The organism is Streptomyces sp. NPDC085944, from assembly GCF_040686295.1.
Classification (GTDB): domain Bacteria; phylum Actinomycetota; class Actinomycetes; order Streptomycetales; family Streptomycetaceae; genus Streptomyces; species Streptomyces salinarius.
In genome coordinates, this window is sequence record NZ_JBFBJX010000011.1 from 221415 (window position 1) to 274483 (window position 53069).

Below are 53069 nucleotides of genomic sequence, written 5' to 3' on the forward strand. Positions count from 1 at the left end.
AACCTCTCAGCGACGAAACGGTGTTGGCGGACCGGGGATGGAAATCGGCCGTTGGCGGGACGTTATCAGGCCGATGACGTGCGCGGACATGGGGATGTGACGCTGGGTGAGGGCCGGAACGACGCGTCCGGTCCCCACGCGGCGGCCAGGCCACCGGTCCGCGGCTCAGCCGGAACCGGCGGCCAGGTCACCCGGCCGCGGCTCAGCCCGCCAGCGTCCGCGCCAGCACCCGCGCCGCCCGCTCCACGTCCGCGAAGCCGACGTACAGCGGGGTGAAGCCGAAGCGCAGCACGTCGGGGGCGCGGTAGTCGCCGACCACCCCGCGCTCGATCAGCCGCTTCATCACCTCGCCCGCGTCGTCACAGCGCAGCGCGACCTGGCTGCCGCGCTCGCCGTGCGCCGCCGGGGTCACCGACTCCACGCGGCCGTCCGGGACGTACGCGCCGACGCAGCGCAGGAAGAAGTCCGTCAGGGCCAGCGACTTCTTGCGCACCGCCGCCACCGAGACCCCGTCCTCGTCCCACACGTCCAGCGCCGCCTCCAGGGCGAGCAGGGAGAGGATGTCCGGCGTCCCGACCCGCCCGCGCACCGCACCGGAGGCCGGGGCGTAGTCGGACCGCATGCCGAACGGCTCGGCGTGCGAGTTCCAGCCCGGCAGCGGGGAGTCGAACCGGGGCTGGAGGTCGCGCCGCACGTACAGGTAGGCGGGCGAGCCGGGGCCGCCGTTGAGGTACTTGTACGTACAACCGACCGCCAGGTCGACGCCGTGTTCGTCGAGCCCGACCGGCAGCGCGCCCGCGCTGTGGCACAGGTCCCACACCGCGTACGCCCCGGCCGCGTGCACCGCGGCCGTGAGCGCGGGCAGGTCGTGCAGCCGGCCCGTGCGGTAGTCGACGTGGTTGAGGAGCACGGCCGCCGTACGGTCCCCCAGCGCCGACGGCACCTCGGCCGGGGCGACGGGACGCAGGGCGCAGCCCGTCATCCGGGCCGCCGACTCGGCGATGTACCCGTCCGTGGGGAAGGTGGTGGCGTCCACGAGGATCTCGTCCCGTCCGGGCCCGTCCCCCTGCGCCATGCGCACCGCGGCGACCAGCGCCTTGAAGACGTTGACGCTGGTCGAGTCGCCGACGACGACCTGCCCGGCGGCCGCGCCGACCAGCGGGGCGATCCGGTCGCCGATCCGCTCGGGCGCGGTCCACCAGCCGCTCTCCTCCCAGGACCGGATGCGCAACTCGCCCCACTGACGCCGTACGACGTCCGCCACGCGCGCGGGGACGTGCGCGGGGAGGGCGCCCAGCGAGTTGCCGTCGAGGTAGGTCACGTCGTCGAGGACGAAGCGCTCGCGCACCGCCGCCAGCCCGTCGGCGGCGTCCAGCTGCTCCGCCTCGCCCGCGAGGCTCGTCGGCTCAGACATACGACCGCGCCGTCCACAGCTCGGGGAACACGTTGCCCCGGGCCCGCTTCTCCAGCCAGGCCACCCCGGCGGAGCCGCCCGTGCCGGTCTTGGAGCCCATGGCGCGCCGGGTGGCGACCAGATGGTCGTTGCGCCAGCGCCACACCAGCTCGGCGACGTCGGTGAGGGCCTCGCCGAGGCGGGCCAGCTCGCCGTTCTGGTCGCCCGAGTAGACGGCCGTCCAGGCGGCCTCCACCTCGGCGGCGGCCTCGTACTTCCGGGTGACGTCGCGCTGGAGCACGGCGTCCGGGATGTCGTACCCGCGCCGGGCGAGCATCCGGACCACCTCGTCGTACAGGCTCGGCTCGTGCAGCGCCTTCTCCAGCTCCGCGTGGACGCGCGGGGCGCCGCGGTGCGGAACGAGCATGGACGCGGACTTGTCGCCGAGCAGGAACTCCAGGCGGCGGTACATCGCCGACTGGAAGCCGGAGCCCTCGCCGAGGGCGGACCGATAGGAGTTGAACTGGGCCGGGGTGAGCTGCCCCAGCGGGGTCCAGGAGGCGTTGAGCGCCTCCAGCTCGCGCACCGAGCGCTTGAGCGCGTCGGTGGCCACGGGGATCCGGTCCTCGCGCAGAGCGCGGGCGGCGGTCTCCCACTCGTGGACGATGACGGTGAACCACAGCTCCATGACCTGGGTCGTGACCAGGAAGACCATCTCTCCGGGATCGTCGGAGAGGGTGTGCTGGAGGTGGGTGAGCACGTCCGCCTTGACGTAGTCCTCGTACGGCGTGCTGCCCTCGAAGTCGAGATTCGGGGCGTCGTGGGACATCGCTGTCTCCTGATGGCACTACGGGTAGCGGTCCGCCCTGCCGTTACCGGCACGGGGCCCCGGTCCCCAACGGCATCCTCCGCAATCGTCGCAGGAAACCGCAAGGCCCGCCCGCGCACGGCGGACGGGCCGGGGCATGTGTCGGGGTCAGCCCAGCACCTCGGCCGCGCTCGGCGAGGAGTCCTTCAGGAACTCGCTGCAGCGCTCGTACTCCTCCTGCTCGCCGATCGCCCGGGCGGCGCGGGCGAGGGCGTGCAGGGCGCGCAGGAAGCCGCGGTTCGGCTCGTGCTCCCAGGGCACCGGACCGTGCCCCTTCCAGCCGCTGCGGCGCAGGGCGTCGAGGCCGCGGTGGTAACCCGTACGGGCGTACGCGTACGACTCCACGACGCTGCCGCGCTCGAACGCCTCGTCGGCCAGGCGGGCCCAGGCCAGCGAGGACGTCGGGTACTTCGCGGCGACGTCGGCGGGGGTGGTGCCACCCGCCAGCAGCTCGCGCGGGCCGGGGTCGTCGGGAAGGTGGGTCGGGGGCGGTCCCCCGAGGAGGTTCTCGTGAATGGCCATGGGACAAGTCTGCGCCATCGCCGGGGGCGGCCGGGCGGGGCGGGTGCGTTGTCGAGTGCGGGTGCACTGTGGTTGAGAGAAGTTCCCCGCGCCCCGTGAGGGCGTCACCCGGGCGTCGGCCAGGGCGGCGCCCCGCATTCCCTTCCGTGCGCGGTTCCCCGCGCCCCTTGAAGGCAATGACCCGGAGGTCGGTCCGGGGTGGTGCCCTGCGTCACCTCTCGTGCGCGGTTCCCCGCGCTCCTCGCTCCAGGGGCGGTGTCAATACCGAGCCGTGGGTGCGGCACTCGGGGTGGAGGCAGTCCGGGGACGGGCGGCGCACCGTCGTGAGGGCGATCACGGAGCCCACGACCAGGACGCCGGCGCAGATCAGCATCGCCGGGCCGAACGCGTCGTCGAACGCCCGGGGCGACCGGTACGCCTCCTCGCCCATGCCGGTGAGCAGCGGCAGCGCGGCGACCGCGACGAGCCCCGCCGCACGGGCCGCCGCGTTGTTGATGCCGCTGGCCAGACCGGCGCGCGCGGTGTCCACGGCGGCCAGCACGCTCGCCGTCAGCGGGGCGACCAGGGTGACCATGCCGAGTCCGAGGACCACCAGGGCGGGCAGTACGTCGGCGAGGTACGAGGCGCCGGGACCCACGCGCAGCATCAGTACCATCCCGGCGGCGCACAGCAGCGGGCCGGCGGTGAGCTGGAGGCGCGGGCCGAGGTGTTCGGCGAGTTGTCCGGACCGGGCGGAGAGCAGCAACATCAGGACGGTGGTCGGCAGCAGGGCCGTACCGGCGGCCAGCGCGGACCAGCCGACGACGACCTGGAGCTGCAGCGCGGCGAGGAAGAAGAAGCCGCCGAAGGCCGCGTACACGCACAGCGTGACGATGTTGACCGCCGTGAACTGGCGGGAGGAGAAGACGTCCAGCGGCATCATCGGGTCCTTGCCGCGCCGCTCGACGAGGACGAAGGCCACGGCGGCCACCACCCCGGCCACCGCGCTGAGCGCCACCGTCCAGGACGCCGTACGGGCCTCGATCAGCGCGTAGGTGAGCAGCGCCAGGGCCGCCGCGCACAGGGCCGCGCCGAGCACGTCGAAGCGGGTGTGGGCGCGCTCGTCCGAGGACTCCGGTACGTGCCGCAGCGCGATCGGGGCGCACAGCAGGGCCAGCGGGACGTTGAGCAGGAACACCCAGCGCCAGCCCGCGCCGTCCACCAGCCAGCCCCCGAGGAACGGCCCCACCGCCGCGCCGACGCCCCCGAAGCCGGACCACAGGCCCACCGCCCTCCCCCGGTCGTCGGAGTGGAAGGAGGCCTGGATGAGGGCGAGTGAGCCGGGGGTGAGCAGCGCGCCGCCGACGCCCTGGAGGGCACGGGCGGCGATCAGCACACCGGCGTTCGGGGCGAGACCGCACAGCAGGGACGCGGCGGCGAACCACAGCACGCCGAGGACGAAGATCCGGCGGCGGCCGAACCGGTCGCCGAGGGCGCCGCCGAGCAGGATCAGACCGGCCAGCGTGACCATGTACGCGTTGACGGTCCATTGCAGCGCGGCGAGGTCGGCGCCGAGGTCTCGGCCGATGTGGGGCAGCGCGACGTTGACGACGGTCGAGTCCAGCAGGGCCATGCTGGAGCCGAGGACGGTGGTGAGCAGGATCCACTTGCCCTGCGGTGAGGCCAGCCGGACGTCGGGCATGGCTCCAGGTATACAGCGAGCCCGGCGCACGGGGGCGCCGGGCTCGTGCAAAAGGCCGTGCGGACGGCCGGGTTTTACTTGATCTTCTGGCCCGCCGAACGCAGGTGGCCGCAGGCCTCGACGACGCGCGCGGCCATGCCGGCCTCGGCCAGCTTGCCCCAGGTGCGCGGGTCGTAGATCTTCTTGTTGCCGACCTCGCCGTCGACCTTCAGGACGCCGTCGTAGTTGCGGAACATGTGGTCGGCGACCGGACGCGTGAAGGCGTACTGGGTGTCCGTGTCGATGTTCATCTTGACCACGCCGTTCTCCAGCGCGGTCGCGATCTCCTCGGCGGTGGAGCCGGAACCGCCGTGGAAGACGAAGTTGAACGGCTTGCTGCCGGCCGGCTGACCGTACTTCGACGCGATGCCCTCGTTCAGCTCCTTGAGCAGCTCGGGGCGGAGCACGACGTTGCCCGGCTTGTACACGCCGTGCACGTTGCCGAAGGACGCGGCGAGCAGGTAGCGGCCCTTCTCGCCCAGGCCGAGGGCCTCGACGGTGCGGACCGCGTCGTCGACCGTGGTGTAGAGGGAGTCGTTGATCTCGTGGGAGACACCGTCCTCCTCGCCGCCGGTCGGGGTGATCTCGACCTCGAGGATGATCTTGGCGGCGCGGGCGCGCTCCAGGAGCTCCTGGGCGATGGCGAGGTTGTCGGACAGGGTCTCGGCGGAGCCGTCCCACATGTGCGACTGGAAGAGCGGGTTGCGGCCGGCCTTCACGCGCTCCTCGGAAACCGCGAGCAGCGGACGCACGTACCCGTCGAGCTTGTCCTTGGGGCAGTGGTCCGTGTGCAGGGCGACGGTGACGTCGTACTTCTCGGCGACGATGTGCGCGAACTCGGCGAGGGCGACGGCGCCCGTCACCATGTCCTTGTTGTGCTGGCCGCCCAGGAACTCGGCGCCGCCGGTGGACATCTGGATGATGCCGTCGCTCTCCGCCTCGGCGAAACCGCGCAGGGCCGCGTGCAGCGTCTGGGAAGAGGTCACGTTGATGGCCGGGTAGGCGAACTTTCCTGCCTTCGCCCGGTCCAGCATCTCGTTGTAGACCTCGGGAGTTGCGATGGGCATCTGTCCGCTCCTTGTATGTGCGGGTGGGCGTGTTGCTGCTTATGGCCCTGACCTAGGACTGGGGGGGGCGACGTCATCGTCGGCCCCATCCTTCCAGACGAAAGGGGAATCCCCGAGTGGACCCCGGTCCCGTCTCGGCCCCTGGTACCCCTGGTGTCAGTCCAGGTCCAGCTCGTCCTTGTCGTACGCGTACAGGTACGGCACCCCCGCGCCGTCCTGGATCTTCTCGGCGGCACCGGTCGCCCGGTCGACGATCGTCGCGACGGCGACCACCTCGGCGCCGGCCTCGCGCACGGCCTCGACGGCGGTGAGCGGGGAGCCGCCGGTGGTGGAGGTGTCCTCGACGACCAGGACGCGGCGGCCCTTGATCTCCGGGCCCTCGACGCGGCGCTGCAGCCCGTGCGCCTTGGCGGCCTTGCGGACGACGAACGCGTCCAGCTTCCGGCCGCGGGCGGCGGCGGCGTGCAGCATGCTCGCGGCGACCGGGTCGGCGCCCATGGTCAGCCCGCCCACCGCGTCGAACTCCAGGTCGGCGGTCAGGTCGAGCAGCACCTGCCCGACCAGCGGCGCGGCCTCGCCGTCCAGGGTGATGCGGCGCAGGTCGACGTAGTAGTCCGCCTCCAGGCCCGAGGAGAGGGTCACCTTGCCGTGCACCACGGCCTTGTCCTTGATCTGCTGCAGCAGCTCGCCGCGTACGTCCGTCATGCCCCCAGCTTAGAGCCGGGTCCAGCGCCAGGCGGTCGTGGCCTCCAGCGGCTCCAGGGGCGTGACCAGGCGGGGGAGGGTGTTCAGGCCGTTGGGCGGGCCGGTCTGCGGCTCCACGCAGACGGCGGCCTCCTGCTCGTCGTACACCACGACCCACTGCTCCGGGCTGGTCACCTTCAGCTCCAGCCGTCCCGGCCACGTCAGCGTGACGTCGACGCCGTCGGGCATGCCGAAGCAGTCGTCCCAGGGGCCGGGCTCCGGCTCGACGCGGTTGCCGGTGGGGAGGTGGTCGTCGCCGCGCTCCTCCTGCCAGGCGGGGTCGAAGGCGATCTGCACGCCGGCGCCGTCGAGGGTCCGGTTGAACCAGGGGTGCCAGCCGACCTGCGCCGGGAAGGACGACTCGTACGTCTCCACGGACATCGTCAGCGTCAGCGCGTCCTCGGCGAGGGCGATCACCTGGGTGACGCGGCCGGTGTAGGGCCAGGGGTCGGTGAGGTCGTACGTGAGGACTGCCTCGTTCGCGGTGACGCGGGCGGTGCGCCAGGCGGCGTCGCGGGCGGTGCCGTGGATGGCGTGCGGCGGGGAGTTGAGGGGCATCCGGTGGACCACGGCGCCGTCGCTGAAGCGGCCGTCGCGGATGCGTCCGCACCAGGGGACCATCGGGAAGCAGCCGTAGCGCTCGCCCTGGCGCAGCAGCTCCGTGCCGCCGACGCGGAGCCCGCCGATCCGTCCGCCGTTGCCCGGCAGCACGGTCGCCTCCGCGTCACCCGCGGTCAGCGTGATGGGTTCGTTACTCACGCCACGACCCTACTGGGGCGATCAAGGGCCCCACTCGGCCGGTGGTCCGGTGGGGTCGCTGGTCCGGCTGGTCCGGCTGGTCCGGTGGTGGGTTCGTGCGGCGGTCAGCGGCGTTTGCGCAGGGCGCGGCCCACCACGATCGCCGACGCCACGACCAGTGCGGCCGCCGGAGCGGCCCAGCGCAGGGGGGCACCGACCGCGCTCGGCTGGGGCGCGGGTACGGGGGCGTACCGGCCGCGCGGCGGGGCGTGGTCCACCTCCTCGGCGCTGCGGCCGATCATCGTGCGGCGCGCGTGCGCGGCCTCGGCGGGGGGCTGGACGACCGGCTCGTCGGCGCCGGGCGCGTCCTCGTCCTCGTCCTCGTCTCCCCCGCCGTCCTCGTCCGTGTCCATGAGGGAGGACGGGGGGACCTCGGTGTCGGAGACGGAGGTGTGGCGCGGCTCGGAATGCCCCTCCGGCTCGGGCTCCGTTTCCGGCTCCGGCTCCGGCTGCTGGGGTGTCCGCGCCGCCGTGGCCAGGTTCTCCGCGAACCGGGTCAGCAGCCGGGTCGCGGCCGACGCGACCGACTCCCCCGGCAGTTCCGTCACGCGACCGTCCGCGGTGGCCGTCCCGGTGAAGGCGAGGGTGGCGCCGCCGTCGGCGTCGTCCGCGCGCAGCGTCAGCGCGAGCGTGACCGTGCCGGTGCCGCGCGACTCGGTGGCGTCGCCCTCGACGGCGTACGTGCCGTCCTCGCGCGCGGACAGGCGCAGGGACCCGCGGTAGGTGATGGAGTGACTGCCGATACGCACCTTCAGCCGACCCGCGACGGGCTCGGCACCGGCGTCCTGCTGGAGCCCCGGGACAGCCCGGGCGACCCGGACGGGGTCGGCCAGCACGTCCCTGAGCCGCTCGGCCGGAACCGGAACGAACACCTCATGCTCCATGTCACGGCACCCTACCCAGCGGGCGCCCGGCGCACCCCCCGTCGGCACAAAGTCACCCGCCGCCCGCGGCCCCCGGCGTCACCAGTCCCGTCTCGTACGCCACGACCACCGCCTGGGCCCTGCTGGTCAGGCCCAGCTTGGTCATCGTGCGGTTGAGGTGGGTCTTCACGGTGGCCTCGCTGATGAACAGGCGGTCGGCGGCCTCGGCGTTGCTCAGACCCCGGGCCACCAGCCGCAGGACCTCGGCCTCGCGCCCGGTCAGCGCCGTCAGCGCGGGCGGCGGACCGGCGTCCGGGGGTTCGGCGCGCCCCGTGTCCGTCATCCGCGTGAACGCCTCCACCAGACGCCGGGTGACCGCGGGGGCGAAGAGCGCGTCGCCGCCGTGCACCGCGGTGATCGCGGCCAGCAGCCGTTCCGGTCCGGCGTCCTTGAGCAGGAAGCCGGAGGCACCGGCCCGCAGGGCGCCGTACACGTACTCGTCGAGGTCGAAGGTGGTCAGGACGAGGACGCGGGGCGCGGGGTCCTCCGCCTCGGCGATGATCCGCTCGGTGGCCTGGATGCCGGTGAGGCCGGGCATGCGGATGTCCATCAGGACGACGTCCGGCCGGGTCCGCGCGGCCAGCGCCACCGCCTCGGCGCCGTCGGACGCCTCGCCGACGACCTCCATGCCGGGCGCGGCGCGCAGCAGCGTGACGAGACCGCTGCGGACGAGGAACTGGTCGTCGACGACGACCAGGCGTATCGGCCCGGCGGTGTCGTGGTGCGGCCCGTCCGGCGGGCGGTCTGCGTCGGTCATTCCCTGACGGCGTCTCCCCGGCGTGCGGCTTGTACCGGCGTCGGCAGGGTCAGGCGCACGCCGAATCCACCCTCGCTGCGCGGGCCGACGACGATCGTCCCGCCGTAGAGCTTGGCCCTCTCCCGCATCCCGATCAAGCCGTGTCCGCCCCGCTCGGCAGGTGTGACCGGATCCAGCCCCTCCACCGGCCCCTCGTCGGCCACCGACACCGTCACCTCCCCCGCGCGGTAGGCGAGTTCCACGGCGGCCGCCGCGCCGGGCGCGTGCTTGAGCACGTTGGTGAGGGCCTCCTGCACGACCCGGTAGACGCACAGCTGCACGCCGGGCGGCAGGGGGCGCGGGGTGCCCGTGACGCGCAGTTCGACGCCGACGCCGCCGGTGCGTACCCGAGTGACCATCTCGTCGAGCTGGTCGAGGCCGGGGGCGGGTGCGCCGTCCGCGCCCTGCACGCCGTCGGCCCGCAGCAGGCCGAGCATGCGGCGCAGTTCGGCCAGGGCCTCGCCGCTGGCGCCCTCGATGGTGTCCAGGGCCTCGCGCGCGGTGCGGGCGTCGGAGCGGAAGACGAAGCGGGCCAGGCCCGCCTGGACGTTGATGACGGCGATGTGGTGGGCGACCACGTCGTGCAGCTCGCGGGCGATCCGCACGCGTTCCTCGGCGACCTCGCGCCGGGCCCGGTCGGCCTGTTCGGCCCGCAGCCGCAGCGTCAGCTCGCCGGTCCTGCGGGCCACGTACCCGAACCGCCACAGCACCAGCGGGAAGCCCACGGCCTGTCCCGCCACCGAGGCCATCGATCCCGCGTCGCTGCGCAGCCCGGCGTAGATCCAGACGCCGGCGAGCAGGGCGGCGCAGGCGGCGGCGGTGCGGGTGGGGCGCAGGGAGGCGACGGTGTAGACGGCGAGCATGGGGCCGAAGGAACCCACGACGGGCCAGTAGCCGAGGGTGACGTAGACCGCCCAGCAGGCGTGGACGGCGAGGCAGACCGTGACGGAGGCGCGGGTACGCAGGACGAGGGGGAGGGTCAGCAGGGCGACGAGCGTCCAGGCGAGCGGGTCGAGCGCGGGCCACCCCTGGGCGACGGCCTCGGTGCCGAGCAGGACGGCCACGGTCGTCAGCGCCGCGGCGATCAGGCCGTCGGCCGCCAGGGGGTGCAGGCGCATTCCCGCAGCGTAGGTCCGCCCGCCCGGGTCGGCGTCATCCTTCCGCCGTACCGCGGAAGTTGCAGGAACCGGCCGGATACCGCGCCGGGTTGGGCCCGCTCTCCACCCACCGCCGGATTCCGGGACGCGCAGGGCGGCCGTAGGTTCTCGGTGCGAGCGGTCCACAGGGGGGTGTGGCGGTCCGTCCCGTACCCGGGGGAGGGTCGGGCCGCTGCACGGGGACGTGGCCGCTCGCGGTCGCGGCACCCGCGCGCCGGGCTCAGTACCGCGGATGCACCAGCGTGGAAGGCGGCAGCCCGGGGATCCGGGTGCGGGCCACGTCGCGGGCGTCCCGGGCCAGGGAGTCCGGCGTGAGGGTGCGCGGACGGGGCGCCGCCGGGTCGAGACGCAGGGTGGGGGCCGTGCGCGCGGCCAGGAGGAAGCCCCAGCCGCGGGGGGCACGAAGGGCCGCGGTGGTGCGCCCGGGCTCGGGCGCGGAACCGGGACCGGAGGCCGTCCCGGCGCCGGAGGCCGAACCGCTGTCGGAGGCGGCCGCGCCGGGATCGTCGGCGGCGACGCGGTAGGCGACGGTCCGCAGGCCCGCCGCGCGGAGGGTGGCGTCCACCGACCAGAAGGCCCGGGGGGCGGCGGAGACCGGGCCCGCGTGGACCACCAGCCGCCCGTCGGGCGCGAGCACCCGCCGCAGCAGGCCGTAGAACTCCTGCGAGTACAGCTTCGTACTGGCCGTGACGGACGGGTCGGGCAGGTCCGAGATCACCACGTCGTACGTCGCGGAGGGCGTCGAGCGCAGCCGGTGGAAGGCGTCGCCCGGGGTGACGTGGACGCGCGCGTCGCCGTAGGCGTGCTCGTTGAGGGTGGACAGGCCGGGGTCCTGCCGGGCCAGCCGGGCCAGCTGGGGGTCGAGTGCGACGACGTCGACGCGGCGTACGCCGGGGTGGCGCAGGACCTCCCGGACGGCGAGGCCGTCGCCGCCGCCGAGGACGAGCACGCGCGCGTGGGGGCCGTTCATGGCGGGGAGCACCAGTGCCTCGTGGTAGCGCCGCTCGTCGCTGCCGCGCACCCGCAGCCGCCCGTCCAGGAACAGGTCGAGGGGACGGCCGTCGGTGTCGCCGGTGAGGACGACCTCCTGCACGTCGGTCCGTACGGCCACGCGGACGTCCTGGCCGTACACGGCCTGCCGGGCGGCGCGTTCGAAGTCGTCGGCGAGGACGGTCGCCGTGGCGAGGAGCGCGAGGACGACCGCGTTGGCGCTCAGCAGCAGCCAGCGCGCCCGGCGGGTCAGGTCGCGTCGGAACAGGCCGAGTACCAGGGCGGCGCCGACGACCGCGTTGACGGTGCCGGTGAGCAGCGCGCCGGTGAGCTGGCCGAGGAAGGGCAGCAGGACGAAGGGGAAGGCGAGGCCGCCGACGAGCGCGCCGACGTAGTCCGCGGCGAACAGGTCGGCGACGGCACCGCCCGGGTCCTGTCTGCGCACCCGCTGGATCAGCTCCATGAGCAGCGGTACCTCGGCGCCGATCAGCACGCCGATGGCCAGGGAGAAGGCGACCAGCAGGACGCGGGGGCCGTCGGCCCACAGTCCGCCCCAGCCGCCGGTCCAGGCGAAGACGGCGTACAGCACCATCGCGCTGGAGCCTCCGACGAGGGCGAGGACCGCCTCCAGCGCGCCGAAGCCGGCCGCCGCGAGGCCGCGCAGCCGCTTGGCGGCGAGCGAGCCGATGCCCATGGCGAAGACCATGACGGACAGGACGACGGATGCCTGGGTGACCGAGTCGCCGATCAGGTACGAGGCGAGCGCGACGAGTTCGAGTTCGTACACGAGCCCGCAGGCCGCGCACACGAACACGCCCGCCAGGACCAGGAACCGTCCGACGGCCGGCCGGACGGGCAGCCGCGCGGGCGCCTCGGGACCGCTGAAGCCACCGGGACCGCTGGAACCGCCTGGACCGCTGGAACCGCCTGGACCGCTGAAACCTTCGGAACCGCAGGGGCCGCTCCAGGACGGCGGAGAGCCGGGCGGGGCGGGCACGTGCGGTTCGATCACGCAGTGACGTTACGTCACGCGTCCACTGCCCATCGTCACCCACACGTGTGAAACTCGGGTCCTGTCGGGCACCACAGGTTTATCCGGCCCTCACCTGTGCACCTGGCCGGCATCCCCGGACGCACCGGCCCGCGCCCATCCGCTCACACCGTGGACCGGCTGAGCTGCGACGCCGGCACCCGCACGCCCACCCGGGTCCGCGTCGCCACCAACTGGCCGTCCTGCGGATAGGCGTGCCAGGTCCGCCAGTGCACCTGCCCCTCGTGCCGCTGGGCCAGCAGCGCGGTGAAGGCGTGCGGACTGCCCGGGAAGACCCCGGCCAGGCCGTGCGGGTGGTCGGAGACCAGGGCGATCAGTTCCTGAGCGCGGCCGGCGAACGAGCCCGGCGTCAGCACCTCCACGCGGGCCGCGAACTCGTACTCCCAGTCGCCCACCCGCTTGGCGACGCCCAGCGGAAGGGGGGTACTGCTGCCCGGGATGCATGCCACCGTCTCCGAACAGCTGCCCCTCTCCTCCTCGAGCAGGACTTGATGAGAGGCCCCCAGAAGTCGCAACTGCAGTCTCGCGTCCGTCAGTTCGACGTCGAGACAGGCGAGCGCGGGCAGCGGCTCGCGCCCCAGGGCCCAGGCCAGGTCGGCGGCACGGGTGTCGGTGTAGGCGGTTGTCAGGGTCGTGAGCATGGATCGGCTCCGCAAGCACACAAGGAGAGGAAGGTGTGGGGCCTGCGCATCCGGGGCACTGCCGGGGATGCGGCCCGCTCAGCCCAGTCGGCCGGTCAGGAGGGGGGTCAACAGGTCGCCCGAGGAGCTGGGTTGATGAACAAGAGCGAATCACGAACGGTGGCGCCGCCACAGCGTTTTTACCCAACTTCGTGGCGTTTCCATCCCTCAGGGGGCTCAACAGCTCAACTGTTCAACCATGGCGCACACCCCGCCCGTACGGAGTGCGCCGGTGCGTGGGAGCGCCCACCGGGCGGGCGGCCCGGCGGGCGCTGTGCGCGGGGGCGCGGGGCCCGGTCCCAGGAGCGGACCCCGCGGAGCCGGATGCGGTTCCCCCTGCAGGAGCTCAGCTGCCCCGTGTCAGCTGCCTCCACCGCATCCGCCGCCCCCTCCTCCCCCGCAGGACGACCCGCCTCCGCAGGACGAGCCGCCACCGCAGGAGTGGCCCGAGTGGTGTCCGTCCGAGGACGAGCCGCCCCCGTCGCCGGCCCACCAGCTGTCGGTGCCGCCACCGCTGTCGCCGCCCCCGCCCGTACTGGTCCAGCGCGACCCCTTGCCGGTCCTCGTCCGCACCGGGCGGGACGTGCGCCGACCCACCACGAACACCCTGACCAGCAGGGCTGCGAGCACGAACAGGATGATGCCTGTGACCACGGCTCCACCCTCCTTCCCTTCCGGGCCGCGCCCGGAAGTCCCCCGAAGCAATCCCCCGTCGGACGCCTCGCTGTGTGTCGATGGCCTGTGGTGCACGCCGTGAAGCTCGCGACGTGACCGGGAGATGCCCCTCGCCGCCACGCCCCAAAGCAGAGTTGAGGAAGTCCTGAGCTTCGGCGCAGGATGGCCGCCATGACCTCGATGAGCTCCAGCGCCCGCCCCCTCCTGAACCGCCGGCTCGCCGAGTTCGGGACGACGATCTTCGCCGAGATGTCCGCCCTGGCGGTGAAGACCGGGGCGATCAACCTCGGTCAGGGCTTCCCCGACACCGACGGCCCCGAGGAGATCCGCGAGACCGCCGTACGGGCGCTGCGCGACGGGCGCGGCAACCAGTACCCGCCGGGACCCGGCGTCCCCGAGCTGCGCACCGCCGTCACCGACCACCAGCGCCGCCGCTACGGCCTGTCCTACGACCCCGACACCGAGGTCCTGGTCACCGCAGGCGCCACCGAGGCCATCGCCGCCGCCCTGCTGGCCCTCGTCGAGCCCGGCGACGAGGTCGTCGCGCTGGAGCCGTACTACGACTCGTACGCGGCCTGCATCGCGATGGCGGGCGGCACGCGTGTGCCCGTCACCCTGCGCCCGCACGAGGGCGCGTTCCGCCTGGACCTGGACGAGCTGCGCGACGCGGTCACCGACCGCACCCGCCTCCTGCTGCTGAACACCCCGCACAACCCGACCGGCACGGTCCTCACCCGCGGGGAACTGGCCGCGATCGCCGAGCTGGCCGTGGAGCGGGACCTGCTGGTGGTGACCGACGAGGTCTACGAGCACCTGGTCTTCGACGGCGCCGAGCACATCCCCCTGGCGACCTTCCCGGGGATGCGGGAGCGGACGGTGAGCATCGGGTCGGCCGGCAAGACGTTCTCGTTCACCGGCTGGAAGGTCGGCTGGGCCACCGCCGCACCCGCCCTGCTCACGGCGGTCCGCTCGGCCAAGCAGTACCTCACGTACGTCAGCGCGGGACCCTTCCAGTACGCGGTCGCCGAGGCGCTCGCGCTGCCGGACGCGTACTTCGCCACCTACCGCCAGGACATGGAGGCCAAGCGGAACCTGCTGGCCACGGGGCTCACCGAGGCGGGCTTCGGCGTGTACCGGCCCGCCGGGACCTACTTCGTCACCACCGACATCCGCCCGCTCGGCGAGCGCGACGGCATCGCGTTCTGCCGCTCCCTGCCGGAGCGCGCGGGCGTCGTCGCCGTCCCCAACGCGGTCTTCTACGACCACCGGGAGGCGGGAGCGCCCTTCGTGCGGTTCGCGTTCTGCAAGAGGCTGCCGGTGCTTCAGGAGGCCGTACAGCGCCTGAAGACGCTGGCGGGGTGAGCACGCCCGCACCCCTACGACGAGAGCCCGGGCCCCCGGTGGTGCCGGGGGCCCGGGCTCTCCTCGGCTCAGCCGCGGGGGCGGACTACTCGCCGTCCTCGTCGGTCGGCTTCTCCGACTCGTCGACGTCCTGCTCCAGTCCGAGCTGCTCCACGAGCCACCGGTCGAACTCGATGGCGGCCCGCACCCAGCTGACCGTCGAGGAGACGAAGTGCTCCAGGCTGACGCCCATGCCGATCAGCATCTGGGCCTCGCCGATCAGGCGGACCGTGCCGTCGTCGTGGGTGTGGGAGTACACCTTGGGCCACAGGGTGCGCCGGTTCCAGTCATCGACCGACTCGAGCAGCTGGGGCTTCTCGTCGATCTGGTGGGGCCGGTCGTAGAACGTCCGCACCGAGAAGACCTGCTGGTCGCCCTCGCCGCGGAACATGAAGTAGGTGCGGAACTGCTCCCACGGCGCCGCGAGGTCACCCTCGTCGTCGACGACGTACTTCAGCTCCATCTGTTCGAGGAGCTGCTTCACAAGATCCTGATCCGGGACGACGGGGCCCGCCGGTCCTTGGGGCTGCGGCTCGGGCTGCTTGCCCCCGAAGTTCGGAATCGAGGACGGGTCGATGCTCACCGTGAATTTCCCTTCGTACGGATCAGGCCATCCTCCACCATGCGGGGAGGGGCGTGGCAAGCCCGCCGTGGGCCTGTCAGCCCTGGGCTGACATGATCCGGCCGGTCGGGTGGAGGCGGGACGGACGGGGACCGGGGCATGAGACGGACAAGCGCGGGGCGTACCGGGGCCGGGGGCGGCGGGGACGCGGGGCGAGGGCGGGCCCGGTGGTGGCTGGTCGCGGGCCTCGCGGCGTTGCCCGCGCTGGTCCTGTTGCCGGTCCTCGTCGCTGCCGTGGGCCTGGCCGTGTCCGACTCCGACTACCCGCTCGGCGGTGGTCCGGAACAGGTGCCCTGTTCGGAGGCGCTCGGTTTCGGCGGGGCGGCGCTGCCGGAGGGTGCGGTGCCGACCGGGGCGTGCACCCGGCGGGGCTGGCAGGACATCCACTACGTCGCGGCCTTCCGCATGCCGCGCGCCGGGGTCCCGGCCTGGCTCACGGACACCTACCCGAAGGCCCCCGCGCCCGAAACGCGGTTCTGCGTGGGCGATGCCGTGGATCTGTGTCTTGATCTGGACTACACGCGGGGCCTGCCGTACGGCGTGGGAGCCGACGCCGTCCAGGTGAGCGTCGAGTACGGGGACGCCGGCGCAGCCCTGGTGCGGGTCGACGCGTTCACCCTGTGACGCGCGGCGGCCCGCCACCCGCCCGGAGGAGTGATGACGGGCCGCCGTACGGTGCCGGTCGGCGCTAGAGCGTCTTGCCGCTCGCCGGCCCCACGATCAGGTCGTCGCCGAAGCGGTCCACCCGGACCGTGTCGCCGTCCTTGATCTCGCCGGCGAGGATCTCCCGGGCGAGCCGGTCGCCGATCGCGGTCTGGACGAGGCGGCGCAGCGGGCGGGCGCCGTAGGCGGGGTCGTTGCCCTCCTCGGCCAGCCAGGCGAGGGCCTCGTCGGTGACCTCCAGGGTGAGGCGGCGCTCGGCGAGGCGCCGGGCCAGGCCGTTGATCTGCAGCCGTGCGATGCGGCTCAGCTCGTCCTTGCTGAGCGCCGAGAAGACCACCAGGTCGTCGAGCCGGTTGAGGAACTCCGGCTTGAAGGAGGCCCGCACCACCTCCAGGACCTGTTCCTTCTTCTCCGCCTCGCCGGTGGTCGGGTCGACCAGGTACTGGCTGCCCAGGTTGGAGGTGAGCACCAGGATGGTGTTGCGGAAGTCCACGGTGCGGCCCTGCCCGTCGGTGAGGCGCCCGTCGTCGAGCACCTGGAGCAGGATGTCGAAGACCTCGGGGTGCGCCTTCTCCACCTCGTCGAGCAGCACGACGGTGTACGGCCGCCGCCGCACGGCCTCGGTGAGCTGGCCGCCCTCCTCGTAACCGACGTATCCGGGCGGGGCGCCGACCAGCCGGGCCACGCTGTGCTTCTCGCTGTACTCGCTCATGTCGATGCGGACCATGGCCCGCTCGTCGTCGAAGAGGAAGTCGGCGAGCGCCTTGGCCAGCTCGGTCTTGCCGACGCCGGTGGGGCCCAGGAAGAGGAACGAACCGGTCGGGCGGTCCGGGTCGGCGATCCCGGCGCGGGAGCGCCGTACGGCGTCGGAGACGGCCCGTACGGCCTCGGTCTGCCCGATGAGCCGCTTGCCCAGCTCGTCCTCCATGCGCAGCAGCTTCTGCGTCTCGCCCTCCATGAGGCGCCCGGCGGGGATGCCGGTCCAGGAGGCGACGACGTCGGCGATGTCGTCGGCGCCGACCTCCTCCTTGACCATGGTGTCCCGGGCTACCTCCTCCTCCGCCTCGGAGGCGGCCTCCAGGTCGCGCTCCAGGGTGGGGATCTCGCCGTAGAGCAGCTTGCTGGCGGTGTCGAAGTCGCCGTCGCGCTGGGCGCGTTCGGCCTGCCCGCGCAGTTCGTCGAGCTTCTCCTTCAGCTCGCCGACCCGGTTGAGGGACTGCTTCTCCTTCTCCCAGCGGGCGTTGAGGCCGCGCAGCTCCTCCTCCTTGTCGGCGAGGTCGCGCCGCAGCCGCTCCAGGCGCTCCAGGGAGGCGGCGTCGGTCTCCTTGCCGATCGCCAGCTCCTCCATCTTCAGCCGGTCGACGGCGCGCTGGAGTTCGTCGATCTCGACGGGCGAGGAGTCGATCTCCATACGCAGCCGGGAGGCGGCCTCGTCGACCAGGTCGATGGCCTTGTCGGGCAGGAAGCGGGAGGTGATGTACCGGTCGGACAGGCTTGCGGCGGCCACCAGCGCGCTGTCCGCGATCTGCACCTTGTGGTGCGCCTCGTACCGCCCCTTGAGCCCGCGCAGGATCGCGATGGAGTCCTCGACGGTCGGCTCGGCGACCAGCACCTGCTGGAAGCGGCGCTCCAGGGCGGGGTCCTTCTCGATCCGCTCCCGGTACTCGTCGAGGGTGGTGGCACCCACCATGCGCAGCTCGCCGCGCGCGAGCATGGGCTTGAGCATGTTCCCGGCGTCCATGGCGGAGTCGCCGCCGGCGCCGGCGCCGACGACGGTGTGCAGCTCGTCGATGAAGGTGACGACCTGCCCGTCGGAGTCCTTGATCTCGGCCAGGACGGTCTTCAGCCGCTCCTCGAACTCGCCCCGGTACTTCGCCCCGGCGACCATGGCCCCGAGGTCCAGCGCCACCAGCCGCTTGTCCTTCAGCGACTCGGGCACGTCCCCCTTGACGATCCGCTGGGCGAGCCCCTCGACGACGGCGGTCTTTCCGACGCCGGGCTCGCCGATGAGCACGGGGTTGTTCTTGGTCCGCCGGCTGAGCACCTGGACCACCCGCCGGATCTCCTGGTCGCGACCGATGACGGGGTCGAGCTTGCCGTCCCGTGCGGCGGCGGTGAGGTCGGTGCCGAACTTCTCCAGGGCCTTGTACTGGCCCTCGGGGTCGGGAGTGGTCACGCGGCGCCCTCCCCTCGCCTTGCGGAAGGCCTCCTGCAGCTTCTTCGCACTCGCTCCCTGCCCCTCCAGTACCTCACCGGCCGCGCCGCCCTTCGCGGCGATGCCGAGGAGCAGATGCTCGGTGGAGAGGTACTCGTCCCCGAGTTCCTTGGCGCGGGCCTGGGCGTCGGCGACCACGGCGAGCATCTCACGGCTGGGTTGCGGGGGCGCGACGGTGGACCCGGTCACGCTGGGCAGCCCGCCGACGATGCGCTCGGCGCCGGAGCGTACGGCGGCGAGGTCGGCCTCGACGGCGGCGAGCAGGTCGGTGATGTTCTCGTTGTCCTGCCCCTGGAGCAGCGCAAGGAGCAGGTGGGCGGGGGTGAGGTCGGCGTTTCCCTCGGTCACGGCCCGGTTGCTGGCCGCGTTGATCGCGTCCCGGCTCCGGTTGGTCAGCTCGGCGTCCACGTTCTGGCTCTCCTCCTCGCGTAGTGCTGACTCATCCAGCGTACACAAAGTTGAGCCTGTCCCACTCAAGGAAGACGGCAGACGTCCCCCGCCGGAGGACTTCGGAGTGGTCGGCAGCGGGCCGGGAAGAGGTCGGGGCCGGGTCGCACGAGCGCCTTTTCGGCCAGTCGCAGAACCGGTCGGTGTCGGGCAATGTCCGCACATGCGACAGCGGCGTCACCGTGTTCAGGTCACGGTGACGCCGCTGCCGGGGGGAAGCACCTGAGCGATCTGTTACGACGGGGGAATCGCGTCAGGCACTGCGGGGGGTGGCCGAGATGGTTCTCACTTCGGGGGCGTCCGGCTGCTCGAGCCGGTGGTCCCGCTGGTCCAGGTTCACAAAGATCATTCCGTACCGGATGGCACACCGCACGGGCTGCGGCGCCCCCCGAGGCCGCCGCAGACACCGGTACGCCCGCACGTCGCCGTCCTCGTCCAGCGTGACGACGACCGGCTCGCCGAAGACGGTCACCATCAGGGAGTCACCGGCGTGCGGGATCGCGGTGACCAGGTCGATGAAGTGCCAGCCGGAGCGGTAGGCGGTGGCCATCTCTCGCCGGAAGGAGCGGTCGTCAGGTGGCGTCGTCATGTCAAGACCACGCACTGTCGTCCGTGACGGCTGCTGCCTCCTCGCCGGCGGGCGAGGCAGTCACCGCCGCCAGCGACCAGGCGCTGTCCGCTCGAGCGTCACCCTTCTCGACGGAGAGGCCACTCAGTGTTCCGAAGGCCACAACGGCGGAGAAGGCGGCGACAAGCACCGAGCGAAGCATTCTCTTAGACATAGTCGGCTTCGTCCTCACTTGAAGGTCCCCTCTTCCCCCGTCGGATAAGACGATGGCTCATTCAGGCACGTCATGGCCACACAATCGGTGCATCATGTTCCTGCACGTTCAGGACCCTGGGGGGTGGAGATTTGACAACAAATCAGGCCAAAGCGACACATCCCCATGCCATTACGGACCTGTGTGAGGAGGGCGGGCGGCTCTACGCGAACGCTCTGCGCACTGGACGTATAGCCCGTGGTGAGGCCCAGTCCGCCCCCTGTCTGATGGAGTTCGCCCTGCTCCATCCCGATCCCGACGACGCGAACTGGCTGCTTCCCGTGTCCCCGGCGGTTGCCCTCGCCCGGCGGCTGAATCCCATCGAGCACGAGATCTCGGAGCGCAGGCGCAGCTCCATCGAGCTGGCCGCTGCCTTCGAACCCTTCATGGCCCTCAGCGCGCAGGGCGCGGCACCGACGCACTCGATCACCGTGCTGGAAGGTCTCGACCGCATCAACGCGGCCCTCGACCTGGCCACGGACCAGTGCCTCATCGAGATGCTCACTGTGCAGCCGAGCGCCCGGCACCCCGAACGCCGGCTCATCGAAGCACTGGAACGCGACAGAACCCTTATCGAACGCGGAGTACGGATCAGGACGCTCTACCAGCACACGGCGCGGTACAGCCCGGAGCGCCTCGCCTACGTGGACCAGTTCCCCAACGGCAAGGCCGAGTACCGCACCATCGACGAACTGGTCGAGCGGCTCATCATCTGCGACGAGACCGTGGCCTTCATTCCCATCCGGGACGACCGGCAGGTCGCCCTGGAGATCCGGCACCCCGGTCTCGTCCGCTACCTGATCAAGGTCTTCGAGTTCATCTGGAGCCGAGCGGTCCCGCTCACCGCCGGGGCCCCCTACGAAACGGCTCCCGACGGCATCACCGACATCCAGCACTCGATCGCCAAGCTTCTGGTGGAAGGGCACGTCGACGAGGCCATCGCCCGGCGCCTGGGCATGAACGTGCGCACGTGCCGGGCCCACATCGCGAAACTCGCGTCGGTCCTCGGCAGCGGCAGCCGCGCCCAACTGGGTTATCTCATAGCCCAGTCCGGGATCTTGGAGCAGGAACAGCAAGGCTCCGTGGAGGAGGGGAACCCGTGACCGAGGAGACGTACGGCAAACGGGCGCCGACCGACCTCGCCCCACACCCCGCGCACGGGCCGGAGGAGTTGTGCTCCGAGGGGACGGAAGTATACGTACGGGCACTGCGCGAAGGACGTTTGCGAACGGCGGAAGCCCGGTCGGCGCCTTGCCTCGCCGCACATGGATTTCTCCGGCCGGCCCTCGACGACGTGGACTGGCTGGAGCCGGTGCCCCCCGCCGTAGCGTTGCACAAGCTCTTGCGTTCCTCGGAGGACCGCGTGGCAGACGAACGCAGGCGCTCGGAACGACTGGCAGAGAGCTTCGAGCCGTTGCTGCGAGTGAGCGCGCAGTACGACACACCACCGACCGACCCCCTGATCACGGTGCACAGCGAAAAGGACCACATCAGTACCGTCCTCGACAGGTGCATGACGCATGCGACCGAGGTCCTGGCCATCCAGCCGCACAACAGCTACACACCGTCCAAGGCGCTTTTCAGGGAGGCCGCGTTGAGACGGGACCAGGAACTGCTGGACCGGGGTGGCCGCATTCGCGCCCTCTACCAGCACACCTTGCGCCACGCCCCTCCGATCCTGGCACGTTATGAGCAACTGCGTGGCGACGTGCAGGCCCGCACCCTGGACGAGGTCACCGACCGGCTGATCATCATCGACCGGTCCGTTGCCTTCATCCCCGCCAACTCCGACCGCAGTCTCGCCCTGGAAGTCCGCCAGCCTGCCCTCGTGACCTACCTGACCACGACTTTCGACCGCCTCTGGCACCTCGCCACCCCCATGCACCCCCAGGCCGTCCAGCAACCCACCCTCAACGGCATCACCCCCCGCCAACGCGCCATAGCCGCCCTCCTCATCGAGGGTCACACCGACTCCGACATCGCCGACCGCCTCGGCATGAACGTCCGCACCGCCCGCGTCCACATCGCCAAACTCGCCGCCACCCTCGGGAGTGAGAGCCGCGCGCAGCTCGGCTATCTCATCGGGCAGTCGGGGATTCTCGACCGGGAAGGATGACGGGGGCGGGAGACGTCCGCAGGGAGCCGTCCAGGCCGGCCTGGGCTATGCGGACGCCCAACTGCGTGCGGCTGGCCGCGCCCAGGGTTTCCGAGAGGCGGGCGATGTGCGCGCGGGCCGTGCGGACGCTGATGCCGAGGCGTTCCGCGATCACCGCGTCCTGGTGGCCCTCCGCGAGGAGCGCCGCGATGGACTGCTCGCGGTGGGAGATGCCCTCGATGCCGGTGTCGGGGAGGGGAGCCGTCAGGGGGATCGCGAGGCGCCACAGGCGTTCGAAGACCGTGACCAGGTAGGCGATCAGGGCCGGGTGGCGCAGTTCCAGGGCGATCGTGCGGTCGGTGTTGGCGGGGATGAAGGCCACGGTGCGGTCGAAGAGGATGAGGCGGTCGACGACCTCGTCCAGGGTGCGGGCCTCCACGGCGTCACCCATGAGTTCCAGGTAGTTGAGCAGCCCCTGCCCGTGCCGGGCCACGTGCGTGTACAGGTCCCGCATCCGCACCCCGCGCCCGCGCAGCGCCAGCGCCCGGTGCAGCCCCTCCGACAGCTCGTGCTCGCGCCGGATGCCACCGGGCTGGACGGTGAGCACCTCCGTCGTGCAGGCGGCCGTCGCCTCGTCCATCGCGGCCTGGATGCGGGACAGGCCGTCGAGGACGCGGATCGCGGTCGACTCGGGTCCGGCCGGGGGCTGGAGCAGGCGGCCCAGTCCGGCGTACCACTCGAAGGCCTCCACGGCCGAGCCCACCCGCCGCTGACTCGCGCTGACCTCCTCCTGGACGCCGCGCAGCAGCCGTGTCATGACCTCCTGCGGGGAGGTCGGCACCAGCCAGTCCATGTCGTCGGGGTCGGGGTGCAGCAGGGCCAGTTCGAGGAGGCAGGGAACCGGCTCGGCGTCACGGCGCGGCACCCTCCCGCGTCGCACGGCCCGGGAGTAGACGCGGTCCCCGGCCGCGCAGAGCCGGTCTGCCCCGTGCGGGTGCTCCTGAGCCCCGTGCCCGGTCATCGCCCATTCCACCCCCGGTTCCGGCCCTTCCGCAGCGCAACTATGCGCGGCCGGGACCGGCTCCGCAACACGGCTCCGCACGGCGCAGGGGACGGTACGACCCGGTTTCCGCCGGAATGCCCGAGCGGTGGGCGCGGGGCGGAAGCCGGCCTACTTCAGCCCCGCCTCCGCGCACGCGTCCGCGTACTTGGCGGTGCAGATGTCGGTGACCTTGTAGAAGCCGTCCGCGACGACCGTGTCCTCGATGTTGTCCTTGGTGAGGGCGACGACGGGGACGAGCTGGGCGGGGATGCCCTTGTGGGTGGGGCTGTCGACCTTGTCGCGGGCGAGCGCCTCGAACTGGATGTCGCGGCCCTGGACCCGGGCCACGGCCATCTCCGCGGCGTTCTCCGCCTCCTGCGGGTAGGACTTGTACACGCTCATGTACTGCTCGCCGGTGACGATCCGCTGCACCGCGGAGAGTTCCGCGTCCTGGCCGGTGATCGGGGGCAGGTCCGTGACGCCCGCGTCCTCCAGGGCCTTGATGATGCCGCCGGCCATGCCGTCGTTGGCGGAGTAGACGCCCGCGATGTTCTTCTTGCCGATCTTCTCGATCGCCTCGGTCATGTTCGCCTCGGCGTTCTCCGGCTTCCAGTCCTTGGTGTCGAAGGACTGGGCGATCGTCACCTTGCCGTTCAGCTCGGACAGCGCGCCCGCCTTGAACTGCTTGGCGTTCGGGTCGGTGGACGAGCCGTTCATCATGACGATCTTGTCGGAGCCGGCCGGGTCGCCGCCCAGCGCCTCGATCAGCGAACGGCCCTGGACCTCGCCGACCAGCTCGTTGTCGAAGGAGATGTACGCGTCGATCGGGCCCTCGGCCAGCCGGTCGTAGGCGATCACGGGGATGCCGGCGTCCTTGGCCTTCTGCACGCCGTCCGCGATGGCGTGGGCGTCGACCGCGTCCAGCACGATCACGTCGACCTTGTCCTCGATCATCTGCTGCATCTGGTCGGCCTGCTTGGTGGCGCTGGCCTCGGCGTTGGCGTACTTGACGTTGCCCTCGTCGCGCGTGAGGTCGCCGACCTTCGCCTTGAAGAAGGGGTAGTCGAACTGCTCGTAGCGCGTGTTCTCCTTCTCCGGCAGGAGCAGGCCGACGGTGAGGTCGTTGCCCTTGGTCGGGCTCGCGTCGTCGCTGCTCTCCGAAGCGCCCAGCACACCGCAGGAGGCCAGCGAGAAGGTCATCAGGGACGCGGCCACGGATATGGCGATACGACGGGGACGGCTACTCACTGCGCTTTGCCTTCCGACACACGGGTGTGGTGGACGAACCGGGTGGCCCGAGCGGACCGGGTGGCCCGAGCGGACCACGTGACGCCGGTGCCCCCTGGGGCCCCGGCGACCCCCGGTGAAGGAAGCCAACGCTGTCTTCACCAAATCGTCAAGAAGTACTAGACCAATGAGACAGCACCGTTGTGAACCAGCCCCGGAGGACGGGATGGTCCTCCGGGGCTGTCGATGCCGTATTCCCTTGTGCCGCCTGCCGGTCCCGGTCAGTCCGGGGACTGGCTGTGGCGCTTGGGACGCCAGACCACCAACGCGCTGGTCTGCTGTACCTCTTGGTAGGGGACCAGGTCACGGCGGTACGACGCGTGCACCGCGGCCTCACGCTGGCGCATCGCCGTGGCCGCGCCGTCGAGCGCGGCGGCCAGCTCGGCCGCCCTCGCCTGGAGCGCGGCGACCTGGTTCTCCAGCTCGATGATGCGCTTGATTCCGGCCAGGTTGATGCCCTCGTCCTGCGACAACTGCTGCACCTGCCGGAGCAGTTCGATGTCGCGGGCCGAGTACCGCCGGCCGCGGCCGGGGGTGCGGTCCGGGGAGACCAGACCGAGGCGGTCGTACTGCCGCAGCGTCTGCGGGTGCAGTCCGGAGAGCTGGGCCGCCACCGAGATGACGTAGACCGGGGTGTCCTCGGTCAGTTCGTACGGGTTGCGTCGACGACCGTCCATTCCCGTCAAGCTCCCTTCGCGGCCTTGAACAACTCCGCCCGCGGATCCTCGTCCGCGGTGGCCTCGCGATACGCCTCCAGCGCCTCACGAGCCTTCCCCGTCAGGTCCTTCGGAACACTCACCTCCACGGTGACCAGAAGGTCGCCGCGCGTGCCGTCCTTGCGGACCGCGCCCTTGCCCCGGGCCCGCATGGTGCGGCCGCCCGGCGTACCGGCCGGCAGCTTCAGCGTGACGGGCGGACCGCCCAGGGTGGGTACCCGGACCTCGCCGCCGAGGGCCGCCTCGGCGTAGGTGACCGGGACGGTGACGGTGAGGTTGTCGCCCCGGCGGCCGAAGACGGGGTGTTCCTTGACGTGGACGACCACGTACAGGTCGCCCGCCGGACCGCCCCGCTCGCCCGGCGTGCCCTTGCCGCGCAGCCGGATGCGCTGCCCGTCCGACACCCCGGCGGGGATACGGACCTGCATCGTCCGCGAGGACTTGGCGCGTCCGGAGCCCTTGCAGACGTCGCAGGGGTCCTCGGCGATCAGGCCGCGGCCCTTGCAGTCGGGGCACGGGTCGGTGAGCGAGAAGCCGCCGCCCGAACCCCGGGCGACCTGGCCGGTACCGACGCAGGTCGGGCACACGCGGGGCGTGCCGTTCTTGTCGCCGGTGCCCGAACAGGCCTTGCAGGGAGCCTGCGAGGACATCCTGAGCGGCACGGTGGCGCCCTCGATGGCCTCGGTGAAGCTGAGGGTGACCTCGGACTCGATGTCCTGACCGCGCCGCGGCTGGGTGCGCGTGCCGGCGCCCGGTGCGCCGCCGGTGCGGTTGAACAGGCCGCCGAAGACGTCCCCGAGGCCGCCGCCGAAGCCGCCGGCGCCCTGGCCCCCGCCCTGGGCGCCGCCTCCGAAGAGGTCGCCCAGGTCGAAGTTGAAGGTGCCGCCGCCCGCGCCCGGCCCCGGCCTGAAGCCGCCGTTGCCGAAGAGGCTGCGGGCCTCGTCGTACTCCTTGCGCTTCTTGGGGTCACCGAGGATGTCGTTGGCCTCGGAGATCTCCTTGAAGCGCTCCTCCGCCTTGACGTTGCCCTTGTTGGCGTCCGGGTGGTTCTCGCGGGCGAGCTTCCGGTACGCCTTCTTGATCTCGGCCTCGGTGGCGTCCTTGGGGACGCCGAGAACCTTGTAGTAGTCCTTCTCGATGAAGTCCTTCGTGCTCATCCCCGACGTCCCTCCTCTCGCGCCCTACATGTCACTTCGAGCTCAGCCCTCGTCCGGGCCACCGCTCTCCTTGTGACCGCCGTCGTCCTTCGCCTCGGCGTCCTGCGCGTCGGTGGCGTCCTCGGCCGGCTTGACCGTCTGGGCGCCCGGCTGCGGCTCGGCGACCGCCACCCGCGCGGGGCGGATGGTGCGTTCGCCGATCCGGTACCCGGGCTGCAGGATCGCCACGCAGGTCGTCTCGGTGACGTCCGGTGCGTAGGAGTGCATCAGGGCCTCGTGGATCGTCGGGTCGAAGGGCTCGCCCTCCTTGCCGAACTGCTGGAGGCCCAGCTTGGCGACCGTGGTCTCCAGCGACTCCGCGACGGACTTGAAGCCGCCGACCAGTTCGCCGTGCTCCCGGGCGCGCCCGACGTCGTCGAGCACGGGAAGCAGCTCGGACAGGAGGTTCGCGACGGCTACCTCCTTGACCGCGACGCGGTCCCGCTCGACCCGGCGACGGTAGTTCTGGTACTCGGCCTGGAGCCGCTGGAGGTCCGCCGTGCGCTCGCCCAGCGCACTGCGCACCTGGTCCAGCTGGGCCACCAGGCCCGCGTTCTCGCTCGCGTCCCCGGCCGGGGCCGCCCCCTCTTCGGAGGCGGCCTGCGGCTCGGCGTCGTCAGGGGTGGCGCCGGAGGGGACGTCGGGCTTCTCCTCGAAACCCGGGGTCTCCTCCGTCACGCGGCACCGTCCTTGCGCTCGTCGTCCACGATCTCGGCGTCGACGACGTCGTCGTCGGCCTTGTCACCGGCCTGGGCACCCGCGCCGGGGGCCTCGCCGCCGGCGGCCTGCGCGCCCTGGGCGTCGGCGTACATGGCCTGGCCCAGCTTCTGCGAGACGGCGGCGACCTTCTCGGTGGCGGTGCGGATCTCGGCGGTGTCCTCGCCCTTGAGCTTCTCCTTCAGCTCGGCGACGGCGGACTCGACCTCGGTCTTCACCTCGCCGGGGACCTTGTCCTCGTTGTCCTTGAGGAACTTCTCCGTCTGGTAGACGAGCTGCTCGCCCTGGTTGCGGGACTCGGCGGCCTCGCGGCGGGCGTGGTCCTCCTCCGCGTACTTCTCGGCCTCCTGGCGCATCCGGTCGACCTCGTCCTTCGGCAGCGAGGAGCCGCCGGTGACGGTCATCTTCTGCTCCTTGCCCGTGCCCAGGTCCTTCGCGGTCACGTGCATGATGCCGTTGGCGTCGATGTCGAAGGCGACCTCGATCTGCGGGACGCCGCGGGGCGCCGGCGGCAGACCGGTCAGCTCGAACATCCCGAGCTTCTTGTTGTACGCCGCGATCTCGCGCTCGCCCTGGTAGACCTGGATCTGCACGGACGGCTGGTTGTCCTCGGCGGTGGTGAAGATCTCCGAGCGCTTGGTCGGGATCGTCGTGTTCCGCTCGATCAGCTTGGTCATGATGCCGCCCTTGGTCTCGATGCCGAGGGACAGCGGGGTGACGTCGAGCAGCAGGACGTCCTTGACCTCGCCCTTGAGGACACCGGCCTGCAGGGCGGCGCCGATGGCGACGACCTCGTCCGGGTTGACGCCCTTGTTGGCGTCCTTGCCGCCGGTCAGCTCCTTGACGAGCTCGGCGACGGCGGGCATACGGGTGGAACCGCCGACGAGGACGACGTGGTCGATCTCGGACAGCTGGATGCCGGCGTCCTTGATGACGTTGTGGAACGGCGTCTTGCAGCGCTCCAGCAGGTCGGAGGTCAGCTGCTGGAACTGGGCGCGGGTGAGCTTCTCGTCCAGGTGCAGGGGGCCCTCGGCGGACGCCGTGATGTAGGGCAGGTTGATGTTGGTCTCGGTGGACGAGGACAGCTCGATCTTGGCCTTCTCGGCCGCCTCGCGCAGGCGCTGCAGCGCCATCTTGTCCTTGGCGAGGTCCACGCCGTGGCCGGACTGGAACTGCTTGACCAGGTAGTCGACGACGCGCTGGTCCCAGTCGTCACCACCGAGGTTGTTGTCACCGTTGGTGGCCTTCACCTCGACGACACCGTCGCCGATCTCCAGCAGCGAGACGTCGAACGTGCCGCCACCGAGGTCGAAGACCAGGATGACCTGCTCGTCCTTGTCCAGGCCGTACGCCAGCGCGGCGGCGGTCGGCTCGTTGACGATGCGCAGGACGTTGAGGCCCGCGATCTCGCCGGCCTCCTTGGTGGCCTGGCGCTCGGCGTCGTTGAAGTACGCCGGGACGGTGATGACCGCGTCGGTCACCTTCTCGCCCAGGTAGGACTCGGCGTCCCGCTTCAGCTTCTGCAGCACGAAGGCGCTGATCTGCTGCGGGTTGAAGTCCTTGCCGTCCAGGTTGACCTTCCAGTCGGTGCCCATGTGGCGCTTGACCGAGCGGATGGTCCTGTCGACGTTGGTGACCGCCTGGCGCTTGGCGACCTCGCCGACGAGCACCTCACCGTTCTTGGCGAAGGCGACGACGGACGGCGTGGTCCTGGCGCCCTCGGCGTTGGTGATGACGGTGGGCTCGCCGCCCTCCAGAACGCTGACGACGGAGTTAGTCGTGCCCAGGTCGATGCCGACCGCACGTGCCATGGTGAATAACCTCCAGCTGACTTGAGTGGAACAGGCTCAAGTGTGCATGACGCCCGGCATCGGGTCAACAGAGGTGAGCCGGGAAGACTCAACTCTTATCTGCTCCTTACGCGCAACGACCGCCTGACCTGCGCTTTCCCGGCACCGGGGGCACGGCGAACCGGAAAAATCGCCACCCGAAGGGACGCGCCGTCCGGCACTCCGGCTGCCCCACCGGACACCTGGGACACATCGGGGTCAGGGTCGCCTCAGCGACGCAGATCACCGCACGTCCGACTACAGTGCGGCTCAGGATGGGGGTAGTCTCGAACGGACTGATTAAGTTACCGCTTAGTAATACAGCCCCCTCGTAACCTCGCAGGCCCGAGGAGCCCCCAAATGCAACTCGCCGCGATCATCGTGTCGCTGGTCCTGATCGTGGTCGGCGTCGCACTGTTCGGCCGCGCCGTCCTGCAGATCGTCACCTACATGCGGCTGGGCCAGCCGGTGCCGGCCGGGACACGGACCAACGACCCCGCGGACCGCACCGTCACCGTGGTCAGGGAGTTCCTCGGCCACACCCGGATGAACCGCTGGGGCATCGTCGGTGCGGCGCACTGGTTCGTCGCGGTCGGCTTCTTCTCCCTGCTGCTGACGATCGTCAACGCCGTCGGCCAGCTCTTCCAGGCCGACTGGATCCTGCCGGTCATCGGCGACTGGGCGCCGTACAACGTCTTCGTCGAGTTCATCGGCACCATGACGGTGCTCGGCATCCTGGTGCTCATCGGCATCCGGCAGCTGTCCCACCCGCGCAAGCCGGGCCGCAAGTCCCGCTTCGCCGGCTCCAACTTCGGCCAGGCGTACTTCGTCGAGGCCGTCATCCTGATCGTCGGCGTCTGCATCTTCATGCTGCACGCGCTGGAGGGCGCCCTCCACCACGTCGACGGCTACGAGGCGTCGTTCTTCATCTCGTACCCGGTCGTCTCCGCGCTCCAGGACGTGGACCTCGGCACGCTCCAGAACCTCGTCTACTTCTTCGCCGGGCTGAAGATCGCGACCTCCTTCATCTGGATGATCACGGTCGCCCTGAAGACCGACATGGGCGTGGCCTGGCACCGCTTCCTGGCCTTCCCGAACATCTGGTTCAAGCGCGAAGCGAAGGGCGGCACCGCGCTCGGCGCACTGCTCCCGATGACCTCGGGCGGCAAGCCGATCGACTTCACCGACCCCGGCGACGACGACGTCTTCGGCGTCTCCCAGGTCGAGCAGTTCTCGTGGAAGGGCCTGCTGGACTTCTCCACCTGCACCGAGTGCGGCCGCTGCCAGTCGCAGTGCCCCGCCTGGAACACCGGCAAGCCGCTCTCCCCCAAGCTCCTGATCATGTCCCTGCGCGACCACGCGCACGCCAAGGCCCCCTACCTGCTGGCCGGCGGCGGCAAGACGATGGAGGGCGAGGAGAAGGCGTCCGAGGAGCAGCTCAAGGACGTCCCGGCCGCCGCCCTCGCGGAGGCCGAGCGCCCGCTGATCGGCACCCTCGAGGAGCAGGGCGTCATCGACCCGGACGTCCTGTGGTCCTGCACCACCTGCGGCGCCTGCGTCGAGCAGTGCCCGGTCGACATCGAGCACGTCGACCACATCGTCGACATGCGCCGCTACCAGGTCATGATCGAGTCCGCGTTCCCGTCCGAGGCGGGCACGATGCTCAAGAACCTGGAGAAGAAGGGCAACCCCTGGGGCCTGGCGAAGAAGCAGCGCCTGGAGTGGCTCAAGGAGCTGGACTTCGAGGTCCCGGTCGTCGGCAAGGACATCGAGGACCTCACCGAGGTCGAGTACCTCTACTGGGTCGGCTGCGCCGGCGCCCTGGAGGACCGCGCCAAGAAGACCACCAAGGCCTTCGCCGAGCTGCTGCACATCGCGGGCGTCAAGTTCGCGATCATGGGCGGCGACGAGAAGTGCACCGGTGACTCCGCCCGCCGCCTGGGCAACGAGCCCCTGTTCCAGGAGCTCGGCATGGAGAACGTCATGACCCTCAACGCCGCCTTCGGCGAGGAGATGGACGACGACGGCAAGGTCACCGAGGAGTCCCGCAGGCCGAAGTCGGCGAAGAAGATCGTCGCCACCTGCCCGCACTGCCTCAACACCCTCGGCAACGAGTACCCGCAGCTCGGCGGCGACTACGAGGTCATCCACCACACCCAGCTGCTCCAGCACCTGGTCGACGAGGGCAAGCTGGTCCCGGTCACCCCGGTCGAGGGCATCATCACCTACCACGACCCCTGCTACCTGGGCCGCCACAACAAGATCTACACCCCGCCGCGCGAGATCATCGCCGCCGTCCCCGGCGTCCGCAACGAGGAGATGCACCGCCACAAGGAGCGCGGCTTCTGCTGCGGCGCCGGCGGCGCGCGGATGTGGATGGAGGAGCGGATCGGCAAGCGCATCAACAACGAGCGCGTCGACGAGGCCCTGTCGGTCAACCCCGACATCGTCTCCACCGCCTGCCCGTTCTGCCTCGTGATGCTCACCGACTCCGTCAACGGCAAGAAGAACGACGGCAAGGCCAAGGAATCCATCCAGGTCGTCGACGTCGCCCAGCTCCTGCTGGACTCCGTCAAGACCCCGGCCGACCCGACCGGTGAGCCGGAGCCGGAGACCGAGCCGACACCGGAGCCGGTGAAGTAACCGCCGCCGCCCGCTCGACCGACACCCCCGCGTCCCTTCCGGACCCGGGGGTGTCGCCGTATGTCGAACACGTGCATCATTACCCGGTCGTTGTCGGTAACGGTGGTACGGGTCGATACGGACGAGGTGAACGGTGCGGCGCCTGCGAGGAAGCACCCTGACCGGCACGGCCGCCGTCGGCTGCCTGCTGCTGCTCGCCGCCTGCGGGCACGGCCCGGCACCCGCGGCCGAGGACACCGCCGCGCCCACCCCCGTACGCGCCGCCGACGCCCCCGCCCTGCTCCCCGTCCCGCGCGGCGGGGGCAGCGAGGTCCCCGACGACTTCAACGGCGACGGCCACCGCGACCTGGTCCTCGACGACCTGGTCACGGCGGAGAGCCACGCGGACGACGCGGGCATCGGCATCGTTTACGGCTCTGCCCGCGGACTGGTACCGGGAGCCCGGCAGTTGCTCAGTCCCGAGAAGCACGCGGCGCCGGTGGACGGCCAGTTGCCGGCCGTCTTCGAGGCCGAGGCGAGCTGCGACCTCGACGGCGACGGCTTCACCGACCTGGTCGTCACCACCGACCCGCCCTACGACGGCCAGGGGCGCCCCCCGGTCCCCCTCCAGCTCCTCTTCGGCTCCCCGTCGGGCCTGGCCGGCCGCGCGGTCCCGCTGACCGTCCCCGACCGGGCCCGGTACGGCAACGACTGGCCCGAGCGTCCGGTCTGCGGCGACTTCGACGGCGACGGCGCCGAGGACCTGGTCGTCCACGCCTCGGCCGGCCGCCTCAGCTACCTGCGCGGCCCCTTCACCCGCGAGGGCGCCCCCCGGAAGGCCGGCGCGCCCATCCCGTCCCCCGGCGAGGCGCCGACCGGCCCCGCCGCCGACGTGAACCGCGACGGATACGACGACCTGGTCGTCCGCACCTCGGCGGGCCCCGGCAAGGCGGCCGTCGTCCTCGGCGGCGCCGACGGCCCGGCCCGTACCGGGGTCACCCTGCCCACGGGCCTCGACGTCGCCCTCGGCGCCTTCGGCAAGGGCAAGGCGCTGGACGCGGCCGTGGGCGCCCCGGACACCACGGCGCTGCGCTACGACCTCCCCGCCGCCGCGCGGGGCGCCCTGGACACCCCCGGCTCCCTGCTCGACGCCGCCGACTTCGACGGCGACGGCCTGAGCGAACTGGTCTCCAGCGGCTCCGGAGTACGTGTGTACCCCGGCCGCGCGACGGGCCCCACGACGCGGGGCGCGGTCACGGTGCGGCCCGCCTCGGCCGGCACGACGCGGGTGCTGACGGCCGCCGACTTCGACGGCGACGGCCTGGCGGACCTGGTCCTGCGGACCTACCGGGGTGACACCGAGGACACCGTCGAGGTCCACCGGGGCACGGCGAAGGACGTCGTGACGGCACGGGCCGCGGTGACGTTCTCGACGTCGCAGTTCCTGATCCGGTAGGAGGCGGCCGCCGTACGCGGGCCCTTAGGGGACGCCCCGGTCAACCCCCGTAAGGGATGTCACAGCTCGGCAGCAAAGGGCCCCCCGAACGGCCGGGCCCCGCACGTCACTCTCCGGGACCAGGTACGTTCGAAGGCGTGGCTGGATTCAGGATCGGACGCGGCCGGGACAACGGCGCTCCAAACGCGCGACCGCAACGCCCCCCGTACGGACAGCAGGCGCCCCAGGGACCGTCGTACGGCGGCCCGGCGACGCCTCGGCAGCCGTACCCGCAGCCGCCGTACGGAGGTGGCGCCCCCGGCCCGGCACCCGGCGGATCCCCGTGGCCCCAGGCGCCCGGCGGCACTCACGCCGACGGCCACGGCGAGCCGGAGTACTTCGGCGACGGCGGCCACGGACCCGGCGGGCCCGGCGGACATCCCCAGCAGGCCCCGTACGACCCGTACGCGGCCAACAACCCGGGCCACACCCAGGCGTTCACGGTCGACGACCCCTACAACCAGGGCGACACCTACCGCGCCGGGTCCGCTGCCGCGCCCGGCCCGGCCGGACCCCGCCTGCACTGGAAGGACCTCCTGAAGGGTGTGATCCTCGCACCCAACCAGACCTTCCTCCAGATGCGGGACTACGCGATGTGGGTCCCGGCGCTCATCGTGACCTTCCTCTACGGCCTGCTGGCGGTCTTCGGCTTCGACGGGGCCCGCGAGGAGGCGATCAACGCCACCCTCTCCAACGCCGTCCCGATCGTCCTGACCACGGCGGTGGCGCTGGTGCTCAGCGCCTTCGTCCTCGGCGTGGTCACCCACACCCTGGCCCGCCAGCTGGGCGGCGACGGCGCCTGGCAGCCCACGGTCGGCCTCTCCATGCTGATCATGTCCCTCACCGACGCCCCGCGCCTGGTCGTCGCCATGTTCGCGGGCGGCGACGCCCCCTTCGTGCAGATCCTCGGCTGGGCCACCTGGGTCGCGGCCGGTGCCCTGCTCACCCTGATGGTCAGCCGCTCCCACGACCTGCCCTGGCCCAAGGCGCTCGGCGCGTCCGCGATCCAGCTGATCGCCCTGCTGTCGATCGTGAAGCTGGGCACGTTCTAGTCGCAGCCGTAAGGAAGCCGGGCACGATCCAGCGGTAGCCGTACGGAAACCGGGCACGATCCAGTCGAAGACGTACGAAAGGGCCCCGGTGCGCGTCGCACCGGGGCCCTTCCCCTGCCGCGCCGTGATCACCTCCTGCTACTGTCGGCCTGCTCACGCGGGACGAGCGGCGAACACGTGAAACGCCCCCCTGCGTGACTGCCCTGGGGAGGGACTCCTTTCGTGATTCGTCCGCTGAACAAGCGGGCCGTGCGCCGTCGGCGTGCGCTCGGCCGTATCGCTCTCACCGTCACGCTCGCCGTGACCGCCGGCATCGGCACCGCCACGGCGACGGCCGCCGCCGACACCCCCGCCGCGTCCGCCGACCCCGTCGTCGTCAGCCCGGGCGCGCGCTTCGTGCCCCGCGCCACCCTCGTCCTGAACGCGGGCGAGACCGGCTTCCTCACCGCGCAGGAGGGCGACGACCGCCTCCGCTGGATCGACTACGCCACCGGCGCCACGACCGTCCTCGACCACCGGCTGCCCGAGCCGCTCAGCTACGACGTCGACGACTTCCGCTTCGACCGGTACCCCGGCGACTTCGGCCACGGCTCCGACACCGTCGCCCTCTACGCGGCGTCCCCGTCCCCGCACGTGACGCTCCAGCAGCGGGCCGGCGACGGCCCGACCGTCACGATCCCGGTCCCGGACGGCCAGACGTACCTCGCGACCTACGGCGACACCGTCATCACCCGCACCGGCACCGAGGACGCCGCGACGGGCCTGCACCTGCTGCGCCTGGAGAACGGCGAGGTGCGGGACCGGAAGCTGGAGGGGCTGCCGGAGGGGTGGCACCTCAGCATCAGCAGCGGCGACGCCCGGTCCGTGGCCGTCCGCGCCATCAAGTGGGAGGACACCAGGATGTCCCAGGGGTGGTGGGTCGTCGATCTCGCCACCGGGTCCCTGAAGACGCTCTCCACGCACGGCGAGCGCGTCTGGTTCGACCAGGACACCGTCTACCACCTCGGCGCCCCGGAGCAGGACGCCGCCCAGGTGTACCGCCGGGACGACCTGGACGCCGGGCCGACCACCCTGGACCTGCGCGAGGTGTACGCGTACGACGACGTCGCCGTGCCCTTCGCCGGGGCCTTCGCCACCGTGACCCCGCCCAACGGCGGCAACAACGAGTACCGCGGCAACGCGCTCACCCTGAGAGACGCCGAGGGCAACTGGAAGTCCCTGCTGACCGTCGCCTCCCCCTCGGTGCACCGTACGCCCGACGGCTCGCTGCTGGTGACCGGCGCCGAGAAGGACACCGACTACGGCCCGCTCGACTGGGGGTACTACCTCCTCACGCCCGCCGCCGACGGCACCGTCACCCGCAAGCGCGTCGCGGACATCGAGGACCGGGAGGCCGATCCGGCCGGCATCGCGCTGGGCAGTGGCATCCTCACCACGGCCGACGACTCCAAGCTCTTCATGCCGCACACCTACGTCGGCGCCTACCGCAGCACCTGGCTGAAGACCTCCGGCCGCCCCGAGGAGCTGAAATCGACCGTCGACGGCCTCGTGTCGGGCAGCGACAGCGACTGCGGCGGCGCCGAGTACGGCTACTGCGTGACCATGTTCGCGAGCGGAGACGGACACCACGGACGCGAGACCGCGACCGAGCGGGGCGTCACCATGCTCTACGCCAACGGCGACGAGTCCTGGGGCCCGCGGGTGACCTCCGGCTACTACAGCCCGGAACTCGTCGACCTGTCCGGCCGGTACGGCATCGTGGAGGAGGCGTCGGGCGGCGTACAGGCCGTCCTCCGGTTCAAGGACGGCGACACCGGCGACGTCCTGCAGAAGCGGGAGGTCGTCGCGGCCGCCGTCTGGGGCGACACCCTGTGGAGCGCCACCGGCAGCTGGTACGACGTGCGCCTGGACCTGCCGACCACGGTCACGGCGAAGAACCTGTCCACGAACGCCGCCGGCGAGACCTTCGACGCGGGGTGCGTGCCCCGTGAGCTCCAGGCCGTGGGCCGCTGGGTGTACTGGCAGTGCGACGACTCCTGGCCCAACTATCCGGGCGGCGGCGTCTACGACCGTCAGACCAAGCGCACGGTGCGGCTCGGCACCGACAAGACGCTCCTCGGCGACGGCTACCTGGTCCGCCAGTCGGACACGACCGGCCTGACCCTGGTCGACCTGCACGAGGGCCTGCCGGCCGGCACCACCGAGGCGGACCTGCCCCGGCGCGTGATCGTCGGCGCCGCCGAGCTGGGCGACCGGACCGTGCGCCGGGCCGGCTGGACGGTGGACCGCTTCGGCGGCCACGTCGCCTACATCGGCGCGGACCGCCGGGTGCGGATCGTCCCGTCGGGCGTCCCTGCCTCCGGGATCGCCGTGATCGACGCGGAGACGACGCCCGCCCTGGACCTCAGGTCCACCGGGGCGAAGTGGACGTCGCGCTGGTGGCTGTCCAAGCCCGCCGCCTCCTGGTCGCTGACGCTGAGGAACAAGGCGAGCGGCAAGACCGTGCGCACCATGTCCGGCGGCGAGGCCCGCGGCGTGCTCTCGGCCTCCTGGGACGGCAAGGACGCGGCCGGGGCCCCCGTCCCGAACGGCGCCTACACCTGGACCCTGACCGCGAAGCCCGCCGACGGCGCCGGGACCGCCCTGTCCGTCTCCGGGACCGTGCCGGTCACCGGCGGCGCCGCCGTCTGGCGGGACCTGGCGGGCGACGACGGCTTCGGCGACCTGCTGGCCGTGGACGGCGCCGGTGCCGTGTCGATGTACCGGGGCAACGGAACCGGCGGGGTCTCGTCCCGCATCGCGGGGTCATCCGGCGCGTTTCCCGCCGGCTCGGTGCTCGTGCCCGTCGGCGACGTGGACGGCGACCGGTGCGCGGACGTACTGGTCCGGGTCGGCGACCAGCTGCGGGCCTACCGCCCCGGCTGCGGCAAGGTCGTCGGCGCCTCGTCGCCGTACACGCTGATCGGCAAGGGCTGGGGGCAGTACGACCAGCTCACGTCACCCGGCGACCTGAACGGGGACGGCTTCGTCGACCTGATCGCCCGCCAGCGGACGACCGGCGACATCTACTTCTACGCGGGCACCGCCGACCACCACTTGAAGACCCGGGTGCGGATCCAGGCGAACTGGAAGCTGTACAAGTGGATCACCGGCGCCGGTGACCTCAACGGCGACGGGCGCGGCGACCTGCTCGGGCAGGACTCCGCCGGTGTGCTGTGGCGGTACTACGGCACGGCGGCCGGCAGTGTGACCAGGCGGGAGCGGGTCGGCGGCGGCTGGAACGTCTACTCCGCCCTCGCCGGCACCGGCGACCTGTCCGGCGACGGCCGCACCGACCTGCTCGCCCGGGACACCGCCGGGAAGCTGTGGCGGTACGCGTCCGCGGGAGACGGTACGTACGGCGGCCGGGTGCTGGTGGGCACGGGCGGCTGGAACACGTACAAGGGCCTGTACTGACCCGAGCACGGAGAGAGGGGCCCTCGGCGTGACGCGGTCACGCCGAGGGCCCCTCTCTCATCCCCGGCCGTCAGGCGTCGAGCACCTGCCCGTCCCACCGCACTACGGGCGGCAGGACGCTGTCGGCGGACCTGACTCGAGGCAGCGCGCAACGCGACACCGCGCCGGCCCAAGTGACCCGGATCGCTGGTGCTGAAAGCGATGAGGCGGCAGGGACCGCTGGCGACACACCACTCACCTTCCGGGTGGTCCAGACGCCGGGTGCCGGACCGGTGAGCACGAGACGGACGGGGCTGCATGAGACCCTGTGCCCATGTCACCGTCCCCTCCGTCGGCATCCGTTCCCCTGCCGTCGTCTCTTCCCCGTACGATGCGGGCCGTCGTCATCACCGGCCACGGAGACCTCGATGTGATCGAGGAGCGCGAGGTGCCTGTGCCCCGCCCGGGGCCGGGCGAGGTGCTGGTCCGGGTACACGCGGCAGGCTGCAACAACACCGACCTGTGGACCCGCGAGGGCTCCTACGGTGCTGCAGAGGACCCGGATGTCAGGACGGGATGGCTCGGTCCGCTCGACTTCCCGCGCATCCAGGGAGCCGACGTGGCCGGCACGGTGGTGGCAGGCGGCGATGAGGAAGGCACCGGACTCGTCGGGAAACGGGTGCTCGTGGACCCGGCCGAGTACGACGGTCCGGGACCGGACGCGCGCCCGGCCGACGTCCTGGGGAGCGAGCGCGACGGGGGGTTCGCCGAGTACGTCGTGGTGCCGAGTGCACGAGCCCACCCCGTCGAGGGGTCACCCCTGACAGACGTGGAACTGGCTGCTCTTCCCATCGCCTACGGCACCGCACTGGGCATGCTCGACCGCGGGGCCGTTTCGGAGGGCCACACCGTGCTCGTCACGGGTGCCTCGGGCGGTGTCGGTCTGGCCGCGGTCCAGTTGGCCCGCTCCCGTGGGGCCAGGGTCGTCGCAGTATGCAGCGGTGACAAGGCAGATGCCGTCCGCAGCGCGGGCGCCGACGCCGTGGTGGACCGGCGGCGGGGGCAGGTGCTCAGCGACGCGATCGCGGCAGCCCCAGAGGGATACGACGCGGTCGTCGACGTCGTTGCCGGCGCAGTCCTCGGCCCCGGCCTGGGATTGCTGAGGGCCGGGGGCCGCTGGGTGGTTGCCGGCGCCCTCGACGGATGGGCCGTCAACATCGACGTACGACGGCTCTACCTCGCGAATCTCTCACTGGTGGGCTCAACCATGCACACACCGCGGATCTTCGACCACCTGGTGGAGATCGCCCGGCGCGGAGACGTGACACCGGTCGTCGCCGGAACCTTCCCGCTCGGGCAGGTAGGGGAGGCCCAGGCTCGACTCGCCCGGCGCAGCCACGTAGGAAAGCTGATCATTGTTCCCTGACCCGCCACTCGGGCCCAGCCGCCCGAACGGTGGGGAACCGGCCCGGGCCCGCGCGGCCTCACGCCACAGGGAGACCGCTGACGGACGATCCGGATGCGGCCGGGGACGCCGACATCCCTCGCTGCGCACGGCCCGGGCGACAAGCACAGGTGCCGCAGAGCATGCACTGCCGGAGAACTCCTCATCCGGCGAGCGGCCCTTCTCGACAGAGCTGCGCATCAGAAGACGCCCGATGGCCAAGGGCCCTCCGGGAGATCCCGAAGGGCCCTCAGTCGTCAGACGCTGTGCGATACGCGCAGGTCAAAGCGCTTCCTTGTTCTCCTTGGGCGCAGTCCCCGACTTGTGCACCGGCGGCAGGACGCTCCACGGGAAGTTGATCCACTCGTCGGTGCGCCTCCACACGTACTCGCACTGGACGAGGGAGTGCGACTTCTCGTAGATCACCGCGCTGCGGACCTCGGCGACCGTGTCGAGGCAGAAGTCCCGCACCAGCTTGAGCGTCTTGCCGGTGTCGGCGACGTCGTCGGTGATCAGGACCTTCTTGTCGGAGAAGTCGATGACGTTCGGGACCGGCGCGAGCATGACGGGCATGTCGAGGGTGGTGCCGACGCCCGTGTAGAACTCGACGTTCACCAGGTGGATGTTCTTGCAGTCGAGCGCGTACGCGAGCCCGCCCGCGACGAAGACACCGCCGCGCGCGATGGAGAGCACTATGTCCGGCTCGTACCCGTCGTCGGCGACGGCCTGGGCCAGCTCGCGCACGGCGACGCCGAACTGCTCGTAGGTCAGATTCTCCCGAACATCACTCATGCGCGTGTCCCGCCTGCGTTCTTGCTGCTCATACCCGGCCGCTCACACCTGGGTCCGATGGAAATTGAGAAAGGACCGGGAGGCCGTCGGACCCCGCTGGCCCTGGTAGCGGGACCCGTAGCGCTCGCTGCCGTAGGGGTGCTCGGCCGGCGAGGTGAGCCGGAACATGCACAGCTGCCCGATCTTCATCCCCGGCCACAGCTTGATGGGCAGGGTCGCGAGATTGCTCAGCTCCAGCGTCACGTGCCCGGAGAAGCCCGGGTCGATGAACCCGGCGGTGGAGTGCGTGACGAGCCCGAGCCGCCCGAGCGAACTCTTCCCCTCGAGGCGAGAGGCGAGATCGTCCGGCAGCGTGATGACCTCGTACGTACTGGCCAGCACGAACTCACCGGGATGCAGGATGAACGGCTCGTCGCCCTCCGGCTCCACGAGCCGGGTCAGATCCACCTGCTCGACGGAGGGGTCGATGTGCGGGTACCGGTGATTCTCGAACACCCGGAAGTAGCGGTCGAGGCGCACGTCGATGCTCGACGGCTGCACCATGGAGTCGTCGAACGGATCGATCCGCACCCGACCTGCGTCGATCTCGGCCCGGATGTCCTTGTCTGAGAGAAGCACGCACCGAGGATACGCAAGGCGCGCGGAGCAACGACAACCGCCGTCGCGCCGCGCGCCCGAACCGCTCTGCGTCCGTGCTGCCGCGTCTGTGCGCTACCTCTTCTGAGCACCCACGGGCACGGCGCTCCGCAGCCGCGCACACCGCGGACATCGGACGAGCCGGCCGGGGCCGAGCCGCTCGGCCTGCTGCATCGGGAACGAGGTGGCGGTGAACACGTGCCCATCGGCACAGCGGACGACGGTGCGCTGCATCAAGTCCTTCAAGTCCCTTCCCCAAGAGCCGCGTCTGGCTTACTACCCTGACGACAAAAGCCACAGTACGGGATGAAAGAGACGACTCTCCAGGCGGCACTCCGCCCTCACGCACACCCTCTCCGGAGCCCTCACGGTACGCCCCAACCCCGGCCCCCCGCAGCCGCATCCGCACCCCGCGACGACCACCGGCCCCACGGTGCGGACACCGGGAGCCGGGCATGGGGTAGAGTGACTGAGCGTCCAGACACCGGCCGTGGTCGGCGTCTTACGCGGGTGTAGTTTAATGGTAGAACATCAGCTTCCCAAGCTGAGAGCGCGAGTTCGATTCTCGTCACCCGCTCCATGTGAAACCCCCAGGTCAGTGACCCGGGGGTTCTTTGTTGTCCAGACCGGCGGGCGGTGCGCGCACCACAACCGCACCATTACGCTTCCACGCACCACTCCGACTAGCTCACTGGCGGAAGAATCGGAGGAAGCCCAAGATCCCTGGCCACCGAGCGCAGGAACTGCTTACGCGGCTTCCCGCTCACCATTTCGTCGAAGGCGCGCCCCGCCCAGATGAGGCACATGGCTGCCGTCGCCTCCACTACAGAGGTGCCCGTCCTGGGCTCGGCACGGAGGCTAGGCACCCTGGTTGTCGGCTCTATGAAGGCGAAGGCACCAGTCGTACTTGGGTGCGCATATCCGCAGAGGTGGCGGTACACCGAGTACAGCTCGCGCTTGGAGTCTATCTGGTCACACTGCGCCTGGAACTTGCGGAAGGTCTCGCTCTCATCGGTCTTCTCAACTGGCAGGTTCTTGATCGCGTCGATCAGGTGCTGCGGCAGCGCAAAAGCCCCTTCCAGATCGGTCAGCGCAGCCCTGCTCGTACGGTCTCCCTCGGCCAACACTCCACGCGCTCCAGCGTCCCCCTTCTGCGAGAGCCAATGGAGACTGATGGTGGTCTCGAACATCGTCCGCAGCAGGATCAGTGCCTCATGACCGTAACCCTCGTCGACGAGGAGAAGCGCCGCTTCCGCGAGGCGGTGTACCTCGGCGCACCACCCGTGCCCGATGAGCACGGGCCGATAATTGCGCTGCTTCGCCTCGACCGGTCCAGCCGCCCGGTAGTCGGCGACCAACCTGTCGACCGCATCGCGGTACTGCTGCGGAGTTACCTTACTCATGTGTATTCCTTGCGTTGACTGAGCGGGAGGCTACTTGAGTATGGACGAGAAGAAACAATTATTTTTACCTAATCCCAAAATCACGTGATACCAATCGGGGATTACACAAGAAGAAGGGCGAGCGCATCAACGCTCGCCCTTCAACGGCCTTTCTTGGTAGAGCACTTCTTCTTTAGGATTCGGAGCTCTTTTTCCGCTTCGTCCGCTCAGCACGGACCAGGTCGTCGAGCCCGGCGGCGACCTCCCGCTGCCGCTCCTCGTCGGAGTGCTGGTAGATCAGCGCCGCCTTCTCGGAGGACTGGCCGGCGCGCACCATCGTGTCCCGGAGGGTGGCGCCCGAACGGGTCGACAAGGTGTGCCCGGTGTGGCGGAGGTCGTAGAAGCGGAAGCCGTCCGGGAGACCGGCGACCGCACGGGCCCGCCGCCACTTCCGCCCGAAGGTCGTACGCCGGAAGGCCGCGCCCTTCTCCCCCACAAAGACCAACCCGTCCGGGCCCTTCTCGGCAAGCCAGTCGAGGTGCCGCCTCACCTCCTTCCGGAGGAAGACCGGGAGGACGACCACGCGAGCACCCGCGTCGGACTTGGTCGGCCCCGGAGCCCGCTTGCCGTTGGTCCGCTCAGGCTCGGCGACCCGCACGCGGATCACGAGGTTGTCGACGTCGACGTCCCGACGGCGGAGGCCGGCCAGCTCCTCCGGCCGCATCGGACCGTAGGCGCCCAGGTAGACCATGAGCCGCCAGCGGATACCGATCGCGTCGGCGAGCGCGTCGACCTGGGCGACGGTGGCGATACGCCGTTCCGCCGCCGACTCCTTGCCCGCCCCCTTGATCCGGCACGGGTTGCGCGTGATCAGGTCGTCGTCGACGGCCGTCTCGAGGATGCCCTTGAGGAGGCGGTACGCCTTGGCGACGGTGGTCTTGGCCCGGGTGGTGCGGAGCCGTTCGGCGCGCCACTCACGCACGCGCGGAGCCGTGATCTCGTCCAGGTCGAGCCCTCCGAACGCCGGGAGGATGTACAGGCGGAGCAGGTGCCGGTACAGATCCTCGGTCCGAACGGCCAACTCCCGCTCCTCGACCCACTTCTCGGCGTAGACACCGAAGTTGACGGCTCCGGCGTCGGGAGCGCGCCAGTCCCCGCGGCTGAGGTCCGCCTCGACCTGGGACAGCCAGATCTCGGCGTCCTTCCTGGTCTCGAAGGTCTCGTCCGCACGGATGCGCTCACCGTCGGGCCCGAGGTACGAAGCCGTCCACCGGCCGGACCGGTACTGCCGCACCGCACCGAAGCGCCGGCGCCTGCCCTTCTTGTTGGCCATCAGGCAGCCCTCCGCAGTCCGGCGCGGCGGAGCTGCACCGGTTCCACGGTGTGGGCGGCGAGGTAGTCGCGAACGGCGCTCTCGGGGATGCGGACGTGCCGACCGACCTTCACGTACCGGATGCGCCGCTCCTCGATGAGCCGCCGCGCGAAACGGACGCCCGTGCCGAGGCGTTCGGCGACCTGGTCCACGGTGAGGAGTCGCTCCATGGTCACCACTCCCCCTCGGCCCCGGCTTGGTCGCGTAGTGCTTCGCGGGCGGTTTCACGGTTGAGCCGGATGTCCCGGGCGATGGTGGCGGCGAGGGCGGATTCACCGGGGGTGTGGCCGTGTCCGGCGTACTGCCAGTCCGCCAGGACGAGGACCGTCTCCGGCTCGCGGTCGTCCAGGCCGAGGGCTCCGGCGTCCTGTGCGGCGCGGTAGTCGGCGCGTGCCTGGCGGAGTGCGCCGAGGGTGGTGGAGTAGCGGCGGGACTTCGAGGAGAAGTGGCCGCGGAAGCCGAGCATGTGAGCCCAGGCCCACAGCCGCCGGTCCGGATACAGCGGGTCAAGATCGCGGCAGGCGATGATGAGGTGGCGGGTGTGGTCGGGCACGCCGTGGCGGTCGAGCTCGGAGATCTCCCCGATACGGCGGTCGAGGGTGCCGGTGCTCTCCGCGGCCTTGGTGGAGTACTTAGCGACGTACGAGGCGACGGCCTGTTCGGTGATGTCGGAGCCGTCCCCGAACGCCTTCACCGACCGGACGTCGAGCTGTGTGCCCCAGCGGAACAACCGGGTCGGCTGGTCCCCAGCGGCCGGCACCGAGACCGACGTGTAGGAGTGCGCCGCAGCCGCACCGATCGCATCGGCGAGAACACCGACCGTGGCCCACGCGGGCGGCGGTGTTCCAGGACCCTCCGGCCCGTCCAGCCGGATCACCGCATGGAAGTGCAGGGAACCCCGCTTCTGGAACTCGGCGACCTTGCCGTACGAGAGGCGGACGTGATCGGCGAGTTCCCGGCGGGGAAGGCCACCGCGAGCGGCGAGTTCGCGGCGGAGCCGAGTGGTGAAGCGCTGCCAGAGCTGCCCGGCGTGGTTGTTGAAGAGGACGGCGCCCGCGTAGTCGTACGTCGTCGGGTCGAGGGCGGTGCCCAGCTCGGGGGCGTCGGGGGCGTGGCGGGTGCCGCATCGGCAGACGCCGTGATCGGGCCGGTTGTGGACCGGGCCGAACGAGGGCGCGGTGAGAGTGGCGAAGACCCGAGGGTGATCCCGGACGGTGGCGGGAATGTCGCGGCGGTCGTCACCGGCGAGGCCGGCGCGGATGAGGTGATAGGTGTCGCCCGCGTAGGTCCAGGCGCAGGCCGGGCAACGGGAAGCGCGGCGGTTGCCGCAGGCGAGGCGGAGGCGTCCGCCGGGTTCATCAGCGGTGGTGTAGTGGTGCAGGGTCTCGCCGGTGGTCTTGTCCTTGTGAAGGGTCCAGCCGGTGAGGTGGATGGGGTCGGAGCAGCCGCCGGTACGGCGGATCTGGTCTTCCCATCGGGTGTAGTCGTCGGCCGAGGCCACCCGCAGCAAATCGCCGAGGACGACCGGGTCGAGCAGAGGCTCAGGCGCGAGTGAGGCGCGATGCGCCATGCTGGGTGCTTCCTTCCGGTTGAGAGATCGGACAGGGACGGCTCCCGGGCGGCGGATGCTTGGCGGTATCGAGGCCGCCCGGGGGCCGGTCAGCGACGCTTGGCGTCGGCGTTGACGAGCGAGCGGATCACCAGGGCGCAGACAGCGACCGAGGCGCCCGTGATAGCGACCGCGAGGAGCATGGAGACCAGGACGGCGCCGACGACCAGGACGACGGCGGTGCTGCCGCCGACCAGGGCGAGCGCGGTGCCGGGGGTGAGCTGGACCGTGGGCCGGGACGGGGCCGGGACGATGGCCGGCGGGGCGGAGGTACCAGGGGTGATCGTGGTCGGCTCGAAGACGGCGGGCGGGGTGACCGTGCCGGTGGGCTGGGGCATGGTCGGGAGCTTGGGTCGGAACATCAGCGGATCTCCTTACTTCACGGCGGAGTCGATGAGCGGGGCGAACACGCTGTCGGCGAGAAGGAAACCGCCGAGGAGCAGCACGGCGATCAGCCACCAGGGCGGGCGAACGAGCTTGACGCCGAGCCAGCCGACGACGATCAGGGCGAACCAGAGCGGGACGTCCATGACGGTGGCCTCCTAGCGGACGCGGCAGCGGTGAGTGCGGGCGGCGAGCTGGGCGGCGGAGCGCGTGGAGTAGTCGGCGGACCAGCCGCAGCCGTCCGAGCCGCACACAGCGGCGTGCTTAGTGGTGCCGTTGCGGTCGCGGTGGGTGCCGATCTGCACGGGGCCGATCCGCATGACGGAGTGGAAGAAGTCGCGGGCGGGCATGTCAGTCGGTCTCCGTTCGGGTCAGGTGAGTTGGGCGGCGATTGCGTCGGCCAGGTGCGGCGGTACGCCGAGGCGGGCGCGCAGGGTGTCGGCGTCGATACGTGCACCGGTCCGTTGTTCGTGGTCGGCGGCGACCTTGCGGGCGTGGTCGACCAGCGCGGCCGGGACGGCAACGGCCGGCGGCGCAGGAGCGGGGTGGACCGGCGGGAGGGACGGAGCACCGTCGGCGGAGTCGACCGGGGCCGGTTCCGGATCGACGGCGGGGGCCGGTTCGGGCTCCACCTCGACCACGGCATCCGGGGCCGGCGAAGCCGAGGTGTGCCCCGCGGACGAGTGGGCGAGGAGAGTGCCGCCCATGAAGGCCAGGGCCGGCCAGGCGGCAACGAGGATGCGCAGCCAGGCCGGTACGCCGTCCAGGTCGAGGAGTCCGGCAGTGGCGACGTTCGCGCCGAGCGAGGCGACCAGGGCGATCAGGAACCAGCACCAGGCCAGCCGGGATGGCCCGTCCGTACGCAGTCGACGCCAGGCGGCGACGAGGAGCAGGTCTACGGAGACCGGATAGGCCCAGGCCTTCCAGCCATCCTGCCCGGCGGCGGCGGCGAGGTCGTGGAGGTGGGCGAAGGACAGTGCCCCGGCGATGACGGCCTGAACAAGCACGGCGTCCACGCGGAGGGCAGAGCGGGTCATGACGGCTCCTCCTGTGATCAGGCATGGCGGGGATAGGGACCCGGCGCGAAGGGCGGTCGCGCCAACCGTGGGGGCGGGGGTCAGGCGGTGGCGGGGGCTGCCTTGGACAGCGGCACACGGGCGGAGGGCAGCGCAGCGACCGAGGGCCGGAACGCGGCCAGGGCCGGGAGTTCCGGGGTGCGCTCGGCGTGCTTGTTGCAGGTGTTCACGGCGTGCCGTAGCGAGGTGCGCGGGGCGCGGATGCGGTGCCAACCGCCGGTGGAGTCACCGGCGATGGCGAGCCCGCGCGTCTCGGCGGGAATCTGGATCGCGGCGAGGACCGCGTCCGGGGCGATGTCGCCGAAGGCCATGTTCGCCGAGGTTTCGTCGTTGACGCGGTGTGCGGTACGGCCGGTGAGCTGGGCGCGGAGCATGGTGATGCCCTTGCCGAGTTCGGAGCCGAAGCGCTGCCCGCAGATCTCCAGGTAGATGCCGGCCGCGCGGCCGAGCTGTGCGAGGCGGACCAGGGCGGTGATGATCCGGTCCCGGCGCTTCTCCTCTTCCTTGCTGGCGAAGAGGGCGAGTTCGGCGACCTCGTCGACCAGGACCACGACCGGCACCGGCCGTAGGTCTTCGGGCAGGTCCCAGATGTCGGCGGCGATCTCAGCATCCGGCACGGCGACGCTGACACGCTGCTCAGCCCGGATGAGCTGATACACGTCCCCCATGTGGGAGACCAACGCCTCCAGCAGCTCCAACGCGGTATCGGGATTGTCGGCGAGCGCGGAGAACCGGCGTGCCAACGGGAACAGCTCCACTCCTTGCTTGCAGTCGATGCCGACCAGAGCGACGTGCTGCGGGGCGAGCCCGGCGACGAGGTTGCGCTGATAGACCGACTTGCCGGACTCCGTCGCGCCGAGGGTCAGCCCGTGTGGCACGGCGCGGTAGTCGCGGTAGTGGACCGAACCGTCCTCCCGCAGCGCCACCGGAACCCGCATCGGGCGAGCGTCGATCTTGGCAGGCATCTGCACCCGCTTGAGTACGTCGTAGCCGGTCATCCGGATCTCGACGACGCCCGAGCGCAGCTCACGAGAGGTGACGCCGTACATCCCGAAGGAGTGGCGCAACCGGTCCGAAGCGGCAGCGACGTCGAACGCGTCCTGTCCGGGCCGGAGTTTGAGCCGCAGGACCAGTCCCGTACGGGTGGGCCGCAGCCGCAGGATGCGCGGTGCGCGGGACTCCGGAGCTGGGCGGTTGGTCATCCGGGCCAGCGTCAGACGCCAGCGCGAGGGCGGGACCGTCAGGCCGCAGGCGTCCATGACCGATCCGTACCGGACCAGGACCCGCAGGACGGCGAGGGTGACCCCGAAGGTCAGCCAGTACCAGGCGGGGCGCCGCCACCGCAGGAGACCCGCAGCGGCGACGACCACCAGCAGTAAGACCGTGGGCCACGTCATGGCTCATGCCGCCTTCGAGGCCGAGTCGACGTCGACCAGCGAGGTGACGGCGACCGCGCGGAAGGCGATCCCGTGCCGCTTCTGGCCGTTGAACTCGTTCTCCCACGGCCGGGCGACCAGGCCGGTGAGCACGACCGGAGTCCCCATGGCCAGCTCACCGGAGAAACCGGTCTCCGGAACGGTGATGGAAAGGATCTCCACCTCGTCGTTCGCCGCGAACATCACGTCGACCGTCATCAGCTTGACGCCGGTCTCCATGTCGGTGGCGATCTCCCCGGTACGGCGGTCACGAACCTTGGGCTGCGGGGCCTTGGCGACCATCACGGTGGCACCGGACGTCTCCACGGGAATCTGACGCACAGCAGATCACTCCTCTATAGATGCTGAACTCCGCCACTCATGTACATGAGTGATGGGAAGAAGAGTGCCTGCCTCCTGTACATGAGTCAACCCGCCGCGGCTACGAAGTCACGACGGGTTGCGAGGAGTTGAGAGGGCGTCAGTCGGCAGCAGGAATCCGGTACTCGAAAACGAACTGGTCAGCGGCCATGAGCGTGTCACAGACCTCGACCACGAGACCGGCCGTCGTACGAGCCTCACGGATCAGGTGAACCACCGGCGCACCGGGGCTGAGCGCCAGCTCGGACGCCTCCACCTTCGAAGCTGGCCGCGCTTGCAGCGTCTCGACGAACTCGGCGAACTCATGCCCGTGGTCCTCGAGTCGGGCGTAGATGCCACCGCCGCCGGGGTTCTCGGCGAACAGCTCCGGGATCTCCTTGACGACATCCCACGGCAGGTACGAGGAGGCGGTCTCGACCGGGGTGCCGTTGCGGAAGTAGAGACGCCGGCGCGCGAGCACCTGAGTACCGACGGGAACACCGAGCCGCCGAGCGACATCCTCGGGAGCCTCCATCGGCCCGATATAGAGGACGCTCACCTTCGCCGTGGCGCCGGACTGCGCCGACTCCGCGAGATACGCAGCCTTCCCACCCTGCCGAAGGGACCGCCGGAACCGATCCGACGACCGATGCCGCACCGGCGGCCGGTCCTTCACGATCGAGCCCTTGCCATGCCGAGTCTCGACGAGCCCGCTCGCCCGCACCTCGACCATGGCCTTACGGATCGTGCCGCCGGACACGCCGTAGCGCTCCACCAGCTCCGATTCACTCGGCACCATGTCGCCGGGCTTGAGCACACCGGCCCGGATCTGCCGCACGATCTCATCGGCGATCTGCACGTACCGAGGCCCCGACCTGCCCCCCTCTACCGCAGTTCCCATAGCCGCTCTCCGCCTCCTATGCTCCTGTACATGAGTCAATCACAGGAAGCAACGCCCTCACCCCTGCACTCCGTATCCGTGGCCGGAGTCGTGGTGCGTGAGGACGGCCGCCTCCTGGCGATCCGCCGAGCCGACAACGGCACCTGGGAGCTCCCCGGCGGAGTGCTCGAACTCAACGAGACCCCGGAGGCCGGCGTAGCCCGCGAGGTCCTGGAGGAGACCGGCATCCACGTCGAGGTGGACGAACTCACCGGCGTCTACAAGAACACGACCCGAGGCATCGTGGCACTGGTCTTCCGCTGCAAGCCCTCCGGCGGCACCGAACGCACCTCTGACGAGTCGACAGCCGTCTCATGGCTCACCCCCGACGAGGTCAGCGAGCGCATGGCAGAGGTCTACGCGGTCAGGCTCTTGGACGCCTTGGACGGCAACGGCCCCCACGTACGAAGCCACGACGGCAAGCAACTCATCCCAGCGGGGTAAGACTTTCCCTACATTCATCAAGGCGGCTCGCTCCGCTCACCGCGCGCGGCACGGCCCCCGGCCGGGCCTGCGCTCCTGTCTCCGCCCCGCTCCAGCCCGGCCGGCGACCGTGCCGCGCGCACAGCAATCAGGGCCCTGACGCCAGAGAAGCGGCACGTCGTGGCTGGGGCGGTCGACTCCACGGCTTTACGGAGCCACTTTGGCGCGAGCCTCGAAGATCATGGCCCCAACGTCGTGCTTTACCGGGCAGGTCCACAGACTGCCCGACGCGCCGCAAGCTTACGGGGCCATGATCACTCGCGCCAAAGCAGCGCCACCCCAAAGCCGCTCCGCCGACCTCACGCTAGGCCCTCTCCCGCCAAGAGCTCACTAGCATTCCGAAGCTTCACCACGCTACGCCAGCTCAGTTGAAGCGAATGCCGAACAAACCTCCTGTTTCATAGGGGGCGTCAGACAACCGGGCACATTCGTTGAAATCTACCCTAAAGCCTTCATCTTGCGCTTTCTTCAAGTCGTCAGAATTCATCGTTACAACATACTGAATTGCCTCCCGTTCAGCAATGCGAGCCGCCAGAGTGAGCGCGCTCGCCATTTGACGGCCCTCAACATCCGAATAAAGATGGCTATCATGCACTAGAAAATCCGGACCCCGACCACCCCTTTTGGCAGTAACCGCCATCGTTAGATCAAAGCAGAAGAGCGCCATGCTTTTTACGCCTTGACTTTTGTCACCACCGATAGTGGGTACAAAGCTATATCCCGTTTTACTAGGTTCGACACTCAGCGACGCGGGGCGCCCACTGCCATAAATGTCATAAGCATAGGACGAATAGAGTTGCGCTATTTCGTCGATCTGTGCACGACGATCACTCAGGTCCGTGCTGAATCGAAGCTCCATTTCGGCTGAGCGCAATTGCAAGTGCCTGTTGGCATTCTCCCACTTATCGACGGTTTCACGACGTTGCTGCAACTCCGTGAGCCGACCTTTCACTTGCGCTAGCTGCTGCTGCAGTTCGTTATAGGTCTCCAAAGCGCCGCCAGCCTCTAGAACACGCATCACCTCTGCTCGCTCAGTGTCTGCACGCTGAAGCCTCAGCCTCATTTCGTCCAGAGCTTCAACTAGGGCCGCCCGCTCGGCTTCGAGATAACGTTTCCTGTTCTCGACAATCGAACGATGAAACGCCGCCACTTCGTCAAACCGCCGCAGTACCGTGTCAGGGAGAGTGATTTGCAGTTGGTCGTAGACTTGCCGCACATAGGAATGATCAGGCTGCGATTCACCTTCCTGACTAATGGCCGCCTCAATGTCCCCCAGACGGCGTTCTTCCATAACTAGGGTGTCGTTAATCTTTCGGATCTCTCGACTCAACTCGTCAGCCTTGGCACGATGAACAGAGTATTGCTCCACGACTTGGAAGTCGGAGATCTGTTGCTCAAGCTGGACTACCTGAATCCTCAATGTTCTGATCTGGGCATCAAGATCTTGCATTTTACCCAGAGTCATGCCCAAAACTGGATCGTTCGCCGCCTTTTTAAGTTCTTTCAGGCTCTTTTCAGCGGTCGCAATCTCTTTCGAGCGTTCAAGAAGATCAAGGTCCAGCCCGAAAAGATAGGCAAGGGGAGCCTGTGAGGCTACAGCGGCCTGCTTACGGTGGACCTCCGTTGGATTATCGAAGGCCCCATTCTCGACATTACGTAGATAGAAGGCAATCAATGATCGATATGACGGTTCGTTGGGCGCCCCAGTCAGGCCGAACAATTGCTGCCCCAACTGTCGCCGCCACATGGCGATCTTCAAGGTAGTTCCGTCTACTGAAACATTGCTCGGGTCACCTCCACTTCGTTTGACGCTCGGAACAGCGCCGTCTAGGTCGAGCCCGAGACTAAAAGAGTGATCGGCTAGCTCTGGTCTACGTAGTACGTGATTCGGGCGAGCATCGGATCCTAGAAGGAAATCGAGTACCTGAACAAAACTGCTCTTGCCGACAGCGTTGCGACTGTCCTGCCGCCTCGCTGTCTTAGTTCGCTCAGCCACGACGATATTTAGACCGCGCTCGAAGTGTGCCGCTTTGAAGTTGGGCAGGTCACTACTCAGGGTGCGAAACATTATCAACCTTCCTCAATTCGCCATCCTGAAGCACAACCGCCCCTGCGGCAAAGAGAACATCTAGCGATAGGGCAAACCACCAGAAGGGGATCGCGGAGGGCATCTTTTTGTAGCCGCGCCACGCCGCAAGTCTCTGCCACACCGCGCTAACTGAGCCCGGCCTTTCCAACTGCAGCAAGATTTGAGCGCCGACCGCAATTAGCGCTTGGTCCGCAGCGATCGATTTACTAGGGAGAAGCATCACCCAATCACCGGAGCCTCGAAAATGTCACACTTCTCGAAGAAATGCGTGACCACCATCATCGCAGCACTCCTCTGCTGGCTCATATCGGGGTAGTCCGCACCCGGAAAAGCCTCTGCCACCAGGTCATCACATAGCGCGTGGAACACTGCGTCCGAGCTACCCAAACGTGCACGGTGGCCGTCATACCTCGCACGCAGATTCTCAGACACTTGGGCTTGTTCACCGGGAGATGCCAACGAAAAATAGTACCGAACGTGCCCGGTGTGCACCTTGAATGCTACGAGGAGATCTGCAACCTCTTCGCCAAAATTATTGTGCTCGATCTTCCCTGGCGGAACTTCGAGTGGACTGTCGGTATCTGGTACCAAGCGTGTACGTGCAAGGGACTCCACACATCTCGCTATATATGACATTCCGGCAGGGTGCTCTGATGGGGGAGCGCCAAGGATCCACGCGAGTTTACTGCGATCAACGTCATCACCTACGCAATAATCCCACAAAACTTGAGGGGGCCAGTTTTCTATTTTGACGGACGAGGTTTTTTTCGCCTGCCTCAGATCCATAATGCCAGCAGCAGCCATTGTAGGCAGGCCCCTGGCATTATTATAGACGAAAGCCCACTTTTCCATGCGGGAGCCCCAGTGTCTCTCCGCGTTTTCGAAGTCCGTTTTTATTTTGCTCGTTACATATGCTTCTGACGGACTGGTGGCGCCGTAACAGGCAAGCATGAGGCCGTCAACCCAGCCGTCGCAGCCCTTATCTCCACGACCTGCGGGATCGATCTGGACGAAGTCGGGACCATGCTTCATGTGCATTAGGTCAGTGACGAAGTCTTGCCAATCGAAACTTGTCTTCCGTACACACAAAGCCAGGAACTGGCTGTGGAACCATGCACGGTCTTGATCAACTAGCACGTCGCTCCCCCATTGGCGATGTACACAACCACCCCTCAGGGTAACGGCGTTGGCCTCTCATGAACACACCGCTTATCACGGCTGGTTGTACAAGTGCTGTGTGCCGTGAACGCTGGCGATCCAGGGCAGCCCGACGTGACCATGCCTCTCTGCGCGCCTCCAGCGATCAGCGCTCATGCTCAGGATGAAGTTCACAGGGGCTGTCCTGACACCGCCTTGGCAGACGTGTAGCCGCTCCTCGTCAGTACGTGCTATGCCCTCAACATGGATCAAGGTGTAGCCGCGTTCGTCGCTGGCATAGCTGGCATGGTCGGCGCTCTCGGCGGAGCAGTAGCCGGCGGGGTAGCCGCTGTTCGAGGAGCTCGCATAGGTGCGGAGAAGACCGCCGCAGCCACGCGCCAGGCCGTTCACGACCAAGCCGCAGCCGAGCACGGTCATTGGCTACGCGAGCAGCGGCGTGATGCGTTTGCAGCGTTCATCACAGCCACACAGGCCGTCACGGATGCCTCGAAGGCTGTGACATCCATGCAGCATGACCAGCTCATAGCCTTCAACGAGTCGATCCAAGGCCTCATCAAGATCAGTAGCCTCATCACGTTGATAGGCCCCGAGGAGGCCATCAACGCAGCCGGGCGCGTCATAGGCGCCGCCGAAAGATTCAGACAGCGCATGTGGGAGGAGTCGCGCATCACCGACCACAGGTCGCAGGAGTCGAGCGACGCCTCAGACAGGACTGATGAGGCTGCCGATGGCTACACCGAGATGGTGCAGCGGTTCATTGCCGTAGCCCAGGGAGTCTTGGCTAGGTGAGGTCTCAGAGGGCGTTAAGTCCGTTTCTGGTAGCGGCCGCGTCCCGGTTGCTCGAGGAATCCCTGGCGGACGAGTCGTCCCAGGCGGGAGCGGGTGACGTT

At 70.0% G+C, this 53069-nt stretch carries 50 protein-coding genes and 1 tRNA gene; 12 read left to right on the forward strand and 39 right to left on the reverse strand.

The annotated features are described in order from the left end of the window. Positions 1 to 202 precede the first annotated feature (202 nt). From kynU to AB0P07_RS23070, 13 genes are all read right to left on the reverse strand, one after another. Positions 203 to 1414, reverse strand: coding sequence for a kynureninase (gene kynU / locus AB0P07_RS23010; protein ID WP_365553275.1), 1212 nt, complete (start codon positions 1412 to 1414; stop codon positions 203 to 205). Further along, complete coding sequence (locus AB0P07_RS23015; protein ID WP_365553277.1) at positions 1407 to 2222, reverse strand: tryptophan 2,3-dioxygenase family protein; 816 nt, start codon at positions 2220 to 2222, stop codon at positions 1407 to 1409. The genes kynU and AB0P07_RS23015 overlap by 8 nt, the downstream gene beginning before the upstream one ends. Before the next feature lie 147 nt (positions 2223 to 2369). Next, the gene (locus AB0P07_RS23020) at positions 2370 to 2783 is read right to left on the reverse strand and encodes a DUF3151 domain-containing protein (protein ID WP_365553279.1); all 414 of its coding nucleotides are present in this window, start codon (positions 2781 to 2783) and stop codon (positions 2370 to 2372) included. A gap of 211 nt (positions 2784 to 2994) precedes the next feature. Further along, on the reverse strand, positions 2995 to 4464 hold the full coding sequence (locus AB0P07_RS23025) for an MFS transporter (protein ID WP_365553281.1): 1470 nt from the start codon (positions 4462 to 4464) through the stop codon (positions 2995 to 2997). 74 nt (positions 4465 to 4538) lie between these two features. Further along, positions 4539 to 5570 (reverse strand): class II fructose-bisphosphate aldolase, encoded by a 1032-nt coding sequence (fbaA, locus tag AB0P07_RS23030; protein WP_365553283.1) that lies wholly within the window; start codon positions 5568 to 5570, stop codon positions 4539 to 4541. Positions 5571 to 5726: 156 nt separating this feature from the next. Continuing rightward, positions 5727 to 6275 (reverse strand): orotate phosphoribosyltransferase, encoded by a 549-nt coding sequence (gene pyrE, locus AB0P07_RS23035; RefSeq protein ID WP_061443428.1) that lies wholly within the window; start codon positions 6273 to 6275, stop codon positions 5727 to 5729. 9 nt (positions 6276 to 6284) lie between these two features. Then, positions 6285 to 7073: an aldose 1-epimerase gene (locus tag AB0P07_RS23040; protein WP_365553285.1), complete on the reverse strand. Its 789-nt coding sequence runs from the start codon at positions 7071 to 7073 to the stop codon at positions 6285 to 6287. Between the two features lie 104 nt (positions 7074 to 7177). Beyond that, positions 7178 to 7996: an SRPBCC domain-containing protein gene (locus AB0P07_RS23045; protein ID WP_365553287.1), complete on the reverse strand. Its 819-nt coding sequence runs from the start codon at positions 7994 to 7996 to the stop codon at positions 7178 to 7180. Positions 7997 to 8048: 52 nt separating this feature from the next. After that, positions 8049 to 8792 carry a response regulator transcription factor gene (locus AB0P07_RS23050; protein ID WP_365553289.1) on the reverse strand — a complete coding sequence of 248 codons (744 nt, stop codon included), beginning with the start codon at positions 8790 to 8792 and terminating at the stop codon, positions 8049 to 8051. Beyond that, positions 8789 to 9949, reverse strand: a complete 1161-nt coding sequence (locus AB0P07_RS23055) for a sensor histidine kinase (RefSeq protein ID WP_365553291.1) — start codon at positions 9947 to 9949, stop codon at positions 8789 to 8791. Before AB0P07_RS23055 ends, AB0P07_RS23050 begins: the two co-directional genes overlap by 4 nt. 259 nt (positions 9950 to 10208) lie before the next feature. Then, positions 10209 to 11990 (reverse strand): polyamine aminopropyltransferase, encoded by a 1782-nt coding sequence (locus AB0P07_RS23060; RefSeq protein ID WP_365553293.1) that lies wholly within the window; start codon positions 11988 to 11990, stop codon positions 10209 to 10211. A gap of 143 nt (positions 11991 to 12133) precedes the next feature. Then, complete coding sequence (locus AB0P07_RS23065; protein ID WP_365553295.1) at positions 12134 to 12670, reverse strand: DUF2617 family protein; 537 nt, start codon at positions 12668 to 12670, stop codon at positions 12134 to 12136. A gap of 399 nt (positions 12671 to 13069) precedes the next feature. After that, the gene (locus AB0P07_RS23070) at positions 13070 to 13363 is read right to left on the reverse strand and encodes a hypothetical protein (protein WP_365553297.1); all 294 of its coding nucleotides are present in this window, start codon (positions 13361 to 13363) and stop codon (positions 13070 to 13072) included. A gap of 192 nt (positions 13364 to 13555) precedes the next feature. Here AB0P07_RS23070 and AB0P07_RS23075 point away from each other — a divergent pair, with 192 nt between their 5' ends. After that, positions 13556 to 14746 (forward strand): pyridoxal phosphate-dependent aminotransferase, encoded by a 1191-nt coding sequence (locus AB0P07_RS23075; protein ID WP_365553299.1) that lies wholly within the window; start codon positions 13556 to 13558, stop codon positions 14744 to 14746. Positions 14747 to 14831: 85 nt separating this feature from the next. On the opposite strand, the gene AB0P07_RS23080 is transcribed toward AB0P07_RS23075, so the two are convergent. Then, positions 14832 to 15368 (reverse strand): YbjN domain-containing protein, encoded by a 537-nt coding sequence (locus tag AB0P07_RS23080; RefSeq protein WP_102931246.1) that lies wholly within the window; start codon positions 15366 to 15368, stop codon positions 14832 to 14834. Between the two features lie 138 nt (positions 15369 to 15506). Between AB0P07_RS23080 and AB0P07_RS23085 the strand changes: the two genes are divergently transcribed. Beyond that, positions 15507 to 16031 carry a hypothetical protein gene (locus AB0P07_RS23085; protein ID WP_365553301.1) on the forward strand — a complete coding sequence of 175 codons (525 nt, stop codon included), beginning with the start codon at positions 15507 to 15509 and terminating at the stop codon, positions 16029 to 16031. Positions 16032 to 16095: 64 nt separating this feature from the next. Here the strand turns inward: AB0P07_RS23085 and clpB are convergent, their stop codons facing one another. The 3 genes from clpB to AB0P07_RS23100 form a co-directional block, all read right to left on the reverse strand. After that, positions 16096 to 18693, reverse strand: coding sequence for an ATP-dependent chaperone ClpB (gene clpB / locus AB0P07_RS23090; protein ID WP_365553303.1), 2598 nt, complete (start codon positions 18691 to 18693; stop codon positions 16096 to 16098). Positions 18694 to 18985: 292 nt separating this feature from the next. Then, the gene (locus AB0P07_RS23095; protein ID WP_125629765.1) at positions 18986 to 19321 is read right to left on the reverse strand and encodes a hypothetical protein; all 336 of its coding nucleotides are present in this window, start codon (positions 19319 to 19321) and stop codon (positions 18986 to 18988) included. 1 nt (position 19322) lies between these two features. Then, entirely contained in the window at positions 19323 to 19514 is a 192-nt protein-coding gene (locus AB0P07_RS23100) for a hypothetical protein (RefSeq protein ID WP_242705859.1), read from the reverse strand. A gap of 131 nt (positions 19515 to 19645) precedes the next feature. Between AB0P07_RS23100 and AB0P07_RS23105 the strand changes: the two genes are divergently transcribed. Then, the gene (locus AB0P07_RS23105; protein ID WP_365553306.1) at positions 19646 to 20656 is read left to right on the forward strand and encodes a helix-turn-helix transcriptional regulator; all 1011 of its coding nucleotides are present in this window, start codon (positions 19646 to 19648) and stop codon (positions 20654 to 20656) included. 68 nt (positions 20657 to 20724) lie between these two features. Next, positions 20725 to 21669: a helix-turn-helix transcriptional regulator gene (locus tag AB0P07_RS23110; protein WP_365553375.1), complete on the forward strand. Its 945-nt coding sequence runs from the start codon at positions 20725 to 20727 to the stop codon at positions 21667 to 21669. On the opposite strand, the gene AB0P07_RS23115 is transcribed toward AB0P07_RS23110, so the two are convergent. The 6 genes from AB0P07_RS23115 to dnaK all read right to left on the reverse strand — a co-directional run bounded on the left by AB0P07_RS23115 (position 21632) and on the right by dnaK (position 28417). Beyond that, positions 21632 to 22669, reverse strand: a complete 1038-nt coding sequence (locus AB0P07_RS23115; protein ID WP_365553308.1) for a helix-turn-helix transcriptional regulator — start codon at positions 22667 to 22669, stop codon at positions 21632 to 21634. The genes AB0P07_RS23110 and AB0P07_RS23115 overlap by 38 nt on opposite strands. 150 nt (positions 22670 to 22819) lie before the next feature. Then, entirely contained in the window at positions 22820 to 23938 is a 1119-nt protein-coding gene (locus tag AB0P07_RS23120) for a substrate-binding domain-containing protein (protein ID WP_365553310.1), read from the reverse strand. A 260-nt stretch (positions 23939 to 24198) separates the two neighbouring features. Beyond that, a complete protein-coding gene (locus tag AB0P07_RS23125; RefSeq protein ID WP_365553312.1) occupies positions 24199 to 24654 on the reverse strand; it encodes a helix-turn-helix transcriptional regulator in 456 nt (151 codons plus the stop codon). Between the two features lie 5 nt (positions 24655 to 24659). Further along, positions 24660 to 25850 carry a molecular chaperone DnaJ gene (gene dnaJ / locus AB0P07_RS23130; RefSeq protein ID WP_365553314.1) on the reverse strand — a complete coding sequence of 397 codons (1191 nt, stop codon included), beginning with the start codon at positions 25848 to 25850 and terminating at the stop codon, positions 24660 to 24662. Between the two features lie 42 nt (positions 25851 to 25892). Beyond that, positions 25893 to 26567 (reverse strand): nucleotide exchange factor GrpE, encoded by a 675-nt coding sequence (gene grpE, locus AB0P07_RS23135; protein ID WP_365553316.1) that lies wholly within the window; start codon positions 26565 to 26567, stop codon positions 25893 to 25895. Continuing rightward, positions 26564 to 28417: a molecular chaperone DnaK gene (dnaK, locus tag AB0P07_RS23140; protein WP_365553318.1), complete on the reverse strand. Its 1854-nt coding sequence runs from the start codon at positions 28415 to 28417 to the stop codon at positions 26564 to 26566. The genes grpE and dnaK overlap by 4 nt, the downstream gene beginning before the upstream one ends. Before the next feature lie 378 nt (positions 28418 to 28795). Between dnaK and AB0P07_RS23145 the strand changes: the two genes are divergently transcribed. From AB0P07_RS23145 to AB0P07_RS23165, 5 genes are all read left to right on the forward strand, one after another. Then, positions 28796 to 31078, forward strand: coding sequence for a heterodisulfide reductase-related iron-sulfur binding cluster (locus tag AB0P07_RS23145; RefSeq protein ID WP_365553321.1), 2283 nt, complete (start codon positions 28796 to 28798; stop codon positions 31076 to 31078). A 133-nt stretch (positions 31079 to 31211) separates the two neighbouring features. Further along, entirely contained in the window at positions 31212 to 32513 is a 1302-nt protein-coding gene (locus AB0P07_RS23150; protein WP_365553323.1) for a VCBS repeat-containing protein, read from the forward strand. Between the two features lie 56 nt (positions 32514 to 32569). After that, entirely contained in the window at positions 32570 to 33604 is a 1035-nt protein-coding gene (locus AB0P07_RS23155) for a Yip1 family protein (protein ID WP_365553325.1), read from the forward strand. Between the two features lie 222 nt (positions 33605 to 33826). Beyond that, the gene (locus AB0P07_RS23160) at positions 33827 to 37060 is read left to right on the forward strand and encodes an FG-GAP-like repeat-containing protein (RefSeq protein ID WP_365553327.1); all 3234 of its coding nucleotides are present in this window, start codon (positions 33827 to 33829) and stop codon (positions 37058 to 37060) included. 313 nt (positions 37061 to 37373) lie between these two features. Continuing rightward, complete coding sequence (locus AB0P07_RS23165) at positions 37374 to 38465, forward strand: zinc-binding dehydrogenase (RefSeq protein ID WP_365553329.1); 1092 nt, start codon at positions 37374 to 37376, stop codon at positions 38463 to 38465. Positions 38466 to 38765: 300 nt separating this feature from the next. Here the strand turns inward: AB0P07_RS23165 and AB0P07_RS23170 are convergent, their stop codons facing one another. Both AB0P07_RS23170 and dcd read right to left on the reverse strand, forming a co-directional pair. Then, positions 38766 to 39275: a phosphoribosyltransferase gene (locus AB0P07_RS23170; RefSeq protein ID WP_365553331.1), complete on the reverse strand. Its 510-nt coding sequence runs from the start codon at positions 39273 to 39275 to the stop codon at positions 38766 to 38768. A 42-nt stretch (positions 39276 to 39317) separates the two neighbouring features. Next, complete coding sequence (gene dcd, locus AB0P07_RS23175) at positions 39318 to 39893, reverse strand: dCTP deaminase (protein ID WP_125629797.1); 576 nt, start codon at positions 39891 to 39893, stop codon at positions 39318 to 39320. 524 nt (positions 39894 to 40417) lie between these two features. Between dcd and AB0P07_RS23180 the strand changes: the two genes are divergently transcribed. Further along, positions 40418 to 40491: transfer RNA gene (locus AB0P07_RS23180), tRNA-Gly, on the forward strand. A gap of 103 nt (positions 40492 to 40594) precedes the next feature. Here the strand turns inward: AB0P07_RS23180 and AB0P07_RS23185 are convergent. The 11 genes from AB0P07_RS23185 to AB0P07_RS23235 all read right to left on the reverse strand — a co-directional run bounded on the left by AB0P07_RS23185 (position 40595) and on the right by AB0P07_RS23235 (position 48410). After that, positions 40595 to 41314 carry a DUF5677 domain-containing protein gene (locus AB0P07_RS23185; protein ID WP_365553333.1) on the reverse strand — a complete coding sequence of 240 codons (720 nt, stop codon included), beginning with the start codon at positions 41312 to 41314 and terminating at the stop codon, positions 40595 to 40597. A gap of 172 nt (positions 41315 to 41486) precedes the next feature. Beyond that, the gene (locus AB0P07_RS23190) at positions 41487 to 42626 is read right to left on the reverse strand and encodes a tyrosine-type recombinase/integrase (protein WP_365553335.1); all 1140 of its coding nucleotides are present in this window, start codon (positions 42624 to 42626) and stop codon (positions 41487 to 41489) included. Next, a complete protein-coding gene (locus AB0P07_RS23195; protein ID WP_365553337.1) occupies positions 42626 to 42835 on the reverse strand; it encodes an excisionase family DNA-binding protein in 210 nt (69 codons plus the stop codon). The genes AB0P07_RS23190 and AB0P07_RS23195 overlap by 1 nt, the downstream gene beginning before the upstream one ends. Before the next feature lie 2 nt (positions 42836 to 42837). Then, positions 42838 to 44235: a replication initiator protein RepSA gene (gene repSA, locus AB0P07_RS23200; protein ID WP_365553339.1), complete on the reverse strand. Its 1398-nt coding sequence runs from the start codon at positions 44233 to 44235 to the stop codon at positions 42838 to 42840. 89 nt (positions 44236 to 44324) lie between these two features. Continuing rightward, positions 44325 to 44636: a SpdD-like protein gene (locus AB0P07_RS23205; RefSeq protein ID WP_365553341.1), complete on the reverse strand. Its 312-nt coding sequence runs from the start codon at positions 44634 to 44636 to the stop codon at positions 44325 to 44327. A 12-nt stretch (positions 44637 to 44648) separates the two neighbouring features. Continuing rightward, on the reverse strand, positions 44649 to 44804 hold the full coding sequence (locus AB0P07_RS23210; RefSeq protein WP_106967052.1) for a hypothetical protein: 156 nt from the start codon (positions 44802 to 44804) through the stop codon (positions 44649 to 44651). A gap of 12 nt (positions 44805 to 44816) precedes the next feature. Beyond that, entirely contained in the window at positions 44817 to 45008 is a 192-nt protein-coding gene (locus tag AB0P07_RS23215; RefSeq protein WP_024886417.1) for a mobile element transfer protein, read from the reverse strand. Between the two features lie 21 nt (positions 45009 to 45029). Beyond that, the gene (locus AB0P07_RS23220) at positions 45030 to 45695 is read right to left on the reverse strand and encodes a DUF2637 domain-containing protein (RefSeq protein WP_365553344.1); all 666 of its coding nucleotides are present in this window, start codon (positions 45693 to 45695) and stop codon (positions 45030 to 45032) included. 80 nt (positions 45696 to 45775) lie between these two features. Beyond that, positions 45776 to 47131: an FtsK/SpoIIIE domain-containing protein gene (locus tag AB0P07_RS23225; protein ID WP_365553346.1), complete on the reverse strand. Its 1356-nt coding sequence runs from the start codon at positions 47129 to 47131 to the stop codon at positions 45776 to 45778. A 3-nt stretch (positions 47132 to 47134) separates the two neighbouring features. After that, positions 47135 to 47491, reverse strand: coding sequence for a hypothetical protein (locus AB0P07_RS23230; RefSeq protein WP_024886414.1), 357 nt, complete (start codon positions 47489 to 47491; stop codon positions 47135 to 47137). A 139-nt stretch (positions 47492 to 47630) separates the two neighbouring features. Continuing rightward, positions 47631 to 48410, reverse strand: a complete 780-nt coding sequence (locus AB0P07_RS23235; protein ID WP_030827618.1) for a GntR family transcriptional regulator — start codon at positions 48408 to 48410, stop codon at positions 47631 to 47633. A gap of 18 nt (positions 48411 to 48428) precedes the next feature. Here AB0P07_RS23235 and AB0P07_RS23240 point away from each other — a divergent pair, with 18 nt between their 5' ends. After that, positions 48429 to 48893, forward strand: a complete 465-nt coding sequence (locus AB0P07_RS23240; RefSeq protein ID WP_024886412.1) for an NUDIX domain-containing protein — start codon at positions 48429 to 48431, stop codon at positions 48891 to 48893. Positions 48894 to 49296: 403 nt separating this feature from the next. Here AB0P07_RS23240 and AB0P07_RS23245 read toward each other — a convergent pair whose 3' ends face one another. The 3 genes from AB0P07_RS23245 to AB0P07_RS23255 all read right to left on the reverse strand — a co-directional run bounded on the left by AB0P07_RS23245 (position 49297) and on the right by AB0P07_RS23255 (position 52053). Further along, on the reverse strand, positions 49297 to 50691 hold the full coding sequence (locus AB0P07_RS23245) for an ABC-three component system protein (protein ID WP_365553349.1): 1395 nt from the start codon (positions 50689 to 50691) through the stop codon (positions 49297 to 49299). A 289-nt stretch (positions 50692 to 50980) separates the two neighbouring features. Then, positions 50981 to 51241, reverse strand: a complete 261-nt coding sequence (locus tag AB0P07_RS23250; protein ID WP_358659612.1) for an ABC-three component system middle component 6 — start codon at positions 51239 to 51241, stop codon at positions 50981 to 50983. After that, on the reverse strand, positions 51241 to 52053 hold the full coding sequence (locus AB0P07_RS23255; protein WP_365553351.1) for an ABC-three component system protein: 813 nt from the start codon (positions 52051 to 52053) through the stop codon (positions 51241 to 51243). The genes AB0P07_RS23250 and AB0P07_RS23255 overlap by 1 nt, the downstream gene beginning before the upstream one ends. Positions 52054 to 52422: 369 nt before the next feature. Between AB0P07_RS23255 and AB0P07_RS23260 the strand changes: the two genes are divergently transcribed. After that, complete coding sequence (locus tag AB0P07_RS23260; protein ID WP_365553353.1) at positions 52423 to 52968, forward strand: hypothetical protein; 546 nt, start codon at positions 52423 to 52425, stop codon at positions 52966 to 52968. Positions 52969 to 53069: the final 101 nt, after the last annotated feature.

Coding starts and splice junctions, on each gene's coding strand:
- dnaK (WP_365553318.1), bottom strand. CDS start 28,417: ATGGCACGTGCGGTCGGCATCGACCTGGGCACGACTAACTCCGTCGTC.
- dnaJ (WP_365553314.1), bottom strand. CDS start 25,850: ATGAGCACGAAGGACTTCATCGAGAAGGACTACTACAAGGTTCTCGGC.
- AB0P07_RS23240 (WP_024886412.1), top strand. CDS start 48,429: ATGCTCCTGTACATGAGTCAATCACAGGAAGCAACGCCCTCACCCCTG.
- AB0P07_RS23155 (WP_365553325.1), top strand. CDS start 32,570: ATGTCACAGCTCGGCAGCAAAGGGCCCCCCGAACGGCCGGGCCCCGCA.
- AB0P07_RS23125 (WP_365553312.1), bottom strand. CDS start 24,654: ATGGACGGTCGTCGACGCAACCCGTACGAACTGACCGAGGACACCCCG.
- AB0P07_RS23100 (WP_242705859.1), bottom strand. CDS start 19,514: ATGTCTAAGAGAATGCTTCGCTCGGTGCTTGTCGCCGCCTTCTCCGCC.
- AB0P07_RS23170 (WP_365553331.1), bottom strand. CDS start 39,275: ATGAGTGATGTTCGGGAGAATCTGACCTACGAGCAGTTCGGCGTCGCC.
- AB0P07_RS23020 (WP_365553279.1), bottom strand. CDS start 2,783: ATGGCCATTCACGAGAACCTCCTCGGGGGACCGCCCCCGACCCACCTT.
- AB0P07_RS23255 (WP_365553351.1), bottom strand. CDS start 52,053: ATGAAGCATGGTCCCGACTTCGTCCAGATCGATCCCGCAGGTCGTGGA.
- AB0P07_RS23065 (WP_365553295.1), bottom strand. CDS start 12,670: ATGCTCACGACCCTGACAACCGCCTACACCGACACCCGTGCCGCCGAC.
- AB0P07_RS23145 (WP_365553321.1), top strand. CDS start 28,796: ATGCAACTCGCCGCGATCATCGTGTCGCTGGTCCTGATCGTGGTCGGC.
- AB0P07_RS23220 (WP_365553344.1), bottom strand. CDS start 45,695: ATGACCCGCTCTGCCCTCCGCGTGGACGCCGTGCTTGTTCAGGCCGTC.
- AB0P07_RS23215 (WP_024886417.1), bottom strand. CDS start 45,008: ATGCCCGCCCGCGACTTCTTCCACTCCGTCATGCGGATCGGCCCCGTG.
- AB0P07_RS23085 (WP_365553301.1), top strand. CDS start 15,507: ATGAGACGGACAAGCGCGGGGCGTACCGGGGCCGGGGGCGGCGGGGAC.
- AB0P07_RS23165 (WP_365553329.1), top strand. CDS start 37,374: ATGTCACCGTCCCCTCCGTCGGCATCCGTTCCCCTGCCGTCGTCTCTT.
- AB0P07_RS23195 (WP_365553337.1), bottom strand. CDS start 42,835: ATGGAGCGACTCCTCACCGTGGACCAGGTCGCCGAACGCCTCGGCACG.
- fbaA (WP_365553283.1), bottom strand. CDS start 5,570: ATGCCCATCGCAACTCCCGAGGTCTACAACGAGATGCTGGACCGGGCG.
- AB0P07_RS23115 (WP_365553308.1), bottom strand. CDS start 22,669: ATGACCGGGCACGGGGCTCAGGAGCACCCGCACGGGGCAGACCGGCTC.
- AB0P07_RS23205 (WP_365553341.1), bottom strand. CDS start 44,636: ATGTTCCGACCCAAGCTCCCGACCATGCCCCAGCCCACCGGCACGGTC.
- AB0P07_RS23235 (WP_030827618.1), bottom strand. CDS start 48,410: ATGGGAACTGCGGTAGAGGGGGGCAGGTCGGGGCCTCGGTACGTGCAG.
- AB0P07_RS23210 (WP_106967052.1), bottom strand. CDS start 44,804: ATGGACGTCCCGCTCTGGTTCGCCCTGATCGTCGTCGGCTGGCTCGGC.
- AB0P07_RS23250 (WP_358659612.1), bottom strand. CDS start 51,241: ATGCTTCTCCCTAGTAAATCGATCGCTGCGGACCAAGCGCTAATTGCG.
- AB0P07_RS23095 (WP_125629765.1), bottom strand. CDS start 19,321: ATGACGACGCCACCTGACGACCGCTCCTTCCGGCGAGAGATGGCCACC.
- AB0P07_RS23025 (WP_365553281.1), bottom strand. CDS start 4,464: ATGCCCGACGTCCGGCTGGCCTCACCGCAGGGCAAGTGGATCCTGCTC.
- kynU (WP_365553275.1), bottom strand. CDS start 1,414: ATGTCTGAGCCGACGAGCCTCGCGGGCGAGGCGGAGCAGCTGGACGCC.
- pyrE (WP_061443428.1), bottom strand. CDS start 6,275: ATGACGGACGTACGCGGCGAGCTGCTGCAGCAGATCAAGGACAAGGCC.
- AB0P07_RS23260 (WP_365553353.1), top strand. CDS start 52,423: ATGGATCAAGGTGTAGCCGCGTTCGTCGCTGGCATAGCTGGCATGGTC.
- AB0P07_RS23190 (WP_365553335.1), bottom strand. CDS start 42,626: ATGGCCAACAAGAAGGGCAGGCGCCGGCGCTTCGGTGCGGTGCGGCAG.
- AB0P07_RS23055 (WP_365553291.1), bottom strand. CDS start 9,949: ATGCGCCTGCACCCCCTGGCGGCCGACGGCCTGATCGCCGCGGCGCTG.
- AB0P07_RS23050 (WP_365553289.1), bottom strand. CDS start 8,792: ATGACCGACGCAGACCGCCCGCCGGACGGGCCGCACCACGACACCGCC.
- AB0P07_RS23015 (WP_365553277.1), bottom strand. CDS start 2,222: ATGTCCCACGACGCCCCGAATCTCGACTTCGAGGGCAGCACGCCGTAC.
- AB0P07_RS23225 (WP_365553346.1), bottom strand. CDS start 47,131: ATGACGTGGCCCACGGTCTTACTGCTGGTGGTCGTCGCCGCTGCGGGT.
- repSA (WP_365553339.1), bottom strand. CDS start 44,235: ATGGCGCATCGCGCCTCACTCGCGCCTGAGCCTCTGCTCGACCCGGTC.
- AB0P07_RS23045 (WP_365553287.1), bottom strand. CDS start 7,996: ATGGAGCATGAGGTGTTCGTTCCGGTTCCGGCCGAGCGGCTCAGGGAC.
- AB0P07_RS23075 (WP_365553299.1), top strand. CDS start 13,556: ATGACCTCGATGAGCTCCAGCGCCCGCCCCCTCCTGAACCGCCGGCTC.
- AB0P07_RS23185 (WP_365553333.1), bottom strand. CDS start 41,314: ATGAGTAAGGTAACTCCGCAGCAGTACCGCGATGCGGTCGACAGGTTG.